Source organism: Sporosarcina sp. Y1004, from assembly GCF_057669665.1.
In genome coordinates, this window is record NZ_JBYHFQ010000026.1 from 1 (window position 1) to 57,671 (window position 57,671).

53 protein-coding genes, 1 pseudogene and 2 riboswitches (1 of these 56 running past the window's edge) are annotated in these 57,671 nt (G+C 38.6%); of the genes and pseudogenes, 8 read left to right on the top strand and 46 right to left on the bottom strand.

What is annotated here, in order from left to right; genetic code table 11:
* From AC25Y6_RS15385 to AC25Y6_RS15415, 7 genes and pseudogenes are all read right to left on the bottom strand, one after another.
* A pseudogene (locus tag AC25Y6_RS15385) lies at window positions 1-275 on the bottom strand (type IV secretory system conjugative DNA transfer family protein); the annotation flags it as partial.
* Window positions 276-296: 21 nt separating this feature from the next.
* Window positions 297-710: a hypothetical protein gene (locus AC25Y6_RS15390; RefSeq protein WP_488143650.1), complete on the bottom strand. Its 414-nt coding sequence runs from the start codon at window positions 708-710 to the stop codon at window positions 297-299.
* A gap of 378 nt (window positions 711-1,088) precedes the next feature.
* The gene (locus AC25Y6_RS15395; protein ID WP_488143651.1) at window positions 1,089-1,325 is read right to left on the bottom strand and encodes a hypothetical protein; all 237 of its coding nucleotides are present in this window, start codon (window positions 1,323-1,325) and stop codon (window positions 1,089-1,091) included.
* Between the two features lie 220 nt (window positions 1,326-1,545).
* Complete coding sequence (locus AC25Y6_RS15400; RefSeq protein ID WP_482100630.1) at window positions 1,546-2,145, bottom strand: YpjP family protein; 600 nt, start codon at window positions 2,143-2,145, stop codon at window positions 1,546-1,548.
* Window positions 2,146-2,413: 268 nt separating this feature from the next.
* Window positions 2,414-3,193, bottom strand: coding sequence for a class I SAM-dependent methyltransferase (locus tag AC25Y6_RS15405; RefSeq protein ID WP_488143652.1), 780 nt, complete (start codon window positions 3,191-3,193; stop codon window positions 2,414-2,416).
* Complete coding sequence (locus tag AC25Y6_RS15410; protein WP_482100632.1) at window positions 3,193-3,627, bottom strand: BrxA/BrxB family bacilliredoxin; 435 nt, start codon at window positions 3,625-3,627, stop codon at window positions 3,193-3,195. The genes AC25Y6_RS15405 and AC25Y6_RS15410 overlap by 1 nt, the downstream gene beginning before the upstream one ends.
* A 185-nt stretch (window positions 3,628-3,812) precedes the next feature.
* Window positions 3,813-5,261, bottom strand: coding sequence for an RNA-guided endonuclease InsQ/TnpB family protein (locus AC25Y6_RS15415; RefSeq protein ID WP_488143653.1), 1,449 nt, complete (start codon window positions 5,259-5,261; stop codon window positions 3,813-3,815).
* Window positions 5,262-5,624: 363 nt separating this feature from the next.
* Here AC25Y6_RS15415 and AC25Y6_RS15420 point away from each other — a divergent pair, with 363 nt between their 5' ends.
* Together AC25Y6_RS15420 and AC25Y6_RS15425 are read left to right on the top strand one after the other, a co-directional pair.
* Window positions 5,625-5,846: a YuzF family protein gene (locus tag AC25Y6_RS15420; protein WP_482100634.1), complete on the top strand. Its 222-nt coding sequence runs from the start codon at window positions 5,625-5,627 to the stop codon at window positions 5,844-5,846.
* A 33-nt stretch (window positions 5,847-5,879) separates the two neighbouring features.
* On the top strand, window positions 5,880-6,773 hold the full coding sequence (locus AC25Y6_RS15425; protein WP_482106491.1) for a manganese catalase family protein: 894 nt from the start codon (window positions 5,880-5,882) through the stop codon (window positions 6,771-6,773).
* 205 nt (window positions 6,774-6,978) lie between these two features.
* On the opposite strand, the gene AC25Y6_RS15430 is transcribed toward AC25Y6_RS15425, so the two are convergent.
* From AC25Y6_RS15430 to AC25Y6_RS15445, 4 genes are all read right to left on the bottom strand, one after another.
* Window positions 6,979-8,169: a Bcr/CflA family multidrug efflux MFS transporter gene (locus tag AC25Y6_RS15430; RefSeq protein ID WP_488143654.1), complete on the bottom strand. Its 1,191-nt coding sequence runs from the start codon at window positions 8,167-8,169 to the stop codon at window positions 6,979-6,981.
* A gap of 156 nt (window positions 8,170-8,325) precedes the next feature.
* Window positions 8,326-8,751 (bottom strand): hypothetical protein, encoded by a 426-nt coding sequence (locus tag AC25Y6_RS15435; protein ID WP_488143655.1) that lies wholly within the window; start codon window positions 8,749-8,751, stop codon window positions 8,326-8,328.
* A 202-nt stretch (window positions 8,752-8,953) separates the two neighbouring features.
* Entirely contained in the window at window positions 8,954-10,081 is a 1,128-nt protein-coding gene (locus AC25Y6_RS15440; protein WP_488143656.1) for a virulence factor, read from the bottom strand.
* An 18-nt stretch (window positions 10,082-10,099) separates the two neighbouring features.
* On the bottom strand, window positions 10,100-11,980 hold the full coding sequence (locus AC25Y6_RS15445; protein ID WP_488143657.1) for an ABC-F family ATP-binding cassette domain-containing protein: 1,881 nt from the start codon (window positions 11,978-11,980) through the stop codon (window positions 10,100-10,102).
* A gap of 138 nt (window positions 11,981-12,118) precedes the next feature.
* Here AC25Y6_RS15445 and AC25Y6_RS15450 point away from each other — a divergent pair, with 138 nt between their 5' ends.
* The gene (locus AC25Y6_RS15450) at window positions 12,119-12,331 is read left to right on the top strand and encodes a hypothetical protein (protein WP_488143658.1); all 213 of its coding nucleotides are present in this window, start codon (window positions 12,119-12,121) and stop codon (window positions 12,329-12,331) included.
* Window positions 12,332-12,393: 62 nt separating this feature from the next.
* On the opposite strand, the gene AC25Y6_RS15455 is transcribed toward AC25Y6_RS15450, so the two are convergent.
* Both AC25Y6_RS15455 and AC25Y6_RS15460 read right to left on the bottom strand, forming a co-directional pair.
* Window positions 12,394-13,986: a long-chain-fatty-acid--CoA ligase gene (locus AC25Y6_RS15455; protein WP_482100640.1), complete on the bottom strand. Its 1,593-nt coding sequence runs from the start codon at window positions 13,984-13,986 to the stop codon at window positions 12,394-12,396.
* Window positions 13,987-14,252: 266 nt separating this feature from the next.
* The gene (locus tag AC25Y6_RS15460) at window positions 14,253-14,492 is read right to left on the bottom strand and encodes a hypothetical protein (RefSeq protein ID WP_488143659.1); all 240 of its coding nucleotides are present in this window, start codon (window positions 14,490-14,492) and stop codon (window positions 14,253-14,255) included.
* Window positions 14,493-15,055: 563 nt separating this feature from the next.
* Here AC25Y6_RS15460 and AC25Y6_RS15465 point away from each other — a divergent pair.
* Together AC25Y6_RS15465 and AC25Y6_RS15470 are read left to right on the top strand one after the other, a co-directional pair.
* A complete protein-coding gene (locus tag AC25Y6_RS15465) occupies window positions 15,056-16,546 on the top strand; it encodes a peptide MFS transporter (protein ID WP_482100642.1) in 1,491 nt (496 codons plus the stop codon).
* Window positions 16,547-16,709: 163 nt separating this feature from the next.
* Window positions 16,710-17,726, top strand: a complete 1,017-nt coding sequence (locus AC25Y6_RS15470; RefSeq protein ID WP_488143660.1) for a DUF1646 family protein — start codon at window positions 16,710-16,712, stop codon at window positions 17,724-17,726.
* 55 nt (window positions 17,727-17,781) lie between these two features.
* On the opposite strand, the gene AC25Y6_RS15475 is transcribed toward AC25Y6_RS15470, so the two are convergent.
* The 6 genes from AC25Y6_RS15475 to AC25Y6_RS15500 form a co-directional block, all read right to left on the bottom strand.
* Window positions 17,782-18,750: a proline dehydrogenase family protein gene (locus AC25Y6_RS15475; protein ID WP_488143661.1), complete on the bottom strand. Its 969-nt coding sequence runs from the start codon at window positions 18,748-18,750 to the stop codon at window positions 17,782-17,784.
* A gap of 77 nt (window positions 18,751-18,827) precedes the next feature.
* Window positions 18,828-19,502 carry an amino acid ABC transporter permease gene (locus tag AC25Y6_RS15480; RefSeq protein ID WP_488143662.1) on the bottom strand — a complete coding sequence of 225 codons (675 nt, stop codon included), beginning with the start codon at window positions 19,500-19,502 and terminating at the stop codon, window positions 18,828-18,830.
* A 20-nt stretch (window positions 19,503-19,522) separates the two neighbouring features.
* Window positions 19,523-20,371 carry a transporter substrate-binding domain-containing protein gene (locus AC25Y6_RS15485; RefSeq protein WP_488143663.1) on the bottom strand — a complete coding sequence of 283 codons (849 nt, stop codon included), beginning with the start codon at window positions 20,369-20,371 and terminating at the stop codon, window positions 19,523-19,525.
* 229 nt (window positions 20,372-20,600) lie between these two features.
* The gene (locus AC25Y6_RS15490; RefSeq protein ID WP_488143664.1) at window positions 20,601-22,304 is read right to left on the bottom strand and encodes a methyl-accepting chemotaxis protein; all 1,704 of its coding nucleotides are present in this window, start codon (window positions 22,302-22,304) and stop codon (window positions 20,601-20,603) included.
* A 254-nt stretch (window positions 22,305-22,558) separates the two neighbouring features.
* Window positions 22,559-23,383, bottom strand: coding sequence for a GNAT family N-acetyltransferase (locus AC25Y6_RS15495; protein WP_488143665.1), 825 nt, complete (start codon window positions 23,381-23,383; stop codon window positions 22,559-22,561).
* A 160-nt stretch (window positions 23,384-23,543) separates the two neighbouring features.
* Window positions 23,544-24,281, bottom strand: a complete 738-nt coding sequence (locus tag AC25Y6_RS15500; RefSeq protein ID WP_488143666.1) for a DUF2161 domain-containing phosphodiesterase — start codon at window positions 24,279-24,281, stop codon at window positions 23,544-23,546.
* 290 nt (window positions 24,282-24,571) lie between these two features.
* Between AC25Y6_RS15500 and ilvA the strand changes: the two genes are divergently transcribed.
* Window positions 24,572-25,840, top strand: coding sequence for a threonine ammonia-lyase IlvA (gene ilvA / locus AC25Y6_RS15505; protein WP_488143667.1), 1,269 nt, complete (start codon window positions 24,572-24,574; stop codon window positions 25,838-25,840).
* Between the two features lie 74 nt (window positions 25,841-25,914).
* Here ilvA and ypfJ read toward each other — a convergent pair whose 3' ends face one another.
* Window positions 25,915-26,763, bottom strand: a complete 849-nt coding sequence (ypfJ, locus tag AC25Y6_RS15510; RefSeq protein ID WP_488143668.1) for a KPN_02809 family neutral zinc metallopeptidase — start codon at window positions 26,761-26,763, stop codon at window positions 25,915-25,917.
* 160 nt (window positions 26,764-26,923) lie between these two features.
* On the bottom strand, window positions 26,924-28,411 hold the full coding sequence (gene dacB / locus AC25Y6_RS15515) for a D-alanyl-D-alanine carboxypeptidase/D-alanyl-D-alanine endopeptidase (protein WP_488143669.1): 1,488 nt from the start codon (window positions 28,409-28,411) through the stop codon (window positions 26,924-26,926).
* A 331-nt stretch (window positions 28,412-28,742) separates the two neighbouring features.
* On the opposite strand from dacB, the gene AC25Y6_RS15520 reads away from it, so the two are divergent.
* Window positions 28,743-29,765, top strand: a complete 1,023-nt coding sequence (locus AC25Y6_RS15520) for a hypothetical protein (RefSeq protein WP_488143670.1) — start codon at window positions 28,743-28,745, stop codon at window positions 29,763-29,765.
* A 63-nt stretch (window positions 29,766-29,828) separates the two neighbouring features.
* Here the strand turns inward: AC25Y6_RS15520 and cyoE are convergent, their stop codons facing one another.
* The 25 genes from cyoE to AC25Y6_RS15645 all read right to left on the bottom strand — a co-directional run bounded on the left by cyoE (window position 29,829) and on the right by AC25Y6_RS15645 (window position 56,812).
* Window positions 29,829-30,758, bottom strand: a complete 930-nt coding sequence (cyoE, locus tag AC25Y6_RS15525) for a heme o synthase (protein ID WP_488143683.1) — start codon at window positions 30,756-30,758, stop codon at window positions 29,829-29,831.
* Between the two features lie 235 nt (window positions 30,759-30,993).
* The gene (locus AC25Y6_RS15530; RefSeq protein ID WP_488143671.1) at window positions 30,994-31,998 is read right to left on the bottom strand and encodes an aliphatic sulfonate ABC transporter substrate-binding protein; all 1,005 of its coding nucleotides are present in this window, start codon (window positions 31,996-31,998) and stop codon (window positions 30,994-30,996) included.
* 36 nt (window positions 31,999-32,034) lie between these two features.
* Complete coding sequence (locus tag AC25Y6_RS15535; RefSeq protein ID WP_488143672.1) at window positions 32,035-32,787, bottom strand: ABC transporter permease; 753 nt, start codon at window positions 32,785-32,787, stop codon at window positions 32,035-32,037.
* Window positions 32,720-33,562, bottom strand: coding sequence for an ABC transporter ATP-binding protein (locus tag AC25Y6_RS15540; protein WP_488143673.1), 843 nt, complete (start codon window positions 33,560-33,562; stop codon window positions 32,720-32,722). Before AC25Y6_RS15540 ends, AC25Y6_RS15535 begins: the two co-directional genes overlap by 68 nt.
* Window positions 33,563-33,626: 64 nt before the next feature.
* Window positions 33,627-34,559 (bottom strand): cysteine synthase A, encoded by a 933-nt coding sequence (cysK, locus tag AC25Y6_RS15545; protein ID WP_482100657.1) that lies wholly within the window; start codon window positions 34,557-34,559, stop codon window positions 33,627-33,629.
* Between the two features lie 22 nt (window positions 34,560-34,581).
* Complete coding sequence (locus tag AC25Y6_RS15550; protein WP_482100658.1) at window positions 34,582-35,205, bottom strand: NAD(P)-binding protein; 624 nt, start codon at window positions 35,203-35,205, stop codon at window positions 34,582-34,584.
* Between the two features lie 255 nt (window positions 35,206-35,460).
* The gene (cysI, locus tag AC25Y6_RS15555; RefSeq protein WP_482100659.1) at window positions 35,461-37,185 is read right to left on the bottom strand and encodes an assimilatory sulfite reductase (NADPH) hemoprotein subunit; all 1,725 of its coding nucleotides are present in this window, start codon (window positions 37,183-37,185) and stop codon (window positions 35,461-35,463) included.
* A gap of 25 nt (window positions 37,186-37,210) precedes the next feature.
* The gene (locus AC25Y6_RS15560) at window positions 37,211-39,037 is read right to left on the bottom strand and encodes an assimilatory sulfite reductase (NADPH) flavoprotein subunit (protein ID WP_488143684.1); all 1,827 of its coding nucleotides are present in this window, start codon (window positions 39,035-39,037) and stop codon (window positions 37,211-37,213) included.
* 54 nt (window positions 39,038-39,091) lie between these two features.
* On the bottom strand, window positions 39,092-39,238 hold the full coding sequence (locus tag AC25Y6_RS15565; protein WP_488143674.1) for a YezD family protein: 147 nt from the start codon (window positions 39,236-39,238) through the stop codon (window positions 39,092-39,094).
* A 35-nt stretch (window positions 39,239-39,273) separates the two neighbouring features.
* Window positions 39,274-40,029, bottom strand: coding sequence for a sirohydrochlorin chelatase (locus AC25Y6_RS15570; protein WP_488143675.1), 756 nt, complete (start codon window positions 40,027-40,029; stop codon window positions 39,274-39,276).
* A gap of 153 nt (window positions 40,030-40,182) precedes the next feature.
* On the bottom strand, window positions 40,183-40,965 hold the full coding sequence (cobA, locus tag AC25Y6_RS15575; RefSeq protein ID WP_482100663.1) for a uroporphyrinogen-III C-methyltransferase: 783 nt from the start codon (window positions 40,963-40,965) through the stop codon (window positions 40,183-40,185).
* Window positions 40,966-41,009: 44 nt separating this feature from the next.
* Window positions 41,010-42,158 carry a sulfate adenylyltransferase gene (gene sat / locus AC25Y6_RS15580; protein WP_488143676.1) on the bottom strand — a complete coding sequence of 383 codons (1,149 nt, stop codon included), beginning with the start codon at window positions 42,156-42,158 and terminating at the stop codon, window positions 41,010-41,012.
* Window position 42,159: 1 nt separating this feature from the next.
* Entirely contained in the window at window positions 42,160-42,891 is a 732-nt protein-coding gene (locus AC25Y6_RS15585; protein ID WP_488143677.1) for a phosphoadenylyl-sulfate reductase, read from the bottom strand.
* Between the two features lie 233 nt (window positions 42,892-43,124).
* A complete protein-coding gene (gene cysC, locus AC25Y6_RS15590; protein WP_488140155.1) occupies window positions 43,125-43,724 on the bottom strand; it encodes an adenylyl-sulfate kinase in 600 nt (199 codons plus the stop codon).
* A 181-nt stretch (window positions 43,725-43,905) separates the two neighbouring features.
* A riboswitch (SAM riboswitch) is annotated at window positions 43,906-44,006 on the bottom strand.
* A gap of 139 nt (window positions 44,007-44,145) precedes the next feature.
* Window positions 44,146-45,315, bottom strand: a complete 1,170-nt coding sequence (locus AC25Y6_RS15595; protein WP_482105186.1) for a TraB/GumN family protein — start codon at window positions 45,313-45,315, stop codon at window positions 44,146-44,148.
* A gap of 481 nt (window positions 45,316-45,796) precedes the next feature.
* Window positions 45,797-45,900, bottom strand: a riboswitch (SAM riboswitch).
* Window positions 45,901-45,988: 88 nt separating this feature from the next.
* A complete protein-coding gene (locus AC25Y6_RS15600) occupies window positions 45,989-46,780 on the bottom strand; it encodes an ABC transporter ATP-binding protein (protein ID WP_488143678.1) in 792 nt (263 codons plus the stop codon).
* A 111-nt stretch (window positions 46,781-46,891) separates the two neighbouring features.
* Window positions 46,892-48,070 (bottom strand): ABC transporter substrate-binding protein, encoded by a 1,179-nt coding sequence (locus AC25Y6_RS15605; protein WP_488143685.1) that lies wholly within the window; start codon window positions 48,068-48,070, stop codon window positions 46,892-46,894.
* A gap of 123 nt (window positions 48,071-48,193) precedes the next feature.
* Entirely contained in the window at window positions 48,194-49,255 is a 1,062-nt protein-coding gene (locus AC25Y6_RS15610; RefSeq protein WP_482105189.1) for a branched-chain amino acid ABC transporter permease, read from the bottom strand.
* 4 nt (window positions 49,256-49,259) lie between these two features.
* Window positions 49,260-50,144, bottom strand: a complete 885-nt coding sequence (locus AC25Y6_RS15615; protein ID WP_488143679.1) for a branched-chain amino acid ABC transporter permease — start codon at window positions 50,142-50,144, stop codon at window positions 49,260-49,262.
* Window positions 50,145-50,147: 3 nt separating this feature from the next.
* Complete coding sequence (locus AC25Y6_RS15620; RefSeq protein ID WP_488143680.1) at window positions 50,148-52,043, bottom strand: AMP-binding protein; 1,896 nt, start codon at window positions 52,041-52,043, stop codon at window positions 50,148-50,150.
* A gap of 15 nt (window positions 52,044-52,058) precedes the next feature.
* Window positions 52,059-52,835 (bottom strand): ABC transporter ATP-binding protein, encoded by a 777-nt coding sequence (locus tag AC25Y6_RS15625; RefSeq protein ID WP_482105192.1) that lies wholly within the window; start codon window positions 52,833-52,835, stop codon window positions 52,059-52,061.
* A gap of 269 nt (window positions 52,836-53,104) precedes the next feature.
* Window positions 53,105-53,848, bottom strand: coding sequence for an amino acid ABC transporter ATP-binding protein (locus tag AC25Y6_RS15630; protein WP_488143686.1), 744 nt, complete (start codon window positions 53,846-53,848; stop codon window positions 53,105-53,107).
* Between the two features lie 40 nt (window positions 53,849-53,888).
* Complete coding sequence (locus AC25Y6_RS15635) at window positions 53,889-54,545, bottom strand: amino acid ABC transporter permease (protein ID WP_482100669.1); 657 nt, start codon at window positions 54,543-54,545, stop codon at window positions 53,889-53,891.
* Between the two features lie 196 nt (window positions 54,546-54,741).
* Window positions 54,742-55,896, bottom strand: coding sequence for a saccharopine dehydrogenase family protein (locus tag AC25Y6_RS15640; RefSeq protein WP_488143681.1), 1,155 nt, complete (start codon window positions 55,894-55,896; stop codon window positions 54,742-54,744).
* Window positions 55,897-55,981: 85 nt separating this feature from the next.
* Window positions 55,982-56,812: a transporter substrate-binding domain-containing protein gene (locus AC25Y6_RS15645; RefSeq protein WP_482105194.1), complete on the bottom strand. Its 831-nt coding sequence runs from the start codon at window positions 56,810-56,812 to the stop codon at window positions 55,982-55,984.
* Between the two features lie 372 nt (window positions 56,813-57,184).
* Here AC25Y6_RS15645 and AC25Y6_RS15650 point away from each other — a divergent pair, with 372 nt between their 5' ends.
* On the top strand, window positions 57,185-57,671 hold the 5' portion of the coding sequence (locus AC25Y6_RS15650; protein ID WP_488143682.1) for a manganese catalase family protein. 371 nt of this gene lie beyond the right edge of the window; 487 of the gene's 858 nt are visible here — the first part of the coding sequence; it begins with the start codon at window positions 57,185-57,187; its stop codon lies beyond the right edge, outside the window.

The window sequence follows — 57,671 nt, forward strand, 5'->3', positions numbered from 1 at the left end:
CCTTCCATTGGATTGAAACTTGCGGAATTGGGTTTGTCAGGGTCTACGTGAATACACGGGATATCCATTTCTAAACACATTTCATTTACCATTGCCGCCACATCCCCTTTGAGCTCGACAACGGATATACCTAATGGAACACCTCGCTTCTTCTGTAGCAGCAATTGATAGAACACCGGCTTTAATATCGTAGCCGTCTTGCCACAACGTGTTGGACCTACAGCAAGCATATGTGTGAAACAGTCGTTACCTTGCCATACAATGGGCATACCCATCTGCATTATCTCCTTTCAATCTCATTTCTTTATCCAATCCCATATCCCGAAGTACACGTTTATCTGATCCATTTTGAATGGTGCGCGGTTATCTTCTTCAAAACTAAAAAGAGTTTGAATGGTTCTCGATATTTTAAATCCGAGTAATTCTAGGTGCTCTTTGTTCTGTTTTCTAAAATACAATTGATTTGGTAGTTCACCTTCTACCCACAATAATTCGGGAAGCGAGTAGGCATTGTGCGATATACGTTTCACCCAAAACCGCATATCCTTTTTGAAGTTTTGGGTATCCATTATCCTCAACAATAGGAGGGATGTTTCAAGGACGACAAAACCCAGCTCGATTAGTTCGGTTGGATTTTGTTTTGCTACAAGGGCTTCGACTTCAGGGTAGATATACAGCTTATTTCTACAGATTTTAGCTTTGAAGAACATGATTTGATTTCTCCCTACCGTAAAAAGACAATAAAAATAACACGTTCCATTCTGTGGCTGAATGAATGGAACGTGTTTTGTGTCAAATAGATTATTTAATATCTTACTTGTTCGAGTAATCGAAAGCCAATTAGTTGAACAAAGAGTTCGGTTACTGAACTGGTTTGTATATGTAATACACCTCTGGTTGACATAACGCCACTTTTCATTTCCGAACTTTTAATGCGATAACGACTGAAATCACAAGCATAACTAGATAGAACCAGAAAGGTATGTGACCATAGAAATAAGTAATAGCTGCTCCAGATAGAATTCCTAAAAATAAAAAAAGATAGAGAATTTTAATAAATATTACACCTCCAAATTAATTTAGCTGAATCATTCACCTCTATTAACAGTTATCACCAACCATAACACGCATTTATTTTTAATCAAAAAGCTTCCTGAAAAAAGATTCATTTTGCTGATACCGTGCATGAACATGTAAAATAAGTAGCCTACTCCTAAGGGACTCGTTAACATCCCCTGTACATTGGCCCCGCGGTTTAATTCATATTCTACTTTTACCTCACGACTGTCTTTCATCACCCATTGATACTTTTCTAAATCAATCATAATATCGTTACTGGATAGTAGGAACGGAAGATGCCGGATATTTACATGTAATTGGTCTACCTCCCCGGTGTAATCAGACACCTGAGAAGATTGTCCATATCAAATTTCGCTATTGGTTATTTATGAGTGTTTAGAGTCTCTAATTAATGACTTTTCCGCTCATAAACCCTTTATGTAAGGCATCCAAAACTTTAAAAAAACACACCCCCAGCGTGGTTATTTAAGATAACCACTTTGGAGGTGTGTCTTTTGCCCAATATATGTCGCCAATTGAGTAATGAGCTGTAAATTCATCCTCGGCGATATGATAATGAAAGTTATAGAAGTAGCCGTCTTGAGGCCTTTTCTCAGTTCGTACATGAAAACGAATAAGATCTTTCCTATCATCCAAATCATATACATTAAATATTTTCTCCGAATAATCTCCGGCAGGCTTTTCACTGATAGCTAAACGCCGTTTATGAAGATTATCGGATTTTTCAAGTGTCATCTGAATGGCTTCTTCAATTTTCGGGAAAATGATATTATCAAAATCATCGGCAATTACAGGCCCAACTTTTGTACCGAATTTCATATAGGATAGTCTTTTTGCAGATGTGATAAATAGTTCTTCTAAGGAATCGGAACTCCCCATCAGATTTTCTTCATCTAAAGAATCGGCTAATCCAATCGAATAATCTGTACTCTGTAAGGGTCTATCCGAAATTTTTGAAAGACCTTTGTCTTGCAAGTTAGTCCAAATTTCATGATTTGGTGGAATTGCACCAAATGTCAAAAGTGCTACGGCAACAATGAGCGTTTTCTGGAACCACTTTTTCATAGTATCTCACCCGCAATTTAGTATATTTTAATATTCTATTTTGACGAAAAGCTATTGAAAAGGTTTCTTCTTTCTCACTTTCATTGTACAATAATAACGTAGATAAATGTTCGTTTTCTTGAAGGAGGTACTCATTAATGGATGTACAATTGTTTATCGGCCTAGGGATGCTCGCATTGATCCTATACCTAAGCTCATTGAATTTCACACATTAATAGCGATAAACGCCGTCGTCCACTTCTTTTGGATGACGGCGTTTTTAATTTCTTCACTTTTGGATAAAAGCAAAATGGAATTTCGTATTCGGTCTTATTACTTGTTCCATATGAAATCTTTCGAATACGGGTGAATCAAAACGATTTTTTACAACAACACGCCGTTTACATACACGTTGTGCCTGTTCTATCCATTCATCTGTAAGCGATCTATGTACACCAGCTTGACGCAGTGGTGTGAAATTGGATGATTCTACAATAGGTGTATGAAACATCGGATCTATATAGACAATATCCCAGGAAGAATCGGATAGCTTGCTTAAATAATCAATCGCCTCCGACTGAATAACTTCTATTCTTAGCATGGCCAAAGTAAGTTGGTCAGAATGGGAAGGAAATGAACGAAGTCCCCGGCCGGTTATAAACGCAATAGAAGGATCAGCTTCAATCCCTAACACTTTGCCGTTTTCTCCTGTTATGAAAGATGCGGTAATGCTGTCTGATCCAAGACCAAGCGTACAATCAAGAAATGAATCTCCTTTGCGCAATTGAGCTGTCTCAATTAATGGATCCTTTTCCCCGTTCGCAAGCCGTTTCAATCTGAACGCGGCGGAATTGGGATGAAAGAAAAATGGGTCCTCCATTCCAATCCGATATAACTCATAGCGATTCTTGCCTGCTACAAGCACATCCGCGCCACTAGTTTTCTGCATCCCGTGAATAGACTGTTTATTTCGTTCGACAATCGGATAACCGAGAGCTCTAGAAGCTTCTAATGCAAGTTGTATCGATTTATCATTTGGTCTGCCGGCAGTCGTAATGACTGTACTCATTATTTACAAACTTGGTCGAGTACTTCTGATAGATGGTCTTTAATTTGTTCCATTTCGAAATTTTCGATTTGTTCTCTTGGTATAAAATAGGCTAATGCTCCATCTTTCCAAAGGGCAATCGAAGGTGAACTCGGCGGTACTTCTGGGAAATAATCTCGCATCATTTCAGTCGCCTCTTTATCCTGTCCAGCAAATACAGTCAACAAGTGATCTGGTTTATGTTCGGCTCCTTTTAACGCTTCTCTGACAGCTGGGCGTGCCAAACCCGCGGCACATCCACAGACCGAGTTGATCACTACCAGTGCCGTCCCCTCAAGTGTTTTCATAGTACTTTCGACATCCTCAGACGTCGTTAATTCCGTAAATCCAGTCCCTACAAGCTCTTCACGCATCGGTTTAACGATACCTTTCATGTACTCATCGTAAGCATTCATGTTTTCGCCCCTTTTCATATGTGTTAAAAATCGCTTTGTAAATCAAGTTCCACGAGTTCTATTCTACCTTGTCTTTCATAATTTTTCACGGTTCTTCACTTTATATGTTAGATTCTATGATTTCTTTTAGTTATTACGAACGCATGAACCTCCCACGACTGAAGTCTCGGGTTTCAGGGTTAGTGCTATCGCACATTGACCACTTGAGGCTGGGAACACACAGCCGCTATACCGTTAGCGAATGCTTTCGGCACTACTTTTCTTAGGATGTTTGCTGCACCATTCACATCTGCATTTATTAATGATTTACTTTTTGTACGGTATATACCGCGTTTTATACGTTTTCCACTGAAAATGTGATTTGTATTATTCCCCGATTTGTAGGTCGGAATAATGTCTTCATCTACAAAACTTGCCTGAGATGTGTAGCTTTCTTCAGTTACAATTACTGATATATCCTCGGCATTCGCTTTGTAAGTGATTAAATCTATTAGCAATGAGTGTGGTACTTGGACAAAGTTTTGATTGTTTCTTTTCCCTAATTCTATTTTTTGTTTCCAACCCACATTCTTGCCAATAACAATTGCATCAATGTTTCTTTCCACGGCTATTTTCACGATATTGAAACTAACTTTATGGAAAAAGTCTTTGATTTGTCTGTGTCTTGCGGAATCTAATTTCACTAACTTTTTAGACTGGAAGTTTCCTTCTTTTGGTTTTTTCCCGTTACGAAGAGCCGCGTAGAAGTAAGCGCGCATTTTGTTGTACCATTGATTGATAGATTTAACTTTACCGCCTTTAAAAAGGACTGGAACGTGCTCTGTATTAAAAACTAGCGCTGCAATGTTATCAAGACCTAAATCGATACTCATGCATCGTTCCATTTTGGCGGATAATTGTTTTTTCGTCTCGATTAAAAAGACTAATTCAACAGTAAAACAATTGTGCCTGGGTATGATTCTCACTTGTTGAAACTTACCATTGAAATTTGCTAACTTACCGATATTTATTTTTCTTTTGGTTTTTGGAAAGCTCAGGAATTTACCGTCTTTAATTTTGCAAATTTGATTCGAAAGAGTTGATTCTTTCCTGCCTCCTTTAGGTAGGTAACCAGGAATAGAAGGTCTTCCTGTATATTTTCCTGGATTCTTTTTGAAGTCTTTCAAACTTGCGAAAAAACTAGTCCAATTTTGCACGACATTTCTAAGAACTTGTTGATTTATCTGACCTGGCAACGAATAATAGTCTTTTTGTTTAATTGTTTTAAAAAGACAATCAAGAAAATTGTAACCTAAGAAGGGCTTTTCTTTTGAAGGTAACTCAAATAGAATTTCCTTTATTTCTTTTTGTTCGTCTCTTGGTTTCATTTGTTCTTTTTCTAATTTTTTGCTATATGCTCTTTGTTGATTGACATTCATTTTATCAATATTGTCACGAAGTGTGTTCATTACTTCTATTTGTAAAGGTTGTAACACACCTTCATTGTTTAAAGAAGTGTATACCTGCCTGATAAAGAAATTTGTCGTGTTATATAGGTTATTACTATTTAGACAAAGTTCATCGAAATAAGAATATATTCTATGTCCTTTTTTAATGTTGATTTGATAAGTTCGGTAATCTTTTTTCAGTTCCATATTTTCTCACCACCCTTCGTAAGAATATTCCACCAAATAGAATGTCAGTTCGTAAAGTGATATCACTTTATAACGAAAAAAAGAAAGCCAATTCATCCCACGACTGAAGTCACGGGTGTTCTCGGCTTAATCATAAAATAGCCACCTTCTCAATCGAGCTTGTGCTGTTACTTCCTTCCTGGCCATCGATACATACTGACATCCATTCGAAAAGAGCAGTCGCCTTTTAACAATTTTGCACCAAGTATTTTTTGCTACTATCTACTTTAAATATACTAATCAGGATCCATGCAGTACCTCATAATCATAAAGTTCCGCCTTCGCCCATATACTAGGTCGAATCTGAAGAGAGGTGGGATAAGTATGAATGGACAACAATCGGAAGTTAAAATGGTAAGTGTATTTGACCCTTACTTTTATCAATCCTTACTAAATTTCAGGTCAAAAAATATCGTTATTCAAACAACGAAAAATCCGATACAAGGTTTATTAATAACAGTCATGCCTGATCATGTTGTAATTAACGTGAGCGACACGCCATTTTACGTTAGACTGCAAGAAATTGTCTGGGTTACACTTACATGATTTTTAAAGATTCAAATGAGGGGAGTGAATCAATTGATCAAACGTGTAAATCAATTACCGATTGATCTACCTATCCCAGAATACGGGGATGCGAACGCAGCTTCTGCGGTTCAGGAACTGTTGGGCGGAAAGTTTGGAGAAATGTCAACGCTTAATAACTATATGTACCAATCATTTAATTTCAGGCAGAAAGGAAAGCTCAGGCCTTTCTATGATTTAGTTGCGAGTATTACCGCAGAGGAGTTCGGTCATGTTGAACTCGTTTCTAACACGATAAATATAGTGAATCAAGGTACATCTTTTACAGCAGACCCAAACTTAACACCTTTACAAAACGCTAAAGATAAGCGGAATACGTATGCCTTCATAGCAAATGCACAAACTTCAATGCCTGGAGACTCAATGGGCAATCCATGGCGCGGAGATTATGTGTTTTCCAGTGGGAATTTAGTACTTGACCTATTGCATAACTTCTTTCTTGAATGCGGGGCAAGAACGCATAAAATGCGTGTATATGAAATGACAGACCATCCAACAGCAAGAGAAATGATTGGTTATTTGCTCGTTCGAGGAGGTACACATATACTCGCCTATGCAAAAGCGTTAGAAATGGCCACTGGCACTGACTTGACAAAGATGCTACCAATACCTAATTTAGATAATCGCGTCTTTGATACTGCAAGAAAATATGAAAATCTAGGATACGGTAATGTATTATTTACTTGGAATGATACTGGAGAATACAAGGACATACGTCAGATTTGGAAAGGGACCAATCCAAGTAGTGGTGAAAAGCTATTTGTAAAAGAAGGCATGCCAAAAGGCTATGAAATTCCTGATTTTGAGGGTATCCCTGAAGAGTTTGCACCCGGTATCGGCAGAGATGAGTATGAGCAAATTGCTCGGCGGTTGTTGTCGGGTATGTAGTTAAGAATGGGTCATTTCAAAATTGAAACTTGCCCACACAATAAACGCGAAAATATCAACGTTTAACACTTAGCCAAGACACATCTTCATTAATTCTTACACCATCATTAATTGCTGCTCCAGCTCCATAAAACTGTGTTTACAATCTCTGAAAAACAGCCACCTACTCTCAATTGAGTGGGCGGCTGTTTTTCTGTTAGTTTCGTTAGACTTTGACTCTTGATAGTCTAAAATACGCGAGGCCTGCAATTAAACTTGATGCGAAGATAATGATTCCCATTGGAATTGCTGTCTCTTCTCCTGCTATTCCAACAAGTGGCGCCGTGATTGCACCTAAAATGAATGGTAGTAATCCAAGTAAAGCAGATGCACTACCTGCAATATGCCCTTGCTTTTCCATCGCGAGTGAGAAGGATGATGTCGAAATGATCCCAATCGAAGCGACGAAAAAAAAGATAGGAATAACGATTGTAATAAGTGGTCCATTCAATAACACGGCAATCAGCAACAATGTGCCTGAAGTAATAGAAAGGAACAAACCCGATTCTAAAAATCGTTGTTCAGATACAACACCCGTTAAGCGTCCTACTACCTGCGCGCCGATGATAAGTCCAAATCCATTCATACCGAATAATATGCTGAATGTCTGCGGAGAAACTCCGTATATATTTTGATAAACAAACGGTGTCCCAGCGACATAAGCAAAAATGCCAGCCATAATGAAACCTTGTGCAAGTGCATACCCCATAAACTGTCTATCTTTTAACAGTGACAGAATGTTTTTTATCGTATGAGAGAGATTACTTGGCATGCGCATTTGTTCAGGCAAAGTTTCATCCATTCTCCATAAAACAATGACAAACAACAAAAAGCCGATTGTACTCAAGACTGCAAATATACCAGTCCACTCAGTAAACGCTAGGATCCCTCCCCCAAGAACAGGTGCGAGGATTGGTGCCAAGTTATTAATAAGCATGAGCAAAGCAAAAAACTTCGTCAATTCCCGTCCGCTGTATAAATCTCGGACGACAGCCCTAGAGATAACGATACCCGCAGCGGCAGCAAAACCCTGCAAGAAACGCGCTGCAATGAAAAAGCCGATATTTGGAGAAATTACACATAAAATTGATGCGACAAAATAAGCAATAAGTGCCATCAGCAACGGCTTTTTCCGTCCATGGACATCACTCATTGGGCCGATTATAAGTTGACCTAACCCTATACCTAGGAGGCAAGCAGTTAAACTCACCTGTACATAGGTAGCCGTAGTACCAAAAGCACTTACAATTGTCGGAAATGAAGGTAGATACATATCAATTGTTAACGGTCCCAATGCTGCTAATGTTCCCAGAAGTAATGCAAATCGTATTCGTTTATTTCCTTTAAGTGGTCCCACGTTCAATAACGACCTTTCTCTGATAAAAAATTGCATAGGTATGTGATGATATCCCACGGAAGAATCACAAGTGTTCTACTATATCACCAAAACACCAAACATAAAAGTAGGATGATTTTGTTTCAAATCATCCTACTTTTATGTTTGAGATTAGCATTATTCTAAGAATTCTTTATAAGCGATAACTTTTAATGCCAAAATTTCTTCCTCTGTGAGCTTTCCTTCTAAATCCACTATTAGTTCCTGTATTTCCTCGTTCGACATTCCACTTTGAGCTTTAGAGTGAATAGATTGGAGTTCACTGAATCCGACTTTTTTGATTAAAACTCTTGTTGCTTGCTCTTTTGTTGTGAAAGGAAGATTATTATTATCAACATTTGCACCTTCTTCAATGATACGCATTAATTCAGGGTCCTCAGCCACCATTTGTTTGATTTCGTTTAATTGACCACTGTTTTCTAATTCAGTAGTTACAACGTTCATTACTTTGTCCGATGCGATATTGGTTCCGAAATGATAGATTCCATATCCTACTCCGCCAATAATTAATAGTAGGAGGATAAGGATTTTCAACAGTTTCATTCATCTTCCTCCCATTTTTCATAGCATAGGAAACTATAAAACCACGTACTGTGGATAAGACGCATGATAGAGATTTCACGTAAAGGCTCTAGCATCTCTTAACAGACACTTGTGTTTTTGTTATTTAGAAAAAACGTTAGCGAAATGTAAGTTCTCACATCCACTAACGTTAAACATCTAAATAATTGCACTCGTTATATTACTATTTTGAGCCTGTTCGCGCCTCTGTCATTTGTTTCCAAACTGACCCCTTGGCATCTTCGCCTTCAGCAATTCGGGCAATTGCCATACGAATTTGAAGCTTAACTTCGAACTCCGGATCGTTTTCAGCCTTTTTCAAAGCAGGCAACGCCGCTTCAGTTCCTGTTTCATATAAAAACATAGCCGCACGCCAGCGAACTAGTTTATTCTTATCATTCAATATTTCAATTGCCGCCTTTTCGAACCCCTCGAAACCAAGGTCACTCATGCAGTCTCCCGCCGTCCTACGCACCGCCCAACTTCTGTCTTTAAGTGCTTTTTCAATATACGGAATAACTGCGACGTCTTCAATCATACCCAGGTAAACCGTTGCGAGGCGTCTAATTGACATCTTTTCATCGTCCAGTGCCCGCTCCAGAAGTGCTGCATCCGACATGTCTGGATCAGGTATTTGATCCAGTAGTTGAAATCTATTCTCCCATTGGTCAACTGAGAAGTCCTCCAGTGAAATTTTTCTACCGCGCTGGCCCCCTTCACTTTGTCCTTCATTCGCCTGACGGACAATCTCAAGTAATCGTTCTTCTGGATAAGCCGCCTCTATTTCCTGAATCACTGTTTCACCGATTTCAGCCTTTTCTCCGTAACGAATTCCATAATCTGCCCATTTACGCAATAAAATATAATTTTCCACTTCACGCCCATGAACCTTCTCCATTGCTTGTACAAAACGGTCACTTAGACCGAAACGTTCTTCTGATTCGCTATCAAAAACTTTTACTTGTAGCGGAATATCTTTGTAGGTTTGAACATGTACGTATACTTCGCCAAAACTATCGTCGATCTCCACTTCAATTTCCGTTTCTTCACTCTGCTCTTCATTGAAAACGGCTCGGACACTAGCAAGTATCGTTTCCCATGCAACGTTCCCTATGCGTTCAATCGCCATAAAGTTCATGACATGGTAAATTCCTTTTATGCCATGAATGTTCAATAAAGCTGAAATCGGGTGCGGTGCGGACCCCATATCCTCTTTTTTATAGTTATGACTTATCATTTTGGGTAGCTCAGTGTCGAGAATGATTTTCATTGAGTTCGGACTTGGTGTCGGTTCAATCGTTACTATTTTCAAGTTCATTTGCCCCTTTCGTTAGGACTTATTCAATTCTTGTAAGAACGACCAGCGTTCAATAAGACTTTCATATTTACCGTTCAATTCTTCAAGTGATGACGTTAAATCTCTTAATTTATCGTAATCAGACCCAGTGGACGCCATTTCTGCTTCCGTGGATTCGATTAATTTCTCAACTTTATCGATGTCCGACTCAATTGTTTCATATTCTTTCTTTTCGGCGTACGATATCTTCCTTTTTAGTTCCTGTTGAATCGGCTCTTCTATTTTAACGATTGGTTCGTGTACCACTACTTCTTTTGGTACATACGTTTCTAGGAAATCAGAATAAATACCAAACCAGGTGTCGACATCCCCTGATCCATCCATTACCCATAATTTTTTTGATGTACGATCTAAGAAGAACCGGTCATGTGAGATCGTGATAACAACACCCGGGAATGTATCGATGAAAGATTCCAATACAGAAAGGGTTTCAAGGTCGAGGTCGTTTGTCGGTTCATCCAAAATCATGACGTTAGGTTGTTCCATAAGTAGTTTTAGTAAATATAGTCTTTTTCGCTCGCCACCTGATAGTTTACCGATGGGTGTCCCGTGCGCTTGTGTAGGAAATAAAAAACGCTCCAACATTTGAGAAGCTGAAATGCGGACACCATCAGCATCTTCGATATCATTCGACGTATCACGAATATATTCGATAATTCGTTTTTTCTCATCCATTATTGGCGTGTGTTGTTGGAAATGAGCAATTTTTACTGTTGTTCCTTTATCGATGATTCCGCTGTCCGGTTCACTTTCACCGGATAACATATTCAATAACGTCGTTTTACCTGCCCCATTAGGTCCGACAACCGCGATACGGTCACCCGATTGTAGAATGCACGAGAAATCATCAATGACTTTTCTTCCACCGAACGACTTCGAGATGCCTACCGCTTCAATCACTTTCTTGCCTAGTCGCGTCGACTTAAGCGCGACGTCCATTTCTCCGCTCGTGTCTTCTTTTTTAACCTTTTCCGCCAGTTCATCAAAGCGCCCAATCCGAGCTTTTTGCTTTGTCGATCTAGCTTTCGCACCTCTTCTAATCCACTTCAATTCAGATCGGTACTGATTGCGAAGCTTATCATCTGTCGATGCTGCCATCTCCGCACGAATTGCTTTCGACTCAAGATAATTTCCGTAATTACCTGTATGAGAATATAACGTTTTATCAGCAAGTTCATAGATGCCAGTTGATAACTCGTCCAAGAAGTAGCGGTCATGGGTAACAAAGATAACAGCGCCTTGTTCATTTTTCAAGTAATCTGACAGCCACATGATCGAGTTTACATCTAAATGGTTTGTCGGTTCATCGAGAAGTAAGAGATCTGCAGGCTCAATTAGAACTTTTGCGAGCGTTACCCTCTTTATTTGTCCACCCGAAAGTTCACTCATCTTCTTATCGAACGTTTCAATGCCAAGTTTCGATAAAATTGTACGGGCTTTTGAATTTATATCCCAACCGGATAAATCGTCCATCTCATTTTGATATTTCGAGTATTGGTCCTGATTCAGTGTAGATTCAGGATTTGCAGAAAGTGCTTGAAGTGCATGCTCATACTCTAAGTTAACCTTGATAATCGGTGCGTCACTCTTGAACACTGTTTCCATAACAGTAAGTTCTGGGTCGACTTCAGGTTCTTGAGGTAAATATACAATTCGGTATCTATTCGGATGATCGGTCGAAATCGAATCGGCTTCTTCGACTCCTGCAATGATTGACAGTAAAGTTGACTTACCTGTCCCATTGATGCCGAGCAAACCCACTTTTTCTCCACTCGCAACCGTAAAGGCTATATTTTTAAACAAAGTTTTTTCCCCAACTGTCTTTGTGAGGTTTTCAATAATTAATTGGCTCATGATTACACTTCCATTTCTAATGACTACCTTATTCTATCATAGCCGATTAACATAGCTTTTTAAAAGTGTATTGTACTATTAAATGCATCTTATCATCTAAAAAATGCATGTTACGTGAGATTAATTTCCACTAATTCCATGAAGCGGTACAATTCCATCAATACGTTTCTTGAGAAAGGATGTGATAATCATTCAAAAGCTTTTTCAAATGCTCCTGCAGAAGTCAAACAAGCATTCCAAATCGATATGGGAATGTTATATGAAATTAACGGTGAAAAACATCATTTTTTAGCGTTCTCTATGTTCCCGGAACTACATTGCTGTTCTTCGGATTCTCATTGCTCGTTATGAGGAGGGAAATTGAAAAAGCTTGTAAGTACATAACTCATTGTACTTACAAGCTACTTATCATTTTAATTTACAAGGCGACCTTTTATTCCTTTTTCTTCCCAATAAGCATCACGAATTTGAACTTTCAGTATTTTTCCGGAGGCTGTTTTCGGAAGTTCATCTACAAAAGTAATCCCAGTTACTGCTTTGAAATGAGCTAATCTTTCTTTGCAAAATGCGATAATCTCCTGTTCGTTCGAAGTCATATTTTCACGTAGTACAATAAAGGCGTGTGGCGTTTCCCCCCACTTCTCATGCGGTACCGCTATGACCGCAGCCTCGAGAATTGCCGGATGTCCATAAAGGACTCCTTCGACTTCAATTGAAGATATATTCTCCCCACCGCTGATAATAACATCTTTTTTGCGGTCCACTATATTGATGTATCCATTTTCGTCAACGGTCCCCATGTCGCCCGTCAATAGCCGCCCGTTTTGTAGCACCTCTTCCGTAGCTTGATCATTTTTCCAATAACCTTTCATGACGCCATGGCTACGCACCGCCACTTCCCCAACTTGTTTGCCGTCATGTGCAACCTCGTCCCCTTGTTCATCTAGAATCTTTACATCGCTTCCAATCATCGAATAACCAGCTTTTGCTTTTAATTCAATTTGTTGTGCTCTTGATAGTCCGGTTAAATGCGAGCGAATTGTTGAAATCAGGCTGAGTGGTGATGTTTCTGTCATGCCATATACTTGGATGAATTCCCAACCCAACTCTTCTTCGACACGATTGATGAAAGCGGGAGGCGGTGCAGATCCTGCAATGACAACACGAATATCTTGTTCGATTACTGGATGATGCTGATCATGGTATAGCAATAATGCGTTCAATACTGTGGGAGCCATGTGTAAAATAGATACTTTGTGTTCTTTAAGCGCATTAAATATGGACTCTGGAGTGGATTTTCTTGAGCAAATATGTGTAGCTCCATTTGCGGTGTAATAAAATGGTGATCCCCAACCATTCACATGAAACATTGGGAGCACATGTAGATAAACATCCGAGTCAGTAACCCTTAAATGGTGCATTGTACTAAGTGCATGTAGGTAATTGTTGCGATGTGTCAACATGACGCCTTTTGGATTTCCAGTGGTACCGCTCGTATACAGTAAACTGCAGACATCATTTTCATCAAGTTCAGTCCGGTTAAATGGCTCGGTTGAAAAAGAGGCTAACCATTCATCATAGCTCGTCTCACTAGTATCAGAATCCTTATAATGAACAATAATATGCTTGATTGTTTCAAACTTGTCTATTACTGGTCTAATTAATTCATAGAGGTCTTGATCGACAAAAAGCACTTTTGATTCACTATGGTTCAGAATAAAGGCATAGTCTTCCGGTTTTAATCTAATATTCAAAGGAACCATAACTGCTCCAAGTTGAAACACGCCATAAAATCCCTCTAGCATTTCAAGTGAATTCCCCGCTAAATATGCAACTTTGTCACCTTTACATATCCCTAATTCACGTAGCCCATGTGAAAGCTGATTGACTCTCTCATTCAGTTGATAATAAGTATATTTACGTCCTTCGCAATATACCGCTTCCTTTTCTCCATATAAAGAAACTGCACGGTCAAGAAATTGCGGTAATAGTAGTGGTACATTCATCCATTTCACCCCATCATTTTTATTTAGTATATACCATTTAGAATTTTCAGTCATCACTAAATATTCTTATTTCCGATAGCGGTTTATGTCTAAATAAATTCATAAATGAAATTTCAATGCAAAACTATTAGTTTAATAAAACACAAAAAACTTACCTGTTTGCCAGAATGCACAGGTAAGTTTTTTATTTTTACTTTTTACGCCAGAATTATTCAATTAAACTATAAATCCCTTAAGTAAATTTATTCTTTAGAGATATTTTATTTTCATTGTCTTTTAACCACAGTTTTACTACCTGAGTACAGCCCACTCGCAGAAAGCCCCATCATTAACCCAATGAGGATTGCTGCCTTGATATCATGAGGATATATATATACAACTCCACCTACAATTCCGAAGAGAATGGCTGTTACCGGTAATAATTTTTTTGGCATACCGTACATTTTCAACAACTCCACTATTCCAATGATAAGTGGAATTAAAACGACATCATAGATATCCAACATTTCTCCTCCTGTACTAGTTAGTCGATAACCAATTAATTTCTTTTTTTGGTAAATGACTACACAAATTTCAATGCGGAGTTAAGTGGAAGTTAACGGAAATGGCTATAGAGTGACTATCGTTATGTACGGAACGAACATTCGTCCCTATCGAAGTATCAGATTGCGAAATTGTGAGCTTCAAAATGTAAAAGAGCGACTTTAATATAATACTTCTAAAAGAAGCATCATCATTCCACTTTTCCTGAGAAGTGTTCCGACACAAGCGCTACAAAATGAGTTGTAGATAGTCATATAGCTTCAAGTTTCCCAATTGTTTGGTTCGGTTTTTGTATTCCTTTAACTATATGAACAAAAGTTTGTTAACATGAACTATAAATAAATTAAATATACTAATATAGTATAAATGCATTTAGTAATTATCTATTTGATACATTAAAAAGATTCCAACAACATTGAAATGTTGTAATTACAACGTTATTCAAAAACATAGTATTTCTAACAACTATTTTTGACAATTGAAAACGTTTAATTGTATTATAGTAATATATGAAGGAGGCATTATTATGTCACAGATATCAAAAAAACAAATCGTGGAGAGTGTCCCGCAAAAAGGTTTCTTTGGGCACCCAAAAGGTTTGTTCACCTTATTCTTCACAGAGTTTTGGGAACGATTCTCTTATTATGGCATGAGAGCAATCCTTGTGTTCTATATGTATTACGAAATATCAAGTGGCGGCCTTGGACTAGACAAAACAGTTGCATTGTCTATTATGTCCATTTACGGTTCCCTTGTATACATGTCAGGGATAATCGGAGGTTGGTTAGCTGACAGGATTTTCGGTACATCTAAAGCGATTTTTTATGGTGGTATTTTCATTATGCTCGGCCATATCGCGCTTGCAATTCCTGGCAACATTACATTATTCTTCGTTTCAATGGTACTCATTGTAATTGGTACTGGTCTATTAAAACCTAACGTATCTAGTGTTGTTGGGGACATCTACCCAGAGAATGATAACCGTCGAGACGCGGGATTCAGTATCTTCTATATGGGTATAAACATGGGCGCCTTTATCTCTCCACTGATTGTCGGAGAATTAATGAAGACAAGTTTCCATCTTGGTTTCGGTGTTGCGGCAGTCGGGATGTTCATTGGACTGTTGATATTCATACTTACTAAAAAGAAAAGTCTTGGACTTGCTGGTACGCAAGTGGCAAATCCATTGGAAGCGAGCGAGAAGAAAAAAGTATTCTCAATTTTTGCAATTAGCGCTATTGCGATTGCAATTCTCGTCGCCATTGCCATTCCCCGTGGCTGGCTTACATTTGACTCATTCATTGCAATTGTCGGGATTCTCGGCTTCTTGATCCCTACAGCCTATTTCGTTGTAATGTATAGAAGTTCGAAAACGAATGATGATGAACGCTCACGTATTATTGCGTTTATTCCACTCTTCGTGGCTTCAGTTATATTCTGGGCAATTGCTGAGCAAGGATCAACAATACTTGCATTATATGCGGATACACGGACAAATCTTAATATCTTTGGCTATCAGATTTCACCAGCCTTTTTCCAATCATTTAATCCGTTATTCATAATCACACTGGCACCATTCTTTGCATGGATTTGGATGAAACTTGGTGATCGGCAACCTACTATTCCGCAGAAGTTCTCCCTTGGACTACTATTTGCCGGATTGTCTTTCATCGTTATTTTAGTGCCTGGCTATTTGGGAGGTACGGATGCTCTTGTAAGTCCACTGTGGCTCATTTTAAGCATCTTCATCGTCGTCCTAGGAGAATTGTGTTTATCCCCCGTAGGTTTATCTGCAACGACAAAACTGGCTCCTGCAGCGTTCTCTGCGCAGACAATGAGTCTATGGTTTCTTTCAAACGCAGCTGCACAAGCATTAAACGCACAACTTGTAAAATTATACAAACCTGAAACAGAATTAATGTATTTTGGAATCATCGGCGGGACAGCAATACTATTTAGTATTCTACTCTTCGCAGTTTCTCCAGTTATCCAGCGTTTTATGAAAGGCGTACGTTAAATAGAAATATTATTAAAACAGGCAGCTCCGCTAGTAATAGGGGCTGCCTGTTTTTTTACTCATTTTCAAGTTGTGGTTCAATCTTTTTCATAGGTATTTTCCTTTACTATTTATAATAAGATAATTAATGGACTCTTATTAAATTGAATAATGGAGGTATATCATGCTACTTGGCTTGACTATAATTTTAATTCTGGTTTTATTTTTGCCCTTTACAATGAAAATAGTTGAAAGGAATTTAGAATTCTTTTTATTCATCATGGGTATTTTCGCAGTTCTAGTTAGCCAGGTACTTGACTCCTATCTCATATTAAAAGCGTTGGAGGATCCGGTAAATATTACATTAGCGGTTATAATCGCCGGGCTATTGTTTCGGTGGCTTCGAACTCCTTTTCACAAAGGAGTACTGATTATGAGCAAAGCAATTCCTTTCCGCTTATTTATAGCACTCAATGTTATCGTTCTAGGAATACTATCAAGTGTAATTACTGCAATTGTTGCTGCAATTGTATTGGTTGCAATTGTCGGTGTGTTACGACTTGATAGGAAATCTGAAATACGTTTAGTAATAATTGCTTGTTACTCAATCGGACTCGGTGCGGTCTTGACGCCTATTGGCGAACCACTTTCAACCATTGCTACTAGTAAATTAGATGAGGACTTTTTCTATTTGCTTCGCCTAATCGGACCCGATATCATTCCTGGAGTTATTGCTTTTGGCATACTAGCTGCAGTAATGATCAACCCTTCAAAAAAGTTAAACAGATATAAAACAATTCCTGTTACGGAATCATACATCGAAATAATTATTCGGGGATTTAAAGTCTATTTGTTTGTAATGGCTTTAACATTGCTCGGAGCTGGCTTTGAACCATTTATCGAAAAGTATTTACTCGACATAAATCCTTTAATTCTTTATTGGATTAATATGATTTCTGCAGTGCTCGACAATGCCACATTAGCAGCCGCAGAAATCAGTCCTGAGATGAATGATTCGACAATTAAGGCCCTTTTACTAGGCCTGCTTATAAGCGGAGGAATGTTAATACCAGGAAACATTCCAAATATTATCGCTGCGGGAAAGTTGAATATTAAAAGTATTGAATGGGCACGTTTTGGCGTTCCAATCGGGTTAATTTCGATGGTCATTTACTTCGTAGTCATTATTACAGTAGGCTAAATTGAAAAAGGCGTAAAATGAGAAGCATCTCATTTTACACCTTTTTATTTTAATGTTATTTTTTCTTGGTAAATCTTCCAATTGCAAAAGCTCCGACTGCTAAACCAAGCACTGTATTTGTTTTTTTGTTAAATACTTGTTTGACAATAAGATTCATGTTTTGCGGCCTTTCAGCAAGACGACGCATGAAATAGCCGTACCAATCATTTCCGAAGGGTACGTAAGTGCAGAAATTATACCCTTCACTGGCCAATTTTAATTGCATGTCTTTTCTGAAGCCGTATAACATTTGGAATTCAAATTTATCATACGGAATATTATTATCCTTAACAAATTGTTTTACATGATTTATGACGTTGTGATCGTGTGTAGCAATCGAGGTAAATTTACCATTTAGCAAATGCCATTCAATTAACTTAATATAGTTTTCATCAATTTCATCTTTAATTTGATAAGAATATTGTTCAGACTCTTTGTATGCACCTTTTACTATTCGCAAGCGGAAATTCTTATACTTTTGAATATCTCCTACTGCACGGAAGAAGTAAGCTTGAATGACTGTTCCTATATTATCATATGTCCTCGATAATTCATCAAGTAGATCAAACGATGGTTGCAAACGAGCATGATCTTCCATATCGAAGTTTATGAAGATATCGTAGTTCTTTGCCTTAGAAACAATCTCTTTTAGATTTTCCAAACAAAAATCAAGATCTATATCCAAACCCAGTTGCGAAGGTTTCAATGAAATATGGGCATCGACTCCATGTTGATGGATTGCTTCAATTACTTCAAGTATTTGTTTTTTTGCAGCTAATGCTTCTTCTTTTGCATAAACAAACTCACCCAGATTATCTACAGTACAAGAAATACCATAAGAGTTTAACTCTTTAATGCTTTGGATTGTTTCTTCTACATTTGTTCCTGCCACTACGTTTTGCGCACCAAGTTTCAATCCGTATTTTTTAGCAGCACTATTCAATAACTGATTTTGAGATAACCCGATAAAGAAATCCTTCAACATATCGCATGCTCCTCAACTATGTTTTTGACTCCATTATATCATGCGCTCTTACTGAAATGACAGATGATGAAAACATATTAAACGTAATTTGAACGTTTCTCAAGTTGGCTTTGCCATATTTCGACTAGCAAACAAATACCCCAATAGATAAGACCAACCAAAATATAAACTGTCATATAATCGAATTCTCTTCCCCCGACGATTTTTGCACGCTGAAACAAATCAGGTACTGTAATCATCGCCGCTAACGATGATGCTTTGATTAAATCTAGCATAACGTTCGACAATGGCGGAATGGCTATGCGAGTCGCTTGAGGTATGATAACGGAAAACATTGATTGCATATATGACAAACCCAAGGCAGTAGAAGCTTCCCATTGACCTTTATCGACTGAGTTAAGCGATGACCGAATTATTTCGGCCATATAGGCGGATGAATGAAGACTAAAGCCTATTAACGCAGCTGTAACCGCAGTAAACTCTATGCCTATATTCGGCAATCCGAAATATAACAAAAATAGAAATACCAGCATGGGTGTTCCCCGCATATAGGAAATATAGATTCGAGAAGGCCACCTGAATAGTAGCAGTTTAGACGTCCTACCAAGCGCCAGGATTAAACCCAAAACTAATCCGAATGCCATCCCTCCAAAAGAGATGAGTATCGTGAAACCAACGCCTTGTAAAATATACGGAAATGATTCGATAGCAAGTGGCAAGTCAAAAATGTGGTTCCATTCAATTCCACTCACTTTATAACCCGCCTTTCCAATTATTCAAAATCATAATCTTTTTCAATGGACACGTCTTCTCCGTCAAAAAACTTTTCAGCTAATTGTGAAATCGTACCATCATCTTTCATTTCAACTAGCACAGTATTTACTTGTTCTAGTAAATCCTTACTGTCCTTTTTCATAATGATTGCCTGGACATTGGGATGATACTTTATGTCTGGATGAATCATAATCTCAAATTCAGGAAAAGCTTTTAGAGCAAGTTTTTGTAAATAATAATCATTTAAAATGACATCCGTTCGGCCAATTTCAACGTCACGTAAGTAAACATCATTTGTTACATTGTCATAAATAGCCTCTTCTGCGCCGTTTTCTCGACCGACTTGCATGTATACCGAAGTCGCTGCGCCTGCTGCTTTTTTACCTTTTAAATCTTTAAGTGATTCAATTCCTGAATGATCTGATTTACGTACAATTGCTGTACCAAACGAATACTTATATGGTTCTGAAAAAGTAAATTTTTCTTCCCGTTCGGGCGTAATTTCAATATCGTTCACTGCGAGATCGACCTGCCCACTGTTCAAGGAAGTTAGCATTCCATCTAGCCCCATCTCAACGAAATTAATATCCAAATCAAGGCGCTTACCCAGCTCTTTCATTATTTCCACTTCATAACCTGTCAGTTCTTTACTCTCGCTATCATGAAAAGAAACCGGATAAAGTGTACCAGATGTCGCTACTACAATTTCACCTTTTTCTTTTATTTTCTCCCAACTAGAAACTTTTTCATCTTCATTAGCGCTGGAACCACAAGCTGCAAGAACAGTAATTGTTAATAGCAGCAGAAAGGACAGAATCCTCTTATGTAGTTGTTTTTCTCTTGTCATGAAATCTCTCCGTTCTATCAAGTTTTATATATATCATGTCCACTAAAAAATTATAATGTATTCCTCTATGAATTGTAAGTTTTCGGATCTAAAAATAAAATCACAGACGGTACATCCACTTTCAAAGTAAGTAGGAATTCTAATTTATGTTCCCTGTCAACCGAATTAAAAATTCCTTTTCATGACAAAACCCATAAAAGTAATTGCTTTTACGGGTTTTGTCTTTATATCATTTCAGTTTGAATTGCCCTACAAGTTCCTCGAGATCCTGTGCCATCTGACTCATTTCAGTTGAATGCGCGGCAACTTCATCAATAGAAGCTGAAGTCTGTTCCGTAGCCGCGGAAATACTATTTGTCTTATCTTCGATTAAATGGATTGAGTGAGTCAGTTGACTAATTAGCCCTACCACCCGTTCAGAGTTCTCCGCTTCAACTGTCGTTAATTCTGAAATCAAATTTATTTCTTTCACAGTTTCTGAAACAGCACTGGATATATTACTCAATGAAACTGCGGTCAAACGGACGGTTTCAGTACCCGATTCAATTAGCTTATTGCTATCTGAAGTTGAACTAACAACTTGCCCTATACTTTCTGTTATATCGCGTACCAATTTTTCTACTTCCAACACTTCCCTATTGGACTGTTCCGCAAGTTTTCGTACTTCTTCTGCTACAACTGCGAACCCTTTACCATGTTCACCGGCTCTTGCAGCTTCGATTGATGCGTTTAACGCAAGTAGATTTGTCTGTGCGGCAATTCCTGCAATTGAACTTGTGATATTTTGGATTTTTGTTGTAGATTCAATCAGTTTTTGAATTGTACCTCCAGCTTCATTTGAAGAAATCCTGATTTTTTCCATATCACTGCTAATTTCATTCACGCTAAGTTGTCCTTCTTTAGCAATTTGCATCGTTTGTTGTGAATTACTCACACTAAGATCTGCTATTTCTTTTGAATTTTGGAGATCACTTGCTAAGGATGACAAGATCTTCGATGCGTTCTCTGCATTGATGGTACCATCTGAAATAGATGCAGCTGTTTCGTTCATGTTGTGTGCAACCTGCTGAATAGCCATCTGCATTTCATTCAAAGATGCCGTCGTATCAAGAGAGTTTTTTGTCAATTGGACAGATGTGCTTTTCACAGTACCAATCATATTACGCAAGTTCGCTGTCATTGTATTCAATGTACGACCGAGATCTCCTACTTCATCATTGCTCTTTACAACTGTATCTTCGATTGCAAGATTTCCTTTCGCAATTTCTTTTGCATGGGAAATTAAAACAGAAATCGATTTTGTTTTACGTCGGATTAGTAGGATTGTCCCAATTGAAGCAAGAATCATTGGTATCAAGCTTATGAGAATACCATTACGAACCACATCCCATGTCCTGCCTGCTACAATTGAACCATCAAAGTCGATAACGCTTATTGCAATAATTTCTTCAGTTGGATCGTGATTTTTAAATATCGGTGCATAACCGGACAAGCGTTCCATATCGGCGAATTCATAGAGCTCTGAATAAGTTGAATGCTTAGTTTCCAAAAGCATTGCAATTGCTTCCTCATCGACCGGAACGGATTTTCCCGGTTTAAACCCTGATTTCTTCAAATTATCATCAAGAGCAAGTATTTTTCCATCTAAGTCAATAATGTATTGCGTTTCGAAAATGGGTTTATGGTTGATTGTCCAGTTTAGTTGTTTGCCAACATCGTCCATGACTCCAACGTCGCCTTCGAGCATTTTATCTACATCTTCCGGGCGAATTAAACCAGTTGTAATATTGGCGCAGCCGTATGCCTCTACACCAGCTGCATCATATAATTTGGCGTAAGCTGTCTTATATGTAGCAACGGAAGTAATCGCCAGCATCGCAACCATGATGCCCACGATTATTGTTCCCAACTGTATCGTTAATGTATTTTTCACTATTTTTCCCCCTAGCATTCTACTAGTCTATTTTACCCTACATTATAATAAGAGGAAAGCTCAAAAACGGCCAATTATTCGACAAACTCGATCTGATATAAAAACATCTCTTTGTATAAGTTTAACGGAATGCTATTAGGTCTCCTAAGCAATCTAGCATGCATTCTTTTTTGTATCGAAACTCTAGAAATTAAGAATAGCTGATGCCCTTTTCGCCTGTAAGGCCAAATAGCTTCAGCTTGGTCAAATTTAACTTATTCTTTGTTCTTCCTAAAATAATCCTGCCCCTGCACTTTTACAAATCCAACTGATTCATACAAGGTTAGCGCACGATTATTTTTTGCTTCAACTTCAAGTCGTACTCGATTACCAGCATCATGTTCACGCTTAATAATATTTCGCAAAACTTTTCTACCGTATCCTCTTCCCTGAAATTCTGGGAGGACAGCAAATCCATAAATCCAAGCATCGCCGTCCATTCGGTTGATACGAACCTTTCCTACTGTCCTGTTATCAGCTTCAATCATTAAAAACTGCTCATCTGCTCTTTCTTTTATCCGTTCCAGATGAGACCTTGCATCTTCTTCATCCATGCCAAAAGCAAGTACATCAAGCAATACTTCTAAATCCGCGTCCCGCGGTTTTGCGGAACGTAAAAGAACTTCGTCACTCGGCTCAATTGTTTTTTCCTTCCAGACCATTTGAAATTCAGAAAATGCATAAGTGTAAGGTTGGGTAGATATCCAGCTCTTTGCTGTGTCTGATGATGAAGGTGCGTTCAATAAAACCGTTTCAAAGCTATATTGTTCCATTAGTACTAATGCCTGAGTCCATAGTTTCGTAAAATGGCCTTTCCTTCTTTCTTCAGGCTTCACCATTCCACAAACCTCAACTGTAGATCCGAAACTATATAAAGCTAGGAAAGCGATCAGTTCCCCATTTTCTATATGGAAGAAATCCATTTGACGTCCATCTCTTTCACGGAGCATTTCCCAGTTGAATTTCAATTGAAAACCGTCTGTTTTCTCACATTGGTTTTGCAGTTGCTTTATTGCAATTAATTGACTCTCATTTAACATACAATTTCCCCCAATTTAAATACACATAGTTCTTCTTATGTATTGACTCTATCAATAATAGCACGTAAAATAATATCTTCTATTTAAATTTATGTTTAAGCCAAGATCACCCGTGACTTCAGTCGTGGGAGGTTCATTCTTCAAATTCTTGCAAGGCTGCTCATTGGTCATTGTGTTTTTTTACGACTTCACAATAATGGCTATACAGTTCGGGAATGGCACCCAATTCATTTTTACCAGTATCATTAATTGTATATATTCCCCTACTGACTCTATCAAACCATCCATAATAGTTTTTATTTAGAATTGTAAATGTCTTTTCTCCTGTCCCCATCTCACGCAACGATTTTGGAGATAAGGGACCATAATGTAAAAAACAGCAGGCAATATGAATACAATTTTCTTTATAAGCCGTAATAATTTTAGTCTGGCTACTTCCACCAATGTTAAAATCACTGAGTCTACCTGCTATTTCTGTTAACATATCTGAACGTTTTTTCGTGCTGCGCTGCATGCTTTTTTTTCGATCAAAAGAAGTGGGATGAAATATAATTTCCGCTACGGCAACTTCTTCTTGAAATGATACGGTGATCAAGCCTAACTCAAGCCTCCTCACCAAATGGCAAGTATCTTTCCACTTTTTCGAGCGAAAACTGATTTTGGGTTTAGGTATTGCAACATAGACCTGATTCGTCAATCGCTGTCTTTTTGTTGCCTGCATCAGTAAATCAATATTAAGAGTGAGCTTCATCTCTATGAGTATTAGTTCCTGTTCTTTCACCGCGGCTATATCACACTCGTTCACTTCACCATAAACATCGTAACCCTGTTGTGTAAAGTATTCCTTAATCGGTTGATAAAGATCAATTTCATAACGTTTCTTTGTTTTATCTGACATAGCTGACCATCACCTCTTCTTAATGGTATAGAAAATAGATTGGAACTGCTATTCAAACATATTTTTATGGGATAAAGCTTTTTTTACGAGGTAGGAACAGGAAGTCAATATTTCCACACGTTGATGTTTTACATTTCCCTGGGGTGGAGAAGCATTCATTTATGTAAACTATACAATCCATTGGAAATAACACCTACAATAAATAACGCACAATTAAGAAGATTCTCATGCACATACGCGGGATTTCATGTTATCATTGGAAAACGATATTGAAGGGTGTTGAGATTACAATGAACGTTATGAAGACAGAACAAACTGGAATTCAAGTGGAAGACATACTAATTGCCAATCAATTATTAAAAGATGTAGTCGCACATACCCCTCTCCAAAAAAATGAACGACTATCAGAAAAGTACAATTGTCGTGTCTATGTAAAGAGAGAAGATTTACAACATGTCCGTTCTTTTAAATTAAGAGGTGCCTACTATAAAATCAAAACGATTGAAGCAGCAGCGCTCGAAAAAGGAGTGGTCTGCGCCAGTGCGGGTAACCACGCCCAAGGGGTCGCTTATGCATGTGCACATCTAGGTATAGATGCTAAGATCTTTATGCCGCAAACTACCCCAAAACAAAAAATTGACCAAGTTAAAATGTTTGGTAAAGGCTTTGTTGAAATTATATTAGTAGGTGATACATTTGATGATTCTTCTGAAGAAGCTTTCAAATGCGCTGATGCGGAGGACCGAATATTCATCCATCCTTTTGATGATTACGATATTATTGCTGGACAAGGGACAGTTGCAGTTGAAATGATGAATGACATTGATGAACCAATTGATTTTGTGTTCGCTAGTATTGGCGGTGGCGGGCTAATGGCAGGTTTGAGCACTTACATTAAAAATGTTTCACCGAATACTAGGATGATTGGTGTAGAGCCAGAAGGTGCAGCAAGTATGAAAGCAGCTTTAAAAAATAATGAAGTGACAACCTTAAATTTCATTGATAAATTCGTCGACGGTGCCGCTGTTAAAAGTGCAGGTCAATTTACTTTTGAAATCTGTCGCAAATATCTCGATGATATTGTTCTTGTTCCTGAAGGTAAAGTTTGTACGTCTATATTGGATCTATACAATGAACATGCAATCATCGTGGAACCAGCTGGAGCTTTACCAATCGCTGCCCTAGATTTTTATAAGGAAGAAATTAGTGGCAAGTCAGTGATCTGTGTAATTAGTGGTGGGAACAACGATATCGGACGGATGCAAGAAATCAAAGAGAAATCCTTGATTTATGAAGGTCTTTTATATTATTTCATTGTCAACTTCCCACAGCGTTCAGGTGCATTACGTCAGTTTTTGGACGAAGTACTTGGGCCAGATGATGATATTACAACATTTGAATATACGAAAAAAAATAACAAGGAAAGCGGTCCGGGGCTTGTCGGGATTGAACTGAAGAATAAGTCAGACTATGCTGGACTTATTCAGCGGATGGATCAATGCGGTTTCATGTTTAAAGAAGTTAACAATGATAGTACACTGTTTGATTTACTAATTTAATCTTCTAATGAAAAAATCTTGCTCACAGCTAAATGGCTGTAAGCAAGATTTTTTTCTTCACAATATTCTTTTAATTAAAACCCACTTGCCTCAAATGTATTCCCACCTTCAATGGTTCCATTTTCAAAACCTTTTGTAAACCAGTTCATCCTTTGCTCTGAGGTTCCATGTGTAAAACTATCAGGAACAACATAACCTTGTGTTTTTTTCTGGATACGATCATCCCCTACAGCACTTGCTGCGTTAATTGCTTCTTCAATATCTCCTGCTTCAAGAAAATTATTGTCATTCTGATGCTTAGCCCATACACCAGCGTAATAATCAGCTTGTAACTCCATATTCACTGAGTATTTATTGAATTCTTCCTTGCTAAGTTTCGAACGAAGTGCATTTACTTGCTCAGTGATACCTAATAGAGTTTGCACATGGTGCCCAACTTCATGGGCGATTACATAGGCCATCGCAAAATCACCTGGTGCTTGGAATTCGTCTTTAAGTTCCTGATAGAAGCTCAAATCGATGTAGAGTTTATGGTCACCAGGACAATAAAACGGACCCACAGAAGAGCCTGCAACACCACAAGCTGATTGGACTTGGTCTGTGTATAAAACGAGCACCGGTTCCTCATACACTTGGCCTTGCTCACGGAATAATTCGGTCCAAACTACTTCTGTATCAGCTAAAACAACAGATACAAATTCAGCGAGTTCTTTTTCTTCAGCAGTTTCCTCGTAAGGGACCGAACTCCCTGAATCGGAATTTTGTGTACCATTTAAGATATCGCTTGGATTACCTCCAAGAAAAGTAATAATTAGTATAATTATTAAACCACCAATTCCCCCTCCTGCTAATGCTATACCACCTTTACCCTTGCCTCTGCGATCTTCTACGTTTGAGCTTCTTTTTCTTCCTTTATACTCCATACCATTTCCTCCTGTTGTTAAATTTGAATAGTTGATTGAACTAAATACTTTTACTTATCTCTTGCTATACCCCAAAGCGCATATCCTAATTCTTTTAAAGTTCAAATAATCCATATCAAAAAAACAAGTAGCAAATGATTCTGCTACTTGTTTTACATGTTTATTTAGCTGATGAATTTGAAATGGTTGTAGCAATCCGGTCAAGTACAGGGACAGTACTTGATTTATGATTCTGCGTCAAGACACTAAATATTAATGTTTCACCGTCTCTAGTTTTTGCATAACCTGCAAGAGCGCTAACGTTAGTCAAACTTCCGGTTTTGGCAACTACATTGCCTTTAGCAGAACCAGTTTTCATACGATTTATTAGAGTACCACCCATAAACCTTTCTGGGGCCCCCGCAATCGGTAGTCCTTGAGCAAAAGTTGAATACCACGGCGCTGTTCGTACCTTGTATAATAACTCAGTTAACTGGATGGATGTCACTTTATTCGCGTGGGACATGCCCGAAGCATCTTCAAATAACCACTTGTTGCCATCTAACCCAATAGACTCGGCATAATTCCGCATGACTTGAAGGCCAGCCTTCCAACTACCTTGTCCGTATTTTTCTTTACCCATTGCCTTCGCTAATACTTCTGCATGTGAGTTATTGCTTAACTTTAAAAACGGCTTCATCAAACTCTTCAAGGGCATGGAACTCTTGGACACGAGAACCTTTGATCCCGCAGCAGTTTTACCACGTACGACTTTAGATGATGGCGCAAACTTTATTCCTTTTGATGTTAATGATTTTTTAAAGATATCAAGAGCATAGGCAGTCGGGTTGGACACAGTTATCCATTCCTTTTTACCTGTCGATCCAAGGGGCGCATTCCCTGTAATGACTATGTTATTTGTTCCATATTGGCGTACAATACGCAACGTGTTTTTATTCCCTTTTGGCACTGTTTTAGATTTATTGACCACTCTGACTATATTCGTTTCGGGTGTTAGAGTCACTTTTGCTACTTTTCCTCGAGCACTTGGCCTTGCATCGACTATAACTGTTCCGGCGTCGTAATCGGTGTTTGGAGCGACTGTTAATGCGGAAACCTGAGCTGCATAATAATAGGATTCATCATTTTTATGTATCCCTGGTGATAGACGAATTGTATCAAACCATGTGTCATCTCCTACCAAATTTCCGGAAACTCTTTTCACTCCACTACTAGCCAATTTCGTAGCGAAATTATCAAAATCCTTCTTTAACAACGTAGGATCGCCTGTCCCACGCAAATATAGATTTCCGTTCAATGTTCCATTTTCCACTTTCCCATTCGTTAATACATCTGTCGAAAAACGAAAATTTTCACCCAGTGTCTCAAGAGCCGAAGCTGCAGTTAGTATTTTCAAAGTGGATGCAGGAGTAATTCCTTTGTCTCCATGACTTTGATAGATAATTTCTCCATCAGAGGCTTTACGTACCGTTACACTGCTGACCGCCTTTTGCATTCTGCTGTCTGACATAATTGTATTAATTGCATTTTCCAAATCATTATATGGCGATTTCGCATACGTATTACCTTGCCCCAGATCAGGAGTAAAGAGCGTTCCAATCAACAACAACACCGACATTACGATTAGTAATAACCTCTTCTTAAACAAATCTTAACCCCCTAAAGTTTACTCAACTATGACTATTCTATCACAATAATAGACTACAAGAATCAGCATAATTAGAAAGCATTTATCCCTCGGTAATAGTATCGTATCTATTTCGCCGAAAGCAATCCGAAGCTAATCCAGTAAAAATGACGGTTTTCAAGCTTTTCACGCTAGTATTATTTGCACTTAAATGGTTAATCAACAGACGTGTTTTTTTAAAAACTCACCTGCTTGTTCAAACGTATAAAATTCAGACTCGATTATACTGACTTATTCAACAATTGAAGTTAGAATAGAGAGAGCTATCAATACTATTAAAGGGGGAAACTATATGTCTATTACTTTCACCGTAAAACAAGAACTGTTTTCGTTACATGATCCAATGCAAGATGGTAAACTCGTTGACCGAAAAACTGAAATCCGGCTTGATCCGTTGACAGGAGAAACTTCCAGAATCATTTTTGATCCTGGAGCTCCTTTCATTCCAAACGATTATTCAGAACTCGCGATAGCAACTTCTGGTAGTAAATGTCCATTCTGTTCCGAAAATGTCCAAACCTTGACTCCAAAATTTCCAACTGACTTAATAGATGGTGGGCGACTTATACAAGGTGAAGCTGTCGTTTTTCCAAACCTTTTTCCTTACAGTAAGCATAATGCTGTTGTACGAATGTGTGATCAGCATTACGTCAAACTTGATGAATTTACAGCACCTTTGATTGCTAATTCATTCTCTGCAGCACATAATTATTTAAAAAAAGTTATAGTGCATGATCCAAAAACCGCATATGCATCTATCAACTGGAACTACTTACCTCCGTCTGGAGGAAGTATTTTACATCCACATATTCATGTATTGGCTTCTGAACTTCCTACAAATTATCAATTAACAGCATCGGCAAGCAGTGAACAATTTTACCAAGAGACAGAAAGTAGCTTTTACGATGCGTTAATTGAACGTGAACGGGAGATTGATGAGCGTTTTATAGGGACGATAGGATCCATTAATTGGGTCCATGCATTTGCACCAAAAAGCCATGCTGATTTTATAGGAATTATGGATGCCGCCTCACTCAATGAATTGAACGAAAATAATTGGAAAGACCTCGCTGAAAGTATGACTAATCTGTTCCCTTACTTTGAAGAAATAGGTATCTCTAGCTTTAACTTGGCCCTATTTATACCCGTAACAAAGAATCCATTTGATCGTGTTCATGTTAGAGTTGTTCCTCGTCTGACTATCGGTGCACTTCAAACGAGTGACATGAATGTTTTCAACTTTTTACACGGCGAACCGCTTTGTATGAAAGTTCCCGAAGAAACGACAAAAAAGGTTTCTCCCTATTTTAAATAACAAAAAATGCCAGCATACGAAACGATGTAAAGTCGTTTCATATGCTGGCATTTCACTTTTGTGTCAATTGAAAATGGGTAATGTAACTAGAATCATCAGAGTAAATAAGATAGCGATATAATTCACGGAACACATAAACATGAGATGTGCCCATTTCATATCATCTTTAGTGAAAAACCCGCTAATACTCGCGAGTAGCCAACCAATGTTCAATAGTGAAGCGATTACTATGAAAACAATTCCAAGTGAATCCAAAAAGAACGGTAAAGGTAATAAACAGGCAACATAGATAACCATTTGACGTTTAGTAAAATCAAATCCATGAATGACTGGAAGCATAGCGACTTTAGCTAGACTATATTCTTCGACCTTTTTAATGGCAATTGCAAATGTATGCGGCATTTGCCATATGAATAGGATGAGCGCTAGTACAATCGGTACGATGTGATAACCGGGTGCGATTGCCGTCCAACCAATTAGTGGCGTCACTGCGCCCGAGACACTTCCAATAATTGTGTTTAATGTATATCTACGTTTTGACCACATAGTATACAAGATAACATATGTAAACCAACCAATGAATGCGTAAATAGCTGCTTCGATTGTAGTTAAGGCTAAAAGTACTAAACCGACTATTGATAATGCAATTCCCAGAGTTAAGACAAACTTTAGGGAGAAATGCCCTGTAACCGTTGGTCGATTTTTGGTCCTTTCCATTAATGTATCAATGTCGACATCATACCAATTATTTAGGATTAGTGCCCCAGCCATTACAAGTGTACTTCCTGAAATCGTCAATAAAAAGATGCCAAAGTTACCTAATAAAGTTGAATTCGTAAAATAGAGTGCTAACCAGAATCCAGTAAGCACAGGAAGTACGTTAGAAATAAGAACAATAGCTTTAAAAAGGGATTTTAAATCAGCAAAAAGGATTGCCATATTCTGTTTAGTTGATAATGTTGGTTCCTCAACCTTCTGCCATGAAGGATTCATAACTTTTGACATTTAGTCTTCTCTCCTCAAAAAAGCCAGGTACTTTCCCGATTTGATGGATTACAAAAATTCATTCGGTGACTGGCATACTTAACTCCATTTTACTCTTAGTCTTCAACTAAAACAAAGGAAAGCTTTGTGACATTTTTATAAAAGTAATAAAAAGGGATTTAAAACATCCTTTTGATGTTTTAAATCCCCATAGTTCTTAATGCTTTTTTAAAAAATTATACTATTATTTGATTTCTTTTAATGAATTCAATTGGTCCAACTGAATTAATCCTTCAATGTTATTATTAGGTACATATCCAGCCTCTTTGCTAATGTCAGCCATCTCTTGAAGAACGTTTTCATTTACTGCAGTTGTTACTTTCATGTGTTTGAATGCAACTTCGAGTTCAGCTTTATCAATTTCTTTCCCTGTTATATCTTTCAGATGCTTGATTACAAGCGCTTGGCTCTCTTCTGGATTTTGTTCAATAAACTCAACCGCTTTCACATGAGCTGTTAAATAGGCTTTCACAAGTTCTTCGTTTTCCGTAAACTTTTTGCTAGCTGCAACAACCGTATTAGTTGATTCTTTTCCCCATGCGAATGATTCCCAGTCCAATAACAACTTCCCGTTAGCCTGTGTTTCCAAAATATAGCCCCAAGGTTCTTGCGTTGCCGCGGCATCTATTGACTTTTGGATAAACAACGTCGGTGTATCAGCTGGTGCTGCTGCAAACATTTCTACAGTTCCACCATTCGCCTTCGGTGTTAGACCGACATCTTTTAACGCCTTACGCAGCATGACATCTTGCGTACTGCCAATTACGGGTATAGCTACTTTTTTTCCATCCAAATCAGCAAGTTCTTTTATATCACTATGTTCACTAGCGACAAGGACTGCCCCACCGTTTACTGCGCCTGAAATTATATGATAATTAGGATCTTTCACGTAAAAATTTAGTACTGGACCAGGTCCAACTGTCCCAACATCAATTGACTTAGTTGCCATTGCTTCCATGAACAAACCGCCATTACTGACGATTTTAGTGTTAATTTTTGTATCTTCTCCAAAGGCTTCTTTAAAGTATCCTTTTTCCATCGCGACAATTGTGGACATATGCGTTAAATTTGGAAAATATCCGATATTCACTTCTTTACTGTCTTGTGCATTGCCTTCTGTCTTTCCACAAGCAGATCCGAAAACCAATACAACTAAAGATATAAGCCCTAATAATATAGTACGTTTCATTCTATTCGCTCCTTATCTTCCGTTAGTTGTTATTACTTAACTGATGCCCCATTTTTTTTGAACACTTCGTTCCAATCGTAAAAAGACCAGATTATCCATAATTGTACCGATTACTCCAATGATTATCATTACTGATATGACTAAATCCATTTGTCCAAGTGACCTTCCCATTTCTAGGAGATGTCCAAGCCCTCCCCCTCCACCGAGAAGTTCACCAGCCATTAGTGCACGCCACGAGAATGCCCAGGCAAGCCGTAAACCTGTAATCAGTTGAGGTACTGATGCCGGCATAATAACTGTTCGTAAAAAGTGAAAACCGCCAGACCCCAATGTTTTAGCTACTTGTTGATAGAGCTTAGGGACATTTTTAAATCCACTCGCAGAATTAATTGTCATTGTCCAAGTTGCTCCAATTGCAACTATAAAAAGAATGGAAAAATCGTTCAAACCAAACCAGATAATTGCAAGTGGAAACCATACAATACTTGGAATTGATTGTAAAGCTGTGATTAAAAATCCAAGTGTATCTTCAACTAACTTTGAACGCCATATGAGATATCCTAAAAATAGACCGAGAACTGTAGCAAATGAAAAACCGACTAGCAGCCGAATCATACTTGTAAAAACTGCATTCGTGATCTGTCCATTTACAATACCCGTATAAAGTGTTTGAAGTACTTGGCTTAGACTAGGAAACATAAAGTCGGGTAGACTCGATAATCTAGATGTGACTTCCCATATCGCCGCTAGAATCCCTATGAAGAGGATTCGTCTTAAAAATGTAGTCATCCCCCATTTCCTCCTTTAACACTTTCTCAATTTCACCTTGCAGTGATGCTAGTATCTGTTTTTCCAGCTGATGTGTGAAGTCATTGGGCATAATCCCATCCTTCATGGTTTTCGAATTAAAGATGGCTTTAATTTTACCCGGACGTGTTTCAAAAACTACTATTTTTTCGGATAAAAGTACGGCTTCACGAATATTGTGAGTCACGAAGAATATCGTCACTTTTGTTTTTTCCCATATTTCCAGCAGTTCGTTGTGCAATACCATTCTCGTTTGCTCATCCAGTGCAGCAAATGGTTCATCCATTAGTAATATGGTTGGTTCCATTACAAGAGCACGAGCAATTGCAACCCGTTGCTTCATTCCCCCGGACAACTGATGTGGATAAGCATCAATAAAGTTCGTCAAATGTACCATTTTCAACATTTCTTTTGCTTTATCCTCTGCCTTTTTCTTCGAAAAACCTTTCAAAAGTAAACCATATGTAACATTATCAAGGACTGAAAGCCATGGAAATAATCCATCTTCTTGGAAGACGACGACACGATCGGGACCTGGATTGGTCACTACTTTTCCAGCTATGCGTATTTCACCTTTGTCAGCCTTATCAAGACCTGCTATAAGATAGAGCAATGTGGATTTACCGCAACCTGATGGGCCCACAATGGAAACGAATTGTCCTTTTTCCACGTCTAACGAAATATTGTCTAACACTTTCACTTGACCTTTTTCTTTATTGGGAAAACTTTTTTCAATCCCATCTATCGTTAAATACATATAAATACCCCTTTCAGGAAACTTCCATCAGACCTGTTTATAAAATAGTTCTACATCTCGCTGTTTAATTAAACTCGAACAAGTCACCTGATAGATAGCGTTCACCCGAATCTGGGGCAATACAGACCACGGTATCTGCTGGAGTCAAGCGTCTCGCCACGGCTAACGCTGCATATATGGACGCACCTCCTGATGGGCCCAGAAGGATTCCTTCATTCGCTGCCGCAATATGTACAGTGTCGTATGCTTCCTCATCTTTTATCTGAAAGATTTCATCATACACACCGGTATTCAATACCGAAGGAATAAAACCTGGGCTAGTGCCGACTAGTTTATGCTTTCCGGGTTCTCCTCCAGATAAAACAGGTGATCCAGCGGGTTCCACAACGTGAACCGTTATCTTATTATCATGTTCTTTTAGGGCTTCTCCAGTTCCAGTTACCGTTCCACCAGTTCCAGAAGTACAAACAAAAGCACTAAGCGTTCTTCCAATTGACTTCAGCGCATCAATAATTTCAACGGCAGTAGTTGTTCTGTGAATATCCGGATTTGCTGCATTTTCAAACTGCATTGGAATAAAACTGTCTTTGATGTTTTTTGCTAGTTCATTTGCCTTGGCAATTGCACCAGGCATTCTTTCTTCACTAGGTGTAAGAACGACCTCTGCACCGTAAGCTTTCATTAAGTTAATGCGTTCAGTTGTTGCATTATCTGGCATGACGAATATTGCCCGATATCCTCTCGCGGCAGCATTCATAGCCAAACCAATACCTGTATTCCCCGAAGTTGGTTCGATAATTGTTGCTCCCACTACCAATTCTCCACTTTTTTCCGCTTCAACTATCATATTGTAAGCGGCCCGGTCTTTTACACTACCGCTTGGATTAAATGATTCAAGTTTCACATATACAGCAGCACCTTGTGAATCTGGAAGTCTATTTAGTCTTACAAGTGGAGTGTTCCCAATCAATTCAGCTATATTATTTACGGCTCGCATGTTTGTCATCCTCCAACTACGTTTAAGATTTCTCTTGGTATCCATCTATTATTTCTAGAAAAGCTTTTCGCATTTTGTTAGATTGCCTGTACGTTTCATCTGTGATCGCTTTAAGTAATTTGGTTTTTGTTGTTTGATCTAACATAGATTGTTTCACTTTTTCCCTTGACTGCGTTAGAAATTCAAGATAATCCCCATAAGATTCATCGTAAATTACGGCAATTTCGTCACGAATGCTTTTGGAAAGTGTCGGACTAGCTCCTCCCGTTGCAACACTTATCGTTAAGTCCCCCCTTGTAAGCTTTGCAGGGACATGAAAGGTGCTTAACTCCGGATTATCAACGATATTGACAAGTTTAAACTTGCCAGCAGAAGATGCAACGTACTTATTCACCGTTTCACTGTTTGTTGCTGCGATAACTATCAACGCAGAATCGAGATCGTCCGGTTCGAACAATTTATTCTTCCAAGCAACTCGATTCTGAGCATAGAGTTTTTCTATTTCCGAATGAATCATCGGGCTAATCACAGTTACACAAGCACCCGCTTGCAGCAACCCAACCATTTTACGGTAAGCAATCAGACCTCCACCAACTACTACAACAGCTTTATCTTTGATGTTCAGCATAATTGGGTAGGACCCCATCTTTTCAACCACCTGCCGCTGTTAGTAATTCTGGAAAGAACCGCAAAATTAGCGGTCCTTCTTAGTTTTTCACAATAATAAAACATATATTTTTCACTTCGAGCAGTGTCTAGACTCCAGCGCCTAGCCCCTCAAGTCACTTCAGCCCTTAAGTTAAAGGCAAAAATCGCCTTTATCTTAAGGTCATACAGCGCTTTTCGGGTCTACCAAGGCGCTTGCGCTTTTCTTAGTGTCGAAACTCCAGCGAATTTCTAATTAATCGTGAAAGTCCAATCCAGATTGAACAGCTTTCACATGCCCTGCACGGATGACAAAATCTCCAAAATGCTCGCCTTCATGTCTTTCCTTTGCATATTGGAAAAATAATGGTCTAAGCAGTTCTAGAATTTCTTCTTCACCGATATTTTCCCGGTATAATTTATTCAGCCGATCTCCAACGAAGCCAGCCCCTAGATACATATTGTATTTTCCAGGAGATTTACCGATAAAGGCTATTTCCCCCAAAGATGGACGAGAACAACCATTCGGACAGCCCGAAATACGAATAATAATCTCTTTTTCACGCAATCCTGCTTCATCCAGGATCAGTTCCATCTTATCTAGTAGCGAAGGCAGATAACGTTCGGCTTCAGCCATCGCTAACCCACAAGTTGGAAAAGCAACACAAGCCATTGAACTCCGTCGCAATGCGGAATGTTGCTGCCCATCCGTCAATCCGTATTGCTCAATCAGTTCGACAATTTTTTTCTTATTTTGACTCGAAACATTGCTGATAATCAGGTTTTGATTTGGGCTAAGTCGGAAATCCCCTGTGTGAATCTTGGCAATTTCTCGCAACCCTGTCATCAGTGGATAATCATCCAAGTCCTGGACGCGACCGTTTTGGATAAAGAGCGTGAAATGCCAATTCCCATCGCTTCCTTCCACCCATCCGTAACGATCACCATTATGTTCAAAATGATAATCACGTGCAGTTTCAAGCTCCCAACCTAATCGTTCATTGAGTTCTTTAGCGATCCAATCAAGTCCACGAGCATCAATGGTGTATTTAAAACGTGCATACTTTCGCACAGAACGATTCCCGTAATCACGTTGAATCGTAATGATTTTTTCGGCTACTTCGATAATCTGATCCGGTGTACAGAATCCAATCACCCGAGCTAACTGAGGATAAGTTTTCGTATCCCCATGCGTCATCCCCATGCCGCCTCCGACAGCGATATTGAATCCGACTAATTTATCTTCTTCTAAAACGGCAATTAGACCAAGATCCTGTGAAAAGACATCAACATCATTATTAGGTGGAACTGCTACACCAATTTTAAATTTCCTTGGTAAATAAAGTGCACCATACATTGGTTCAATTTCTACCTCTGTTTCTTGACTGTCGACTACTTTTTCACCATCAAGCCAGATTTCATGGTAAGCATTGGTCCGTGGCGATAAGTAATCACTAAGTTTCTGAGCCCAGCCATAAACCTCGGCATGTATATCTGATTGATAAGGGTTTGGATTACACATCACATTACGGTTCACATCTCCGCAAGCCGCTAGCGTGTCCATCAATGCCGCATTAATTTCCTGAATATTTTCCTTCATATTCCACTTTAAAATCCCATGCATTTGAAATGCCTGGCGGGTAGTCAATTTCAATGTTCCATTTCCAAATTTATTGGCAACTCCGTCCATTATTAACCATTGCGCCGAGGTTGCAACGCCGCCCGCAGCACGAACTCGGACCATGAACTGGTATGCAGGCTCTAATTTTTGACGTTGTCGCTCATTGCGTAAATCCCGATCATCTTGCAGATAACTCCCATGATGTTTCATCAATCGATTATCATCATCAGGTATCCCCGAACTGATTGGATATTCAAGCGTCTCCACAAGCGTTCCTCGTAAATAGTTACTCTCACTCTTAATCCGCTCAACATCACTAGGTGGACCAGGTTGTGGCGGTAGAATTATTTTTTTAGTCATGTAACTAGCTCCTCTCTCACTTGTTTCAATAGACATCTCGTTGATATCGTTTTTGTTGTTGCATATCAGCCAAATAGTCAGATGCTTCCTTAGAAGTCATGGACCCTTCTTCTTCAAGGATTCTTTCCAAAGTAGCATGGACATCCGCTGCCATATTCTTTTCATCACCACAAACGTAGAGTACAGCGCCCTCTTCCAACCACTTAAAAATAGCCTGGCTATTCTCTATCATTCGGTGCTGGACATAGACTTTGTCTTTCGTATCGCGGGAAAATGCAACATCCATTCGTGTCAATACGCCTTCTTTGAGCCATTGTTGCCATTCAACCTGATACAGGAAGTCTGTAACGAAGTGTTGTTCACCAAAGAACAACCATGTTTTTCCTTCAGCGCCAATCTCCTCGCGTTCTTCCATGAACGATCTAAAAGGAGCAATACCAGTACCAGGTCCAATCATTATCAATGGCGTGTTAGGATCTGCTGGTAATTTAAAGTTCGAGTTACGCTGAACATAAACAGGTAAATGATCTCCTGGTTGTGCACGTACAGCACATTCATTAGAACAGACCCCTACTCGGTCTCGACCGTGTGCCTCATAACGCACAGTTCCAATCGTGAGGTGTACTTCATCTGGATTTGCTTTTGAACTGCTGGCAATTGAATAGAGTCGAGCCGGTATTTTACGTAATATTGCGACAAAATCACTTGCAGAGACATCCCAGGGGGTAAAATCCCGTACAAAATCCAATAAATCACGGCCATAGATATATTCTCTGCATTCTTGCTCTCTTTCAGGTTCCAAGAGCTCCTTCAATTCATTATTAGCGGTTAATAGGTGAGCTTTTTGTAGCAATGGTTTCGTCAATACAGTGATTTCAAAGTTAGAAATTAGCGCATCGCGCAGCGGCCTTTGCTCACCCTGTTTATTGACCTGAACCGTTTCGCTAGCATCCCAGCTCATCTCCGCAATTAAGGCATCTACTAATTCAGTATCATTTTCCGGGTAAATGCCCAAGCTATCTCCCGGTTCAAACTCAAGGTTCGACCCTTCAAGTGATAGCTCAAGGTGACGCGTTTCCTTGTTAGACCCACGACCGTTTAAATTCAAATTTTCTAGAATTTCAGCTTTAAACGGATTCGTTCGAGAGTACTCCTGCAGTTCTGCAACTCCCTGTTCGACAGGTTGTTGTGCAGTTATAGAGCTGGTTCCTTGTTGCTCATTTAATGTAGCTAAAACACTCGAAAACCATTCCTCAGCAGATTCATCATAATCTAAATCACAATCGACACGCGGACTAAGCTGTTTTGCGCCTAACTCTAGTAATCGTTTTTCAAACTGTTTACCTGTCTCGCAGAAAAACTCATAAGAACTGTCTCCCAAAGACAGAACCGAAAATTGTAGATTATCCAATTTCGGAGCTCTTTTACTATGAAGAAATTCATGGAACGGCAATGCATTATCTGGTGGATCACCTTCACCATGTGTACTCACAATTAGTAGTAAATTCCCGATCTTCTTGAGCGCATTTGGCTTAAATTCGTTCATAGCCGAAAGCGTTATTTGGTACTCTTGTGCTTTCAAATTCTTCGACAGTTTTTCAGCCAAAGCTTGCCCGTTGCCAGTCTGAGATCCGTAAAGAATTGTCACTTCTTTTGAAACAACATCTATTTGCGTTACAGGAGCTTCCAGAACTGCGACGCTGCCTGACGCGACTGATTGAGCAGTTAACTGATTTGCACTCAGATATCCACCCAACCAGATTTGTTGTGTATCCGTCAGTATTGGCAAAAGTTGATTAAGGAGTTCTACCTGCTCCTGATTGAAAGGACTATTTATCACTTGAAGCGCCAAAATTTTCCACCCCACAAAAATTGTATTTTATATAGTTAACAGAAGAACTGGCGATTATTTCAATCTAATCTTCTCGTTTCTCTCTATTTGAACTACAACATTGTCTTGAATAACCAATGTGATAGAGCCATAATTCATCGTGCTCAGCATCTGTCTTACGTTTTCAATGGTTAGCTCAAGGTTTTTATCCCGTTTCTCCATAGTCCCTATTCTTCCTTTCAGACAAAGATTCTTTATTAAATAGGCTGACTGATTTGTTCTTTTTGAAGTAACTCATACACCCGTTCTACAAGTACATCCTGGACATATTTGTGATAACCTAGATTTTCACATAGAATAAGCTGCTGACCAGCAGTAGCCTGTTCCGAAATCTTTTTTTCAATGCCATTCATTAAAATACCTGTAAATAATAAGTAAGGAATAATGAAAACTTGCTTTTGCGCTGATTCCCGTAACTGCAGTAATGCTTCATCGAAATGAGGTTCCGCCCCGTAAAGAAAACAGACATTTACTTTGTTAAACGAATACTTGTCGGCAAGAAGCTGTGCAATTTCATTTAAATCATGCTTAACTGCCGGATCACTGCTTCCTCTTCCTACGAGCAGCACCTGTGCATCTTCAGTAATCGCTACATTTTGTTCTTTAACTCGATCAAATAAGCTGTCAATAATTTTCGGATGCATGCCCAATGCTTTTCCGTATGTAAATTCGATATCGGGATACATGATTTTCCCCACTTCAATTTCAAAGGGAATATCTTCATTTGCATGCGCTGCGGTTAATAAAAGTATAGGAATAACAGCGATTCTAGTGGCTCCGCGTTCCACGCACTTCGTAATACCTTCATCCACGCTTGGTACCGCGAGCTCTAAAAAACAAATTTCTTGAATCGGAACATCAATCATTGCTTGACTGCTCTGAATAAACTGAATGGCTTCTTCGACACCTGCTTTAATCCGACTACCGTGAGCAACATATAAGACTGCCTGCATGCTAATCCCCCCTTATCAAATACGCCTCAGTGTATTTGCCTCCAAATTCCGACTTTAGATTGCTCAATTATTTCCCATCAAAATTTGTAACATCGCCACAGGCTTAACTTCATTTGGTAAGGGTTTCCCCACCTTCTGAATGAAGTTAAATTGTTAGTATGCAGAAACTTCTTTAATCATTTTTTGGTTCAATCCGGTTTGTTCGAACCACTGAATCTTCTCACGCAGCTTCACTACTTCGCCGACTATAATCATGCTTGGATTTTCAATTTCGGACTGCCTAGCAATCTCGACGATAGTAGAGAGTGTTCCCGTAATCGTATATTGCGCTTCCGTTGTTCCCCAATGAACAAGAGCTACTGGCGTACTTTCAGGTCGACCATACTTTGTCAGTTGCTCACAAATATAAGGCAAGTTTCCGACGCCCATATAAATCGCAAGGGTATCAATTCCGACCGCAAGACTTTCCCAGTGAATCGAGTCGCTCTTTCCAGCACGCATATGACCTGTTACAATTGCAAAACTCGAACTTAACTCGCGATGTGTCACTGGGATACCCGCATAAGCAGGTGCTGCAATCCCAGCAGTAATTCCTGGAACCACCTCAAATGGGATTCCATTGTCCGCAAGAACTTCTGCTTCTTCAGCACCTCTCCCGAACACGAATGGATCTCCACCCTTTAATCGTGTGACGATTTTTCCTTGCTTCGCATATTTTACTAAAAAGTGATTAATCGTTTCCTGGATCATTGCATGGTAGTTTGGTAATTTCCCGCAATATATTAAGTCCGCTCCCGGTTTTGCATAAGTAAGAAGCTCTTTATTTATTAAGCGATCGTACAAGATAACATCAGCTTGTTGAATACATTTCAGCCCTTTAACGGTGATTAAATCAACATCTCCAGGTCCAGCTCCTACTATAAATACTTTTCCCATTCTTATCTCTCCTCTCACCGCTTAGTTCTAAAATAAGATTGACGTTATGAATGAATCTTTTCTTTTTGCATTCCTGCAATTAATACATCGATCACTTCGGGTCTACTAAATGTCGTTGGCAGCTTCTCTCCATTTCGGAGCATTTCTCTCACTTTCGTACCAGACAAGATTACATGGTGACTGGCATCATGCGGACATGTTTTAGGTGTTGCCATACTGTCGCATTTACTGCAATAAAAGCTATGTTCAAAAAACAATAACGTAATCCCAAGTTCCCCTAGCGTAAAATTACTAAAGATTTTCTGAGCATCATACGTACCGTAATAATTACCAACCCCCGCATGATCACGGCCGACTATGAAGTGTGTACAACCGAAATTCTTGCGTACCATCGCATGGAAAACGGCTTCCCTTGGTCCGGCATAACGCATTGCCGCTGTAAATACACCTAAAAACACATGCTCTTTCGCATAATAGTTTTCTAGTAAAACTTCATAGCTTTCCAAGCGCACATCTGCCGGAATATCATCGGATTTCGTTTCACCAACAAGCGGGTTTAAAAATAAACCATCTACAATCTCCAAAGCTGTCTTTTGAATATATTCATGTGCTCTGTGAACCGGATTTCTTGTTTGGAAACCAACGACTGTTTTCCAGCCAAGATCTTGGAACTTTTGTCTTGTTTCAATCGGGTCAAACAGATATTCCGAAAACTCATTCAATGGCCTCCGTTGAATCAGCGTTATCGTTCCACCAAGATAGACATTCGGACGTTCAAACAACTTCTTCACACCTGGATGTTCACGGTCCGTCGTTTGATAGACCAATTCAGCTTCTACTTCCTTATCGGGTGTGAAAATATCAGTTACTTCGATTACACCGTAAACGATTTCGTCTCTCACTAATTTCACAAAGTTGCCAATCGTAATTTTTTCCGCATTCTTTTCTGTCGTGGGCAATGTAATTGGAATGGTCCAAGGCTCACCCGTTGTTAACCTCATCGTATGGACGACAGAATTGTAGTCTGCTTCTGTTAGGAATCCACTTATAGGGCTATACGCCCCAGTACCAATCAAATCTAGATCACTGCTAGCAATCTCATCTAATTCAACTGTTTCAGTTAACCCTTCCAATTGAAAATCTGGATTCCAGCGATTAATTAATGTACCACCGTGCGGTTGACTCAAGCTCATATTAATTTCCTCCATTTAAGTTGATTTTTTGGTGTAATCCACACTCTGTTTTCATTTGATTTGCCCACCGGCCAGACCTTGAGCCTGACGTTGAATCACTTGGCGACGTACAGGGTACGCAACCAATACTAGGAAATCCTTGATCATGAAGGGGATTATAGGGCAATTTATATTTATCAACATAATCCCAAATATCGGTCCACGTCCAATGAATCAATGGGCAAACTTTAACTGATTGGAACGTTTCATCCTTATTCACAAATTCGGTTAAACTTCTAGACGGTGATTGTTCTCGTCGTAGCCCAGATAACCAAGCAGTCGCACTGCTTAGTGCCTCTTGAAGTGGAACAACTTTCCTCATATGGCAACAACGGTCTGGTTGTCTTTCCCATAGTTTTTCTCCATGTGCATCAGCCTGTTCTTCAACCGTTAAGGCTGGCTTTTTCATTTCTATATCGAGCTGTGGATAACGCGTTTTGATGTCATCGATGAGGGTATACGTTTCTTGAAAATGAAGCCCTGTATCCAAAAACACCACTTTTGCAGTTGGTTTTGTTTTCGAAATCAAATCAAGCATCACAATTCCTTCTACACCAAAGCTACATGCATATACAAGATCAGCATCATATTCGTCATAAGCCCATCTCAAAACATTTAAAGCACCCTTTGACTCGTCGTCAATGTTAAACGTTTCAGTAGGCTTAAACCATGTGTCATACGTTAGTTTCACCATAGAAACTTCTCCCCTCATAAAATTAATGATGTAACTTCTCTTTTTAAGACGAAGTTAACCATTCAATGGTTAAAGCCATCTATTGTTCATATGTTCGGAATTTTACATTCAGTTAGAATTCCCGTTCTACTTATGATTGAAATTAACAATATCTTTATTAATCCTATCTGTCAAGTCGGTTTAAAGGTATTCTATTCCTACAACACCAAGAAGTTACATGTCTATTGGTTTTTTCAGATATATTTATTTTCGTTTAAATAATTTACGATGACTTTAACGGATTCTTCAACGCTTAGCTTATTTGTATCAATAGTGATTTCTGGGTCAACAGGTACGTCATAAGGAGCATCGATTCCTGTGAAATTTTTCAACTCTCCCAATCTGGCTTTCTTGTAGAGTCCCTTTGTATCGCGTTCTTCACATGTTTCTAAACTAGCCTTCACGTAAACCTCGATAAATTCATTTGGTTCGACGAGGTCGCGCACTTGATCCCGATCTTCCTTGTATGGAGAAATGAACGCTGTTAACGTGAACAATCCTGCATCAATCATTAGTTTTGAGACTTCACCGATTCTACGAATATTTTCCGTTCGGTCATCTGGACTAAACCCTAAATTCTTATTTAAACCATGCCGGACATTATCTCCATCCAACCGATAGGTATGAATACCTTTTTTATGTAACGCTGTTTCTAACGCTACTGAAATCGTCGACTTTCCTGATCCTGAAAGTCCTGTAAACCATAGAATTGCACTTTTATGCCCCTTAGCTTCTTGGCGATTGTCTTTTGTTACCTCTGATTCGTGCCAAACGATATTTGTAGATTCTGTCATTATTCTCTCCCCCATTTTCTCTATTTAGTTTACAAAAAAAGACAACTTTTAAACCGATACAAATAATCGATTAAAAGATGCCTTTAGTTGTCTAATTAGCATGTATTCTATTACGTAGAAAATAAAAAACCACTTCTTAATAGTGCAAGAAGAGGTTAATTAATCGAACAAAAAATTTCTCTTCTTATCTTCTAAACTTTCGTTTAATGGAATTGGCACAGTACTAAACAGTCTGTTGCCGAGGTTTCATTGGGCCAGTCCCTCAACCTCTCTAGATAAGATATGAACTATTAAGTTGAGACCAATATTACATTATGAAAAAGACATTGTCAATGACTTATCAGATAATAAATTAAAGTCTATTGGTTTAATTGGTTTTAAATATCCTTCTTGTGTCGATAACAAAAAAGCTATCTATTTTTCATTTAAAGTTCTCAAAGAATACACGTATGACATCAGCCCCACCTATAAAGGTACCTAATGTACCTCCTAGGTTTGTGAGGACGACAACTAATAAGACTCGTGTTACCCTATTTGCCCAAAAACCTTTAATCGAAAATACATCTTCAGATAATCTTTCGAAATCGCCAACGCTTGGTCTACGGAAAAATGCCTGAACAATTCCGGATACCCACCCCGCTGCAATCAAAGGATGTAGGGTTGTTATTGGAGCCGAAACAAAGGCAGCCAAAATGGCTAGTGGATGTCCCAGTGCCGCAGCCGCACCAATTGCCGAAAGACTACCCGTCCACAATATCCAACTTAGCGCTTGGTCAAAACCCGCGGAAGGATTTGAAATAAAAGTATATGCAATTATAGAAAGAAGGAGCACTGGAATTGCCCACCCAATAATTTTAGGTAGTTTTGATTTGACGGGCGTTTGCGATAATGCTTGTAAATCATGCTCATTATGAATTTCCTTGGTAATCCCTGGAATATGTGCCGCCCCTAAAACAGCCACTACTTTTTTCCCCGGTGCATCTTTAATTTTCTGTGCTAAATACTGATCACGTTCATCAATTAAAGGCTCCTTTAGTTTCGGAAAAGTTTCTGTGAAATCGTTTAATACCGCATTTAAAGTGTCCTTTGATTTCATTTTTTCTAGGTCTTCTTCTGAAATGCTTTCTTTGCTGAATATACTATATACGACCGACGTGAGAAGTTGGCTTTTCCCCATAAAACCGATATTACCCCAAATTCTGGAGAACGTTATTTGAATATTACGATCGGCGAGCACAAGTTCTGCACCAACTTCATTTGCCGATTCAATCCCCTGAATCATTTCCTGCCCAGGCTTTATATTAAATTGTTTTGCTAAACGGTTTTGAAAGGAGGAAATTGCCAGATTCATTAAAAGTAAAGATGCTTTCTTTTCTTTTATTACCTTAAAAATATCTGTCTCCTTCCACTTGCTTCCTTCCATGATAGATTGATAACGTTGTTCATCCAATTCAATACAAACCGAATCAGGTCTCTCTCTGTCGATTACTTCTTTTACCTGATCTGCACTTTGCTTTGAAACGTGGGCTGTTCCAATAAGAATTAATTCTTTTCCATCTAAATTTATTCTCGTAATATTGTCTTCTTGCATGAACAAACATCCTTTGTAGAACTAATTTCTTATTAGTAACCTCAATCTAGTGATCACCAAAAGACGGTCTAATATTAATAATGAATCAGTTTGAAACAAAATTCAATTATATTTCATTATTAATTAAATATGAGTCATTCCACCAAGGAAAAATCGTTAGATAGAATATGTGAAATCCTTTGGCTAGACTTGCTTTAAAAACTTTTGCGTTCCTTGATCTTTAGGATATAGAAAGCTTACTTGGGTTGTTCCTTCATTCACGATATTCTACGTCACAGTTAACACTTCTCCGATCAATTCCGGAACCAAGACAGAAACTTGTTCTTCAATTTGATTTGACGTTATTATTAATTTTTATCTCTTTCTCGTACAACTTCTTTAACCACTCCTCTTGACGTTCCATCTTTATCATTCGTAAATCTGAATAGAAAAAAACCTCTTTTCAAAATAGAAAAGAGGGTTAAGCAATCATCAACTGTTACTCTAATATCTCAAGATTTCACTCTTACTGGATTTAGCACCTTTCAGTCAGACTGAGGTTGCTGATGCGCCATCAGCCAGTTCCTGAGCTTCTCTAGATGCAAAATATGAAGTTGTTAGTAATTTCAATTTATCTGTTCAATACTCCAGAGAGCGTTTTTCACAATTCAATTACTAGCGATTATTATGACCGTTACCACACTACCCTTTGGCGTTTTCTATAAACTTTATTTTCTTTATAATTCTTTTCTCCTTCTTTTCCCATACCTAAATAATGTTCACGTACTTCTTCGTTTGATAATAGGTAGTTTGCATCGCCTTGCATTACAACCCGCCCACTTTCCATAATATAGCCATAGTCAGAAATTGACAGTGCAACATTGGCATTCTGCTCAACAACTAATATAGATGTGCCCTCTTCTTGATTGATTTGTTTAATATTTTGAAAAATCTCTTTAACGAGCAGCGGTGCAATCCCTAATGAAGGTTCATCCAGTAATAATAGCTTTGGTTTTGCCATAATGCCTCTGCCAATTGCAAGCATTTGCTGCTCCCCACCAGACAGGAATCCCGCTTTTTGGTTTTGAAGAGCTTTAAGTTTTGCAAAATAAGTGTAAATCTTTTCTATATCAGACTTGATATTAGAACGATCCTTCCGTGTATAAGCTCCAGCCATTAAATTTTCTTCAACAGTTAGATCTTTAAATACACGTCTTCCCTCCATGCATAGGAATATTCCCTTTCTAACAATTACGTCAGGTGTGATATCGTTTATTTTTTCACCTTCAAATTCGATAGTTCCATCAGTTATTTGTCCTCCATCACCGGAAAGCAAACCTGAAATCGCTTTTAAAGTTGTCGACTTACCTGCTCCGTTGCTGCCCAGTAAGGCAATTATATTACCTTCAGGAACATGAAGTGACATCCCTTTCAATGCAAGAATATTTTTCGAGTAAACTGCTTCAATATTTTTGACATGGAGCATTTATTTCCTCCTTCCACCAAAGAAAACAAAAAGGTAAGCATATGAATATCAATTACTATTCCCATTCTTGTTTCTGGATGCACTGGTTTAGTATGGGTTGTCCATTTTAAATTAATCGTTGTAGCTAAAGTAATCAGTCAACGGTTCCCATTGTCCGTCTTTTACGATACCTAGACGTGTCTGCTCAGTACCCATATGACTTTCTGCGCTAAAACTGACCGGAGCACCCAATCCACCGAGGTCTAAATCCTTAATAGATTCAATACCTGTACGGATCTCCTCCCCTGTAAGATCACCATCTGGATGTACTTTTGCAGCCTCTTCAATCCCAGCTACTAATATTTTCGCAGTCGTCCATCCTTGAATGAACTTCTGATTAATATCCTCAAGCGTCTTGCCTTCAGCTTCCAAATACTCTTTCACATCAGCCATACCTGGTAGGTCTTCATAAGGCAGTGCATGTGATAGGATTCCGATATATCCTTCAGCAATTTCTTCACCTACAATAGCTATAACGCCTTCACCAGAAGCCCAGTTTAAACCGATGAATTGTGTTTCAATATCAAGTGTTTTAGCATCTCTTAAGATTGTTGCTGTTGCTCCCCATGTTTCCTGAATAATTGCATAGTCAGGATTTTTCTTTTTCATATTTAATAATTGGGATTGAGCCTCTGTTGCTTGAACGTCAACTATTTGCTCATCAACAATTTCAATACCAATTTCGGCAGCATAGGCTTTAATATCTTCAATTGGTGACCGTCCGAACGCTGTGTCATTATATAATAACGCTACTGTCGGATCAGATCCTTTATGATTCTCTTGTATCCATTTCAATACAGAACGGCCTTGATCCGAGTACGATGCAGCTACCAGGAAATTATATGGACTTTCGCCAAGATCTTTCAAGCTCTCGGAGTATGAAGCAGAGAAGAACGGGAGTTTATCATTTGCTACTTGCTGACGCAACGCTTCCGTATCACCAGTCCCCCAACCGAGTATGGCTGAAACTTTTTCTTTATCTCGGAGTGCCTGATAGATTTTTTGCGCTTCCGGAATAGCATAAGCATAATCTTTTCCGTTCAGTTCAATATTCAACCCTTCAACTCCGCCTTTATTCTTTAGATGTTTGAAATATGCTTGTTCTCCCTCGGCGTAAGGTGTCCCAACATCACCAGTTGCTCCTGTAATATCGTATAGTCCACCAATTACAACCGTTCGTTCTCCATCTGCGGCTTTTTCGCTCGCGTCTCCCTCTTCTTCAGCACATGCACCAAGAATTAATACCAACATGATACCGATTAAAGAAACGATAAATTTACTTTTTCTGTTTTTCAAAAATACTCCCCCTTTTTTATCATATGGAAAGAAACCCGCATACATTGTTTGATGATAGGTTTCGGAATCCCGTTCGTTTTAATAAGAAAATGGCCACAATTTGAAGTACTTCTTAATATTGAGCCAGATATGAGCCAATCCTCCCGGTTCAAATATTAAAAACAAAATAATAACTGCTCCAAAAGTAAAGTCTTTAAAAGCGGAAAATAGTTGGTACAAATCAGGCATCAAACCTGCCATAACATCGATGATTACCCCAAGACTTACAGGCAGGAGTGTAATAAATACAGCTCCTAGAATCGAGCCAAATACACTGCCTAGACCACCGATTAAAATCATTGCCAAATATTCGATTGAAACGTGAAAATTATAAAGTTCCGGGCTAACAATCATTGTGTAGTGTGCCAACAATGCACCAGCAATCCCGACAAAAAACGAACTAATTGCAAATGCCATGACTTTATATTTAAATAAATTTATCCCCATAATTTGTGCCGCAATATCACGATCGCGGACAGCCAAGAAAGCTCTTCCAGTTCGAGTTCTTATTAAATTTGTTGCATACATCACAGTAATTAGAAGGATGATGACACATAGATAGTAATAACCGGTATTACTAGATAAAGAAAACTCCCCAATAGTAGGACGGCTCAAGACCATGCCTGCTGTACCGCCCGTCAAACTATCCCATCTGCTGATAACAAATAGAATTATGACTTGAGCAGCCAAGGTAGCGATTGCTAAGTACAAGCCCTTCAAGCGGAGTGATGGAATTCCAAAAAGACCACCTATAAGCGCTGTCACAATCCCCGCTAATGGTAACGAAATCCAAAAGCTTAAACCATATGTTGATGTTAATATCGCTGAAGTGTAGCCGCCTACACCAAGAAACGCTCCCACACCTATTGAGATTTGACCTGTAAAACCGGTCAAAATATTAAGCCCGATAGCTCCAACAGAAGCGATTGCACACAGTGTTAACAACCCGATCCAATAACTGGATGTGAAAAGTGGCAGTGAAAGAACGAATAGAACGATGAGTAGTGCTTTAATTTTAGCTCCAGTAGTTCCAAACATTTTCATATCATCACTATAGGTAGTTTTATAGTTCCCGCTTTCCCTCACAAATGGATTTCGCACTTCGTCACACCCTTTCAATTCCTCGACTGCCAAACAAACCATATGGTTTTAACATCAATATGAACAGAACTACAATAAATGGAGCTACTTCTTTCAAACCTCCTCCTATCAGGGGATCCAAATAGCCTCCAGCCATGTTTTGCAGAATACCGATGATGAAGCCTCCTACAATCGCTCCTAGAACACTGTCAAGACCCCCGAGAATAACAACGGGTAAGACGGTTAGACCTATAGCAGCCATTGTAGGGCTTAGTCCATTTATATTCCCAAGCAAGACACCCCCGACAGCGGCAACAACGGATGCAATTGCCCAAGTTGCCGCATAGACATATTTCACACTGATTCCCATCGACTGTGCCGCTTGACGATCGTCAGCAACTGCACGCATGGCAATCCCCATTTTAGAAAATTTAAAGAACACTGAAAATAAAACAAGAAGCCCAATGACAACAATAAATGACCAAAGATAAACGGGAGTTATAATGACACCAGAAAAATTAATTGGAGTTGATGGGAAAACTTGTGGAAATGTTCTTGTTTGATGTCCCCAAATCATATGCACTGCTCCACCCAGAAGACTAGATAAGCCAATAGTAGCCATGATAACGGATACAACTGGCGCATTCTGAATAGGTCTTATAACTAACCTTTCGATAACCAATCCCAGAATGGCACTAAAGATAAGGGTAATTATTAATGCAAAAATGAACGGTATTTTATAAGCGGTCATGAGGATTAAACAGATATAAGGTCCAATAATAACAAATTCCCCATTCGCTAAATTCAATGCACCACTTGCCCTATAGATCAAGACAAAACCCAGTGCAACAAGTCCATAAATACTTCCAACTACTATTCCTGTAACAAGCATTTGAAGAAAAAATGTCATATTTTATGCCACCTCCTGCTTAATTTTTAACTGAATGACCTGTAAACTGATCTCCTCAACAGATTCTAATTCCGAAGCGGTAATTACCACTTCGTGAGTATCGGAATACATTCCATCAATAAGCATCTGATATTTTTCTTCAATGAATTTTCTTCTTACTTTTAGTGTTCGTGTGAGTTCCCCTTCATCCCCAGAAAACTGCTTGTGTAATATAGAAAACTTCTTTACTCTTGCATACGACGGAACAAGATTCATTAATTCAGTGACTTGCTTTTCTATGAGATCTACAACTTGAGGATGTCTTGAAAGATCTGAGTACTCAGTGTAAACGACACGGTTTTTATCCGCCCAACGACCGACACTTTTTAAATCAATGTTTAGAATAGCTGTCATATATGGCCTATCTTTACCAAAGCATACAGCCTCTTGAATAAATGGACTCGATTTCAATTTATTTTCCAATATTCTAGGATAAATAAGCTCTCCTTTTTGCGTGGTAATAATGTCTTCTTGTCGATCAAGAATATGCAGATGTCCATCTTCATCCAATCGTCCACAATCACCGAGTGTAATCCAGCCATCTACCACTAACTTACGATCTTCTTCATTCAGGTATTCTGCGAAGATAGCAGCATTTTTTACAAAAACAGCACCATTTTCTCCAATTTTAACTTCAGTATTTGGAAGTGGAACACCGGAACTTTCAGCTTTTATATCGTCATCACGCTGAACAAATGCAATTCCCGCGAGCTCCGTACCACCATATGTCTGCTTCAAGTTTACTCCGATGCTATGAAAAAATAGAAAGGCTTCTGTTTGAAGTTCAGCCCCCGCCACGTATGCCCTTCTTGTTCTAGATAAACCAAGATGATCACGAATCGCACTAAAAACAAACCAATCGCCAAGTTTGTACATTAACTTATCGCCTATTGGCATTTGCTGTTTATTAAGGCTCGCTTGTGCCATTTTGTCACCGTATTTCTTGAATATAGTAAAGACCTTTTTCTTTAACCAACTGGCCCCTTCAATACGTAACGTAAAATTTGACATTAACGTTTGATAGACTCTTGGTGGCGCTAAAAGTGTTTGGGGTCCAATCTCGCGTAAATCACCTACAACGGTATGGGGCTTTTCGGGAAAATTAACGACTGTTCCAGTTGTTAAAGGTATTACGATGCTTAACTCCTGCTCATGAATCCAGGAAAGTGGTAAAAATGAAAAGTAATCATCTTTCTTGCTCATTTTATCAACCAAGATGAGGCTTTTCGCCGCTTCGACTAAATTGTTATGTGTCAGTACTACACCTTTTGGGTTACCGGTTGTTGCTGCGCTGTATGCAATAATCGCATGATCTGTCCCGAGCGAACGCTCAGTTTGATTGCGATAAAAATTAATTCTGTCTTTTTTAAGTGATTGACCAGTCACCAACAGATCCTCAAAGTCTATTAACTTTGGATGTTTGTAATGTCTCATTCCTTGATTATTATAAAAAATGATATGTTCTACAAGCGGTATCAGTGGTTCAATTTCAAGTAACTTATCGACTTGTTCTTGATCTTCAACAACAACGATACGTGCTTTGCAATCGTTTAAATAATAAACAATCTGTTCGGGTAGTGATTCCTGGTAAACCCCAACCGAAATACCGCCTAACACTTGGGCTGCCATTTGTGAATAAAGCCATTGGGGTCTATTCTCTCCTATAATAGCTAGTTTTTCGCCGCGTTTGAAATCATACTTTTCAGATAAGCCAATTGCAAGTTGCTCTACTTTTTCAAAATAGTGACCCCAAGTAATTTCATTCCAAATACCTAGATGTTTTTGCCTTAAAGCAACTTCATTTTCTGCCTTTAAAGCCTGTTCAGCTAAAAGATTAGGTAACGTTATTTCTGATTTCATCGCTTGGTCCCCCTTCTAAATAACTGTTTCTTCCCCGATATAGGCTTTGATAACATCCGGATTTCTTTGTATTTCTTCCGGAGTTCCAAAACCAATCCGTTTCCCGAAATCTAATACTGCGATATGGTCAGATAAATTCATAACGATACTCAGATCATGTTCTATTAATACCACGGTTATTTCCATAACCTCATGCATATCTAAAATGAAACGTGCCATCAGATCTTTTTCTGAATTATTCATCCCCGCCATTGGTTCATCCAATAGTATTAATTCTGGCCCCAGTGCCAATGCCCTGCCAACCTCGACACGTTTTTGCAAACCATATGGAAGTGTACCAACCGGCGTATGCCGGATGTCTTGAAGCTCTAAAAACTCAATGACTTCCTCAACTTTTTTTCGATGTTCAATTTCTTCGTTGGAAGATTTCCCGAAATATAATCCACCACTTATCGCACCAGAACTCATTAACGTATGACGGCCGAGCTTCAAATTATCGAGAACGGACATATGGGCAAATAACGCTATATTCTGAAAAGCACGGGCGATTCCCAGCGTTGTCCGATTATATGGTTTCATATTTACAATTTCTTGACCATTAAATCGTATTGAACCGTTAGTTGGTTGATATAAGCCACTTATGCAGTTTAGCATGCTCGTTTTCCCTGCACCATTCGGCCCTATAAGCGAAAAAATTTCTCCTTTTTCGATATGATAACTGACATTATCCAAAGCTTTTACCCCACCAAATTGTAAAGACACATTTTCTATTTCCAGTATAGGTCCCAGCATGAAGCCCCCCTTTATTACATTTGTAAATGTTTTGTAAGCGTTAACAAGAATAATACTTTATGATCAATAGAGTTGTCAATACAATTTTCACACTTTTCAGACACGCAATTTATAACACTTTTATTAAATGGTATACCTCCTTAATACGGCATTGTTTCAACAGAATTAAATATTATGTCGAATACTTTATGAATGGAAGGTTCGAATTTGATTACAACGACAAAAAAACACCTATTACGACAATAGTGTCATAAAAGATGTCCTTATAGTTATTCGACATTCAACAAGAACTTTCTCGTTCTTTCCTCTTTAGGCATTTGAAATATTTCTGTGGATGTTCCTTGTTCAATAATTAAACCATCATCCATAAATACAACCCTGTCAGCTACATCTTTGGCAAAATTCATTTCATGTGTCACAATCACCATTGTCATTCCTTCAGCAGCCAGATCTTTAATTACTTGCAGTACCTCTCGTACAAGCTCGGGGTCAAGAGCGGAGGTAGGTTCGTCAAATAGCATGACAAGCGGATTTAAAGCGAGCGACCTGGCAATTGCTACTCTTTGCTGTTGTCCGCCCGAAAGTTGCGCTGGATAGTGGTTGCAACGATCACCCAGTCCAACTTTTATTAGAAGGGCTTCAGCCAACTTTTTTGCTTCATTTCGTTTAGTCCCATGAATGACAATAGGCCCTTCCATGACATTTTCAATTGCAGTTTTATGGGGAAATAGATTAAATGATTGGAAGACAAATCCAGTCTTTTTTCTTAACTCTCGAATGTTTTTTTTTCGTTTACGTTCTAACTTCCCACCTGCAAGCACTTTAAATTCACCAATTTGAATAACACCAGCTGTAGGTTCTTCTAAAAAGGTGAGGCACCGTAGCAAAGTTGATTTTCCAGAACCGCTCGGACCCATTAATACGACCACTTCGCTCTTTTCAATTGTCAAATCGATTCCTTGCAATACTTCATTTAATCCAAAGCTCTTTTTCAAATTAGTAATTTGAATAATGCTCATAGTTTACCACCTCACATATTTTCAATTCTATTTTTTACCGAACCAAGTATTTAGAAGTCTTAATTTCAAGTCTATTTAAAAGTGTTGTAAAGAAAGTGATTAATACCCAATAAATTGCTGCGGCCGTTAAATAGATTGTTAATGGCTCAAACGTTTTAGCTATTATTAAACTCGACATTTGTAATAGTTCTGTTACTGTTATGACTGAAACCAGTGATGTATCCTTAATGAGCACGATAAATGTATTTGACAAAGTTGGTATTGCTATACGCATACTCTGTGGTAATATTATTCTTTTTAATGCCTGTGAATAAGTCATTCCCATGGACATAGCTGCCTCCATCTGCCCATTATCAACGGCAAGTATGGATGCCCGGAAAGACTCTGACAAGTAAGCCCCAGCGTTTAAGCTTAAAGCCAATATCCCGGAAGATATTGGGTCTAGGGTAATTCCTATTTGAGGCAAACCATAGTAAATAACGAATATTTGTACCAACAGCGGTGTTCCTCTTATGATGGAAATGTATGTGCTTGCTATTCCATTCAAAATCCTTACTTTTACGATTCGTATGATTGCAGTGAAAAACCCAATAATGAGTGCGATAACAATTGATATTGCCGCCAAGAGAATAGTCATTAATGTCGCTTTTAGCAGAGATGGCAAAGAATCAATAATAATTGCGGCGTCCATAAATCCCCCTCCTGTCTGACAATTAATCTGATAAGTTAATATATATATATAATGAAATAAAGAATCCCATTGAACCTGATGTAGCGCTAGGGGATGCCTGCGGCAAAAAAGCCAAGCAGGCATCGACGCTAACCTCACTGCTCCGACTGCCCCTTGTAAGTCACTTACTCTGTATACATTTGTTCAAGATATATAGTTACATTATTGTTTCTTCCTTACATTCAATTTCAATTCCAACACTATTCAACTCATCTATAAACGGCTGAAATCTATCCCTAATAATTAAACTTTCAATCGGTACTACGCCTGTCTCAGGTATTATTTTTAACGCAATCCACTTAGCTACAAGAGCTGCTGGAAGAGCAGTCGTTTTTGCCATTGATGTAATATTTCGTTCATGGTCAAAAAGATCAATCATTTCCCATGTATACTTTTTAGATTTTCCATCTTTCACCCCACTGACCTCTACCCTCACAATTGTTATATCTTCATTTGAGTCAGATATCATTTTAGCTGTAAGAATTTTTTCCGCAACTGCTCGTGGAGTAGTTACTGTTCCTTCTATGGATATTTCTTCTGTGTCTAAAAATCCTAATTCACTTAAAACACCCATTTTCCCCCAATGACCAGGATAGCGGGCTGTTTTTTCATATAGATTTTTAACTTTGTCCTTTAGCACAAATGCTGTGCTATGTGCATCTGTTATAACCGTTTCACAAACACCTACCGGGTCTGAAAAAATAACTTCTTCAAGTCCCGATAAAGGGGGCAATTTTATAAGCTTTCCGTCCTGTACAGCCATCGCGGGTTTTGTGTATAAACCAAGTACACTTTCTAACCGGAAAACTACTTGATACCAAAGAGGTGGAACAGGATGCCTTGGAATACCACCACAAGTCATAATTGCTTCGTCAGCTTCATCCAGCAATTCTATACCTTGTGCCGCTAAAAAGTTCGTTATACCTGGTGCAACACCGCACCCGGGAATGATAATAACACCTGCTTCTTGCGCCTCATCATGTAATGCTATTTTTTCAATGAAGTCTGAACCGACAAGATCTACAAGGTGGCATTTTGCTCTTATAGCTGCCTTCACTGCTATTAAACTTAAGGAATGTGGTAGACAAGCTACTGCTATATCGGCACCTTTTAGGATATTGAAAATATCCTCTTCTGTTTCCAACGGCGCTACTACCCCATTTACTTTTGGACTATTTGCATTTTCCAGACACTTCTCAATGCTATCTTGTCTTCCATCAACTGCTGTAACTTTATCTACTACGGAAAACTTAGCGATTTCACTGACCACTGTAGTTCCAATCATTCCAGTTCCTAATATGATAATATGCAATTTACATACCTCCCTTATCTACGGTTGCAGGATAAAGAAAACATAGAGTGATCAATAATCTTTATTGATCACTCTATGCGTACGGTTATTTTTCTAAAGGTTCTGTCCCGAACCATTTTTTGTATATTTCATTATAAGTACCATCTTCTTTCATTTCACTCAGGGCTTCATTGACTTTTGAAATAAAGTCTTCATTTCCTTTATTGACAGCCATTCCAATTTCGTCTTTATTTAATATTCCACTAGTTATTTTTAAAGGAAGATTATTCTCTTTTATATTGTAGCTCATTAATAACTGGTCGTTTATAATGACATCCAATCGTTTGTTCGTCAAATCCTGAATGTAATCACTGACAGCTTTGTATAACTTTACATCGGCCCCATCTACACTATTCGCAACCTCTTCAAATGTAGTTCCGCCCCCAACACCGACTTTTTTTCCTGAAATATCTTCAAGTTCCGTAATACCATCTGTTTCTTCACGGGTAACCAATACAGATCCGGTTATTACATAAGGGTCAGTAAAATCAACGCTTTTTTTACGTTCCTCAGTAACGGTCATCTGTCCAATGATAATGTCGAATTTATCGGCCTTCAGACCTCCAATTAACCCATCCCACTTTGTTGCGATGAATTTTGCCTCAACACCTAACTTTCTTGCGATTTCGTTGGAAATATCAACGTCAAATCCCTGGAACTCATCTTTGTCATCTAAAAAGTTAAAAGGTGGATATGTTCCTTCGAAAGCAACATGCAATGTATTGGATTTTTCAATGCGATCCATCACGCTTTTAGTGCCGCTTTCCTTACCTTTATTTTCATCTGTATTCTCGCTTTTCACTTCATTTGAACCGCAACCTGCAATTATAGTAATCATAAAAATGGTGATAATCGTCAAAATAATATTCCTCTTCATCTCATATCCCCCTTTAAAAATCACAGAAATACAAACAGCTACTATACAACTATTCTACGTATCTGACTTTATTCCTATTCCTTCATTATAAAACAAATGTTACCAGAGGTCAATTGACTTATATGAAAATTCAGTCAACTGGAAGAGGAAATGACTATATGAGCATCGCATTTTTATAATCTGTTTGATTTAAAACTGCCGCATATCTGTTGGGAGCTTCCAATACTGTGCCGTTAATGTATTTATAGACCAGGCAGATTATGCATCCTTCGAATGTCGGATACTAACGGAAATGAACCTCTATATGAATGTATGATTTTCATTATCAGTGGCATTCTAATCTTTATTATAATTTGAAAGGATTGAATAAATTTGTATTACTACAAAGAAGAGCTCATTAATATAATCACCCCTGATAAACCAGATCCAGAAGCCGCAAGAGTCTTGCAAGAAATTCTAGGTGGGCATTATGGCGAAATGAGAACTATGATGCAATACTTTTTCCAAAGTTCTAATTTCAGGGGTAAAGATACTCAATATCGAGATTTGCTTCGAGGTGTTTTCTTAGAAGAAATCGCACATGTAGAACTCGTGCAAAATACAATTAACCAGTTATTAAATGATTCTGGAGAATCTGCAGTTCCAGGGAATGCAGGTGTGGATCATGCTCCTCTGAATGACGCAACTAGACACGCTAACCCGCATCACTATATTATTGGAGCGCAAGCCTCTTTGCCTGTCGATGCTGCCGGTAACCCCTGGAACGGTTCTTGGGTTTATTCACATGGAAATCTTATAGCTGATTTACTTGACAACTTGGTTCTTGAGTCAACTGGAGTACTACAAAAGACGCGTATAT

What these genes read in the sequence shown, in the direction of transcription:
- AC25Y6_RS15485 (WP_488143663.1), bottom strand. Translation starts at nt 20,371, where the DNA reads ATGACAAGAGAAAAACAACTACATAAGAGGATTCTGTCCTTTCTGCTG.
- AC25Y6_RS15450 (WP_488143658.1), top strand. Translation starts at nt 12,119, where the DNA reads ATGAAGCGGTACAATTCCATCAATACGTTTCTTGAGAAAGGATGTGAT.
- AC25Y6_RS15395 (WP_488143651.1), bottom strand. Translation starts at nt 1,325, where the DNA reads ATGATTGATTTAGAAAAGTATCAATGGGTGATGAAAGACAGTCGTGAG.
- AC25Y6_RS15605 (WP_488143685.1), bottom strand. Translation starts at nt 48,070, where the DNA reads ATGTTGGTATTAATTCTTGGTGCATGTGCTGAAGAAGAGGGAGACGCG.
- AC25Y6_RS15455 (WP_482100640.1), bottom strand. Translation starts at nt 13,986, where the DNA reads ATGAATGTACCACTACTATTACCGCAATTTCTTGACCGTGCAGTTTCT.
- AC25Y6_RS15585 (WP_488143677.1), bottom strand. Translation starts at nt 42,891, where the DNA reads ATGGTGAAACTAACGTATGACACATGGTTTAAGCCTACTGAAACGTTT.
- AC25Y6_RS15460 (WP_488143659.1), bottom strand. Translation starts at nt 14,492, where the DNA reads ATGTTGGATATCTATGATGTCGTTTTAATTCCACTTATCATTGGAATA.
- AC25Y6_RS15600 (WP_488143678.1), bottom strand. Translation starts at nt 46,780, where the DNA reads ATGCTCCATGTCAAAAATATTGAAGCAGTTTACTCGAAAAATATTCTT.
- AC25Y6_RS15390 (WP_488143650.1), bottom strand. Translation starts at nt 710, where the DNA reads ATGTTCTTCAAAGCTAAAATCTGTAGAAATAAGCTGTATATCTACCCT.
- AC25Y6_RS15530 (WP_488143671.1), bottom strand. Translation starts at nt 31,998, where the DNA reads ATGAAACGTACTATATTATTAGGGCTTATATCTTTAGTTGTATTGGTT.
- AC25Y6_RS15550 (WP_482100658.1), bottom strand. Translation starts at nt 35,205, where the DNA reads ATGGGGTCCTACCCAATTATGCTGAACATCAAAGATAAAGCTGTTGTA.
- AC25Y6_RS15475 (WP_488143661.1), bottom strand. Translation starts at nt 18,750, where the DNA reads ATGTTGAAGGATTTCTTTATCGGGTTATCTCAAAATCAGTTATTGAAT.
- AC25Y6_RS15540 (WP_488143673.1), bottom strand. Translation starts at nt 33,562, where the DNA reads ATGTATTTAACGATAGATGGGATTGAAAAAAGTTTTCCCAATAAAGAA.
- AC25Y6_RS15405 (WP_488143652.1), bottom strand. Translation starts at nt 3,193, where the DNA reads ATGAGTACAGTCATTACGACTGCCGGCAGACCAAATGATAAATCGATA.
- AC25Y6_RS15470 (WP_488143660.1), top strand. Translation starts at nt 16,710, where the DNA reads ATGCTACTTGGCTTGACTATAATTTTAATTCTGGTTTTATTTTTGCCC.
- AC25Y6_RS15435 (WP_488143655.1), bottom strand. Translation starts at nt 8,751, where the DNA reads ATGAAACTGTTGAAAATCCTTATCCTCCTACTATTAATTATTGGCGGA.
- AC25Y6_RS15400 (WP_482100630.1), bottom strand. Translation starts at nt 2,145, where the DNA reads ATGAAAAAGTGGTTCCAGAAAACGCTCATTGTTGCCGTAGCACTTTTG.
- AC25Y6_RS15595 (WP_482105186.1), bottom strand. Translation starts at nt 45,315, where the DNA reads ATGCAAGAAGACAATATTACGAGAATAAATTTAGATGGAAAAGAATTA.
- sat (WP_488143676.1), bottom strand. Translation starts at nt 42,158, where the DNA reads ATGAGCTTGAGTCAACCGCACGGTGGTACATTAATTAATCGCTGGAAT.
- AC25Y6_RS15615 (WP_488143679.1), bottom strand. Translation starts at nt 50,144, where the DNA reads ATGACATTTTTTCTTCAAATGCTTGTTACAGGAATAGTAGTTGGAAGT.
- AC25Y6_RS15445 (WP_488143657.1), bottom strand. Translation starts at nt 11,980, where the DNA reads ATGAGCCAATTAATTATTGAAAACCTCACAAAGACAGTTGGGGAAAAA.
- AC25Y6_RS15520 (WP_488143670.1), top strand. Translation starts at nt 28,743, where the DNA reads ATGTCTATTACTTTCACCGTAAAACAAGAACTGTTTTCGTTACATGAT.
- AC25Y6_RS15625 (WP_482105192.1), bottom strand. Translation starts at nt 52,835, where the DNA reads ATGCTGGGACCTATACTGGAAATAGAAAATGTGTCTTTACAATTTGGT.
- AC25Y6_RS15500 (WP_488143666.1), bottom strand. Translation starts at nt 24,281, where the DNA reads ATGTCAGATAAAACAAAGAAACGTTATGAAATTGATCTTTATCAACCG.
- AC25Y6_RS15495 (WP_488143665.1), bottom strand. Translation starts at nt 23,383, where the DNA reads ATGTTAAATGAGAGTCAATTAATTGCAATAAAGCAACTGCAAAACCAA.
- cysK (WP_482100657.1), bottom strand. Translation starts at nt 34,559, where the DNA reads ATGCGAGCCGTAAATAATATAGCTGAATTGATTGGGAACACTCCACTT.
- cyoE (WP_488143683.1), bottom strand. Translation starts at nt 30,758, where the DNA reads ATGAATCCTTCATGGCAGAAGGTTGAGGAACCAACATTATCAACTAAA.
- AC25Y6_RS15645 (WP_482105194.1), bottom strand. Translation starts at nt 56,812, where the DNA reads ATGAAGAGGAATATTATTTTGACGATTATCACCATTTTTATGATTACT.
- AC25Y6_RS15565 (WP_488143674.1), bottom strand. Translation starts at nt 39,238, where the DNA reads ATGGAGAAACGGGATAAAAACCTTGAGCTAACCATTGAAAACGTAAGA.
- ypfJ (WP_488143668.1), bottom strand. Translation starts at nt 26,763, where the DNA reads ATGGAGTATAAAGGAAGAAAAAGAAGCTCAAACGTAGAAGATCGCAGA.
- ilvA (WP_488143667.1), top strand. Translation starts at nt 24,572, where the DNA reads ATGAACGTTATGAAGACAGAACAAACTGGAATTCAAGTGGAAGACATA.
- cobA (WP_482100663.1), bottom strand. Translation starts at nt 40,965, where the DNA reads ATGGGAAAAGTATTTATAGTAGGAGCTGGACCTGGAGATGTTGATTTA.
- AC25Y6_RS15415 (WP_488143653.1), bottom strand. Translation starts at nt 5,261, where the DNA reads ATGGAACTGAAAAAAGATTACCGAACTTATCAAATCAACATTAAAAAA.
- AC25Y6_RS15570 (WP_488143675.1), bottom strand. Translation starts at nt 40,029, where the DNA reads ATGCAGGCAGTCTTATATGTTGCTCACGGTAGTCGGATTAAAGCAGGT.
- AC25Y6_RS15420 (WP_482100634.1), top strand. Translation starts at nt 5,625, where the DNA reads ATGAATGGACAACAATCGGAAGTTAAAATGGTAAGTGTATTTGACCCT.
- AC25Y6_RS15535 (WP_488143672.1), bottom strand. Translation starts at nt 32,787, where the DNA reads ATGACTACATTTTTAAGACGAATCCTCTTCATAGGGATTCTAGCGGCG.
- AC25Y6_RS15620 (WP_488143680.1), bottom strand. Translation starts at nt 52,043, where the DNA reads ATGAAATCAGAAATAACGTTACCTAATCTTTTAGCTGAACAGGCTTTA.
- cysI (WP_482100659.1), bottom strand. Translation starts at nt 37,185, where the DNA reads ATGACTAAAAAAATAATTCTACCGCCACAACCTGGTCCACCTAGTGAT.
- AC25Y6_RS15410 (WP_482100632.1), bottom strand. Translation starts at nt 3,627, where the DNA reads ATGAATGCTTACGATGAGTACATGAAAGGTATCGTTAAACCGATGCGT.
- cysC (WP_488140155.1), bottom strand. Translation starts at nt 43,724, where the DNA reads ATGACAGAATCTACAAATATCGTTTGGCACGAATCAGAGGTAACAAAA.
- AC25Y6_RS15465 (WP_482100642.1), top strand. Translation starts at nt 15,056, where the DNA reads ATGTCACAGATATCAAAAAAACAAATCGTGGAGAGTGTCCCGCAAAAA.
- AC25Y6_RS15635 (WP_482100669.1), bottom strand. Translation starts at nt 54,545, where the DNA reads ATGGACGCCGCAATTATTATTGATTCTTTGCCATCTCTGCTAAAAGCG.